Origin of the sequence: Edaphobacter sp., assembly GCF_028283685.1 — a bacterium.
Classification (GTDB): Bacteria; Acidobacteriota; Terriglobia; order Terriglobales; family Acidobacteriaceae; genus Edaphobacter.
Genome location: NZ_JAPWKF010000004.1, coordinates 1 through 56251 on the forward strand (window position 1 = coordinate 1; position 56251 = coordinate 56251).

Annotated in this window: 55 protein-coding genes (1 of these 55 cut by a window edge); 21 read left to right on the forward strand and 34 right to left on the reverse strand. The window is 59.5% G+C overall.

All coding sequences use genetic code 11. The features are described 5' to 3' along the window. The first annotated feature begins 139 nt into the window (after positions 1 to 139). The gene (locus PW789_RS04935; protein WP_299372305.1) at positions 140 to 664 is read left to right on the forward strand and encodes a DUF2911 domain-containing protein; all 525 of its coding nucleotides are present in this window, start codon (positions 140 to 142) and stop codon (positions 662 to 664) included. A 98-nt stretch (positions 665 to 762) separates the two neighbouring features. On the opposite strand, the gene gcvPB is transcribed toward PW789_RS04935, so the two are convergent. The 9 genes from gcvPB to PW789_RS04980 all read right to left on the reverse strand — a co-directional run bounded on the left by gcvPB (position 763) and on the right by PW789_RS04980 (position 8837). Then, positions 763 to 2322, reverse strand: a complete 1560-nt coding sequence (gcvPB, locus tag PW789_RS04940; RefSeq protein WP_299372308.1) for an aminomethyl-transferring glycine dehydrogenase subunit GcvPB — start codon at positions 2320 to 2322, stop codon at positions 763 to 765. A 9-nt stretch (positions 2323 to 2331) separates the two neighbouring features. Further along, complete coding sequence (locus PW789_RS04945) at positions 2332 to 2676, reverse strand: hypothetical protein (RefSeq protein ID WP_299372311.1); 345 nt, start codon at positions 2674 to 2676, stop codon at positions 2332 to 2334. Further along, complete coding sequence (gene gcvPA, locus PW789_RS04950; protein WP_299372314.1) at positions 2676 to 4001, reverse strand: aminomethyl-transferring glycine dehydrogenase subunit GcvPA; 1326 nt, start codon at positions 3999 to 4001, stop codon at positions 2676 to 2678. The genes PW789_RS04945 and gcvPA overlap by 1 nt, the downstream gene beginning before the upstream one ends. 4 nt (positions 4002 to 4005) lie before the next feature. Continuing rightward, positions 4006 to 4395, reverse strand: a complete 390-nt coding sequence (gene gcvH / locus PW789_RS04955; RefSeq protein ID WP_299372317.1) for a glycine cleavage system protein GcvH — start codon at positions 4393 to 4395, stop codon at positions 4006 to 4008. Positions 4396 to 4462: 67 nt separating this feature from the next. Further along, entirely contained in the window at positions 4463 to 4753 is a 291-nt protein-coding gene (locus PW789_RS04960) for a muconolactone Delta-isomerase family protein (RefSeq protein WP_299372320.1), read from the reverse strand. A gap of 89 nt (positions 4754 to 4842) precedes the next feature. Next, positions 4843 to 5976 carry a glycine cleavage system aminomethyltransferase GcvT gene (gene gcvT / locus PW789_RS04965; RefSeq protein ID WP_299372323.1) on the reverse strand — a complete coding sequence of 378 codons (1134 nt, stop codon included), beginning with the start codon at positions 5974 to 5976 and terminating at the stop codon, positions 4843 to 4845. Positions 5977 to 6045: 69 nt separating this feature from the next. Beyond that, complete coding sequence (locus tag PW789_RS04970) at positions 6046 to 6549, reverse strand: hypothetical protein (RefSeq protein WP_299372326.1); 504 nt, start codon at positions 6547 to 6549, stop codon at positions 6046 to 6048. An 86-nt stretch (positions 6550 to 6635) separates the two neighbouring features. Further along, positions 6636 to 8261, reverse strand: a complete 1626-nt coding sequence (locus tag PW789_RS04975; RefSeq protein WP_299372329.1) for a methylmalonyl-CoA mutase — start codon at positions 8259 to 8261, stop codon at positions 6636 to 6638. Between the two features lie 48 nt (positions 8262 to 8309). Then, a complete protein-coding gene (locus tag PW789_RS04980) occupies positions 8310 to 8837 on the reverse strand; it encodes a hypothetical protein (protein ID WP_299372332.1) in 528 nt (175 codons plus the stop codon). A 127-nt stretch (positions 8838 to 8964) separates the two neighbouring features. On the opposite strand from PW789_RS04980, the gene PW789_RS04985 reads away from it, so the two are divergent. The 3 genes from PW789_RS04985 (at position 8965) to glgC (ending at position 11066) form a co-directional block, all read left to right on the forward strand. Beyond that, complete coding sequence (locus tag PW789_RS04985) at positions 8965 to 9108, forward strand: hypothetical protein (RefSeq protein ID WP_299372335.1); 144 nt, start codon at positions 8965 to 8967, stop codon at positions 9106 to 9108. Between the two features lie 211 nt (positions 9109 to 9319). Continuing rightward, positions 9320 to 9625, forward strand: a complete 306-nt coding sequence (locus tag PW789_RS04990) for a hypothetical protein (protein ID WP_299372338.1) — start codon at positions 9320 to 9322, stop codon at positions 9623 to 9625. A gap of 181 nt (positions 9626 to 9806) precedes the next feature. Next, positions 9807 to 11066, forward strand: a complete 1260-nt coding sequence (gene glgC, locus PW789_RS04995; RefSeq protein ID WP_299372340.1) for a glucose-1-phosphate adenylyltransferase — start codon at positions 9807 to 9809, stop codon at positions 11064 to 11066. Between the two features lie 116 nt (positions 11067 to 11182). Here glgC and PW789_RS05000 read toward each other — a convergent pair whose 3' ends face one another. Then, on the reverse strand, positions 11183 to 11962 hold the full coding sequence (locus PW789_RS05000) for a hypothetical protein (RefSeq protein ID WP_299372343.1): 780 nt from the start codon (positions 11960 to 11962) through the stop codon (positions 11183 to 11185). A 227-nt stretch (positions 11963 to 12189) separates the two neighbouring features. On the opposite strand from PW789_RS05000, the gene tatA reads away from it, so the two are divergent. Together tatA and PW789_RS05010 are read left to right on the forward strand one after the other, a co-directional pair. After that, the gene (gene tatA, locus PW789_RS05005) at positions 12190 to 12399 is read left to right on the forward strand and encodes a twin-arginine translocase TatA/TatE family subunit (RefSeq protein WP_299372346.1); all 210 of its coding nucleotides are present in this window, start codon (positions 12190 to 12192) and stop codon (positions 12397 to 12399) included. A gap of 67 nt (positions 12400 to 12466) precedes the next feature. Continuing rightward, on the forward strand, positions 12467 to 13273 hold the full coding sequence (locus PW789_RS05010; RefSeq protein ID WP_299372349.1) for a polyphosphate kinase 2 family protein: 807 nt from the start codon (positions 12467 to 12469) through the stop codon (positions 13271 to 13273). 38 nt (positions 13274 to 13311) lie between these two features. Here PW789_RS05010 and PW789_RS05015 read toward each other — a convergent pair whose 3' ends face one another. After that, positions 13312 to 14193 (reverse strand): DMT family transporter, encoded by an 882-nt coding sequence (locus tag PW789_RS05015; protein ID WP_299372352.1) that lies wholly within the window; start codon positions 14191 to 14193, stop codon positions 13312 to 13314. Positions 14194 to 14201: 8 nt separating this feature from the next. Further along, a complete protein-coding gene (locus PW789_RS05020; RefSeq protein WP_299372354.1) occupies positions 14202 to 15473 on the reverse strand; it encodes a VWA domain-containing protein in 1272 nt (423 codons plus the stop codon). 271 nt (positions 15474 to 15744) lie between these two features. Between PW789_RS05020 and PW789_RS05025 the strand changes: the two genes are divergently transcribed. Next, complete coding sequence (locus PW789_RS05025; protein WP_299372357.1) at positions 15745 to 16788, forward strand: VWA domain-containing protein; 1044 nt, start codon at positions 15745 to 15747, stop codon at positions 16786 to 16788. Positions 16789 to 16841: 53 nt separating this feature from the next. On the opposite strand, the gene PW789_RS05030 is transcribed toward PW789_RS05025, so the two are convergent. From PW789_RS05030 to hisI, 9 genes are all read right to left on the reverse strand, one after another. Beyond that, positions 16842 to 17543 (reverse strand): HisA/HisF-related TIM barrel protein, encoded by a 702-nt coding sequence (locus PW789_RS05030; protein WP_299372360.1) that lies wholly within the window; start codon positions 17541 to 17543, stop codon positions 16842 to 16844. A 107-nt stretch (positions 17544 to 17650) separates the two neighbouring features. Beyond that, positions 17651 to 18430, reverse strand: coding sequence for an imidazole glycerol phosphate synthase subunit HisF (gene hisF, locus PW789_RS05035; RefSeq protein WP_299372363.1), 780 nt, complete (start codon positions 18428 to 18430; stop codon positions 17651 to 17653). Further along, a complete protein-coding gene (locus PW789_RS05040) occupies positions 18424 to 18717 on the reverse strand; it encodes a biotin/lipoyl-containing protein (RefSeq protein ID WP_299372366.1) in 294 nt (97 codons plus the stop codon). Before PW789_RS05040 ends, hisF begins: the two co-directional genes overlap by 7 nt. Continuing rightward, positions 18717 to 19325, reverse strand: a complete 609-nt coding sequence (gene hisH, locus PW789_RS05045) for an imidazole glycerol phosphate synthase subunit HisH (RefSeq protein WP_299372369.1) — start codon at positions 19323 to 19325, stop codon at positions 18717 to 18719. Before hisH ends, PW789_RS05040 begins: the two co-directional genes overlap by 1 nt. A gap of 288 nt (positions 19326 to 19613) precedes the next feature. After that, positions 19614 to 20219: an imidazoleglycerol-phosphate dehydratase HisB gene (hisB, locus tag PW789_RS05050; protein WP_299372372.1), complete on the reverse strand. Its 606-nt coding sequence runs from the start codon at positions 20217 to 20219 to the stop codon at positions 19614 to 19616. Positions 20220 to 20223: 4 nt separating this feature from the next. Continuing rightward, on the reverse strand, positions 20224 to 21357 hold the full coding sequence (hisC, locus tag PW789_RS05055; RefSeq protein WP_299372375.1) for a histidinol-phosphate transaminase: 1134 nt from the start codon (positions 21355 to 21357) through the stop codon (positions 20224 to 20226). A 25-nt stretch (positions 21358 to 21382) separates the two neighbouring features. Further along, positions 21383 to 22642, reverse strand: coding sequence for a histidinol dehydrogenase (gene hisD, locus PW789_RS05060; protein ID WP_299372378.1), 1260 nt, complete (start codon positions 22640 to 22642; stop codon positions 21383 to 21385). Positions 22643 to 22727: 85 nt separating this feature from the next. Further along, complete coding sequence (hisG, locus tag PW789_RS05065) at positions 22728 to 23609, reverse strand: ATP phosphoribosyltransferase (protein ID WP_299372381.1); 882 nt, start codon at positions 23607 to 23609, stop codon at positions 22728 to 22730. Between the two features lie 27 nt (positions 23610 to 23636). After that, positions 23637 to 23975 carry a phosphoribosyl-AMP cyclohydrolase gene (gene hisI, locus PW789_RS05070; RefSeq protein WP_299372384.1) on the reverse strand — a complete coding sequence of 113 codons (339 nt, stop codon included), beginning with the start codon at positions 23973 to 23975 and terminating at the stop codon, positions 23637 to 23639. 326 nt (positions 23976 to 24301) lie between these two features. Between hisI and PW789_RS05075 the strand changes: the two genes are divergently transcribed. Both PW789_RS05075 and PW789_RS05080 read left to right on the forward strand, forming a co-directional pair. Further along, positions 24302 to 24613: a helix-hairpin-helix domain-containing protein gene (locus PW789_RS05075; RefSeq protein WP_299372387.1), complete on the forward strand. Its 312-nt coding sequence runs from the start codon at positions 24302 to 24304 to the stop codon at positions 24611 to 24613. A gap of 67 nt (positions 24614 to 24680) precedes the next feature. After that, a complete protein-coding gene (locus tag PW789_RS05080) occupies positions 24681 to 27317 on the forward strand; it encodes a SpoIIE family protein phosphatase (protein ID WP_299372390.1) in 2637 nt (878 codons plus the stop codon). Here the strand turns inward: PW789_RS05080 and PW789_RS05085 are convergent, their stop codons facing one another. Then, positions 27318 to 28577: an LssY C-terminal domain-containing protein gene (locus tag PW789_RS05085; RefSeq protein WP_299372393.1), complete on the reverse strand. Its 1260-nt coding sequence runs from the start codon at positions 28575 to 28577 to the stop codon at positions 27318 to 27320. A gap of 153 nt (positions 28578 to 28730) precedes the next feature. On the opposite strand from PW789_RS05085, the gene PW789_RS05090 reads away from it, so the two are divergent. Continuing rightward, positions 28731 to 29360, forward strand: a complete 630-nt coding sequence (locus tag PW789_RS05090) for a DUF4397 domain-containing protein (protein WP_299372396.1) — start codon at positions 28731 to 28733, stop codon at positions 29358 to 29360. Positions 29361 to 29425: 65 nt separating this feature from the next. Here PW789_RS05090 and ahcY read toward each other — a convergent pair whose 3' ends face one another. The 6 genes from ahcY to PW789_RS05120 form a co-directional block, all read right to left on the reverse strand. Further along, positions 29426 to 30856: an adenosylhomocysteinase gene (gene ahcY, locus PW789_RS05095; RefSeq protein WP_299372399.1), complete on the reverse strand. Its 1431-nt coding sequence runs from the start codon at positions 30854 to 30856 to the stop codon at positions 29426 to 29428. Positions 30857 to 30969: 113 nt separating this feature from the next. Beyond that, positions 30970 to 32292, reverse strand: a complete 1323-nt coding sequence (locus PW789_RS05100) for an MFS transporter (RefSeq protein ID WP_299372402.1) — start codon at positions 32290 to 32292, stop codon at positions 30970 to 30972. A 4-nt stretch (positions 32293 to 32296) separates the two neighbouring features. Further along, a complete protein-coding gene (ada, locus tag PW789_RS05105; protein ID WP_299372405.1) occupies positions 32297 to 33412 on the reverse strand; it encodes a bifunctional DNA-binding transcriptional regulator/O6-methylguanine-DNA methyltransferase Ada in 1116 nt (371 codons plus the stop codon). A gap of 64 nt (positions 33413 to 33476) precedes the next feature. After that, a complete protein-coding gene (locus PW789_RS05110) occupies positions 33477 to 34412 on the reverse strand; it encodes a transglutaminase family protein (protein ID WP_299372408.1) in 936 nt (311 codons plus the stop codon). Positions 34413 to 34601: 189 nt separating this feature from the next. Further along, positions 34602 to 35768 carry a methionine adenosyltransferase gene (metK, locus tag PW789_RS05115; protein ID WP_299372411.1) on the reverse strand — a complete coding sequence of 389 codons (1167 nt, stop codon included), beginning with the start codon at positions 35766 to 35768 and terminating at the stop codon, positions 34602 to 34604. Between the two features lie 170 nt (positions 35769 to 35938). Continuing rightward, complete coding sequence (locus PW789_RS05120; RefSeq protein ID WP_299372414.1) at positions 35939 to 36361, reverse strand: helix-turn-helix domain-containing protein; 423 nt, start codon at positions 36359 to 36361, stop codon at positions 35939 to 35941. Positions 36362 to 36716: 355 nt separating this feature from the next. On the opposite strand from PW789_RS05120, the gene PW789_RS05125 reads away from it, so the two are divergent. The 11 genes from PW789_RS05125 to PW789_RS05175 all read left to right on the forward strand — a co-directional run bounded on the left by PW789_RS05125 (position 36717) and on the right by PW789_RS05175 (position 48214). Next, positions 36717 to 37808 carry an FtsX-like permease family protein gene (locus PW789_RS05125; RefSeq protein WP_299372417.1) on the forward strand — a complete coding sequence of 364 codons (1092 nt, stop codon included), beginning with the start codon at positions 36717 to 36719 and terminating at the stop codon, positions 37806 to 37808. 264 nt (positions 37809 to 38072) lie between these two features. Next, a complete protein-coding gene (locus tag PW789_RS05130; protein WP_299372421.1) occupies positions 38073 to 39674 on the forward strand; it encodes a phospholipid carrier-dependent glycosyltransferase in 1602 nt (533 codons plus the stop codon). 415 nt (positions 39675 to 40089) lie between these two features. Further along, the gene (rplM, locus tag PW789_RS05135) at positions 40090 to 40524 is read left to right on the forward strand and encodes a 50S ribosomal protein L13 (RefSeq protein WP_299372424.1); all 435 of its coding nucleotides are present in this window, start codon (positions 40090 to 40092) and stop codon (positions 40522 to 40524) included. Positions 40525 to 40590: 66 nt separating this feature from the next. Beyond that, a complete protein-coding gene (gene rpsI, locus PW789_RS05140) occupies positions 40591 to 40986 on the forward strand; it encodes a 30S ribosomal protein S9 (RefSeq protein WP_299372429.1) in 396 nt (131 codons plus the stop codon). 181 nt (positions 40987 to 41167) lie between these two features. Continuing rightward, complete coding sequence (gene rpsB, locus PW789_RS05145; protein WP_299372433.1) at positions 41168 to 42085, forward strand: 30S ribosomal protein S2; 918 nt, start codon at positions 41168 to 41170, stop codon at positions 42083 to 42085. A gap of 123 nt (positions 42086 to 42208) precedes the next feature. Beyond that, positions 42209 to 42871 carry a translation elongation factor Ts gene (gene tsf / locus PW789_RS05150; protein WP_299372436.1) on the forward strand — a complete coding sequence of 221 codons (663 nt, stop codon included), beginning with the start codon at positions 42209 to 42211 and terminating at the stop codon, positions 42869 to 42871. Between the two features lie 254 nt (positions 42872 to 43125). Further along, positions 43126 to 43521 (forward strand): hypothetical protein, encoded by a 396-nt coding sequence (locus PW789_RS05155; RefSeq protein WP_299372439.1) that lies wholly within the window; start codon positions 43126 to 43128, stop codon positions 43519 to 43521. Between the two features lie 461 nt (positions 43522 to 43982). Beyond that, on the forward strand, positions 43983 to 44609 hold the full coding sequence (locus PW789_RS05160; RefSeq protein WP_299372442.1) for a PEP-CTERM sorting domain-containing protein: 627 nt from the start codon (positions 43983 to 43985) through the stop codon (positions 44607 to 44609). Positions 44610 to 45072: 463 nt separating this feature from the next. Beyond that, on the forward strand, positions 45073 to 46149 hold the full coding sequence (locus PW789_RS05165) for a type III polyketide synthase (protein ID WP_299372445.1): 1077 nt from the start codon (positions 45073 to 45075) through the stop codon (positions 46147 to 46149). A gap of 145 nt (positions 46150 to 46294) precedes the next feature. Further along, positions 46295 to 46999, forward strand: coding sequence for a UMP kinase (pyrH, locus tag PW789_RS05170; RefSeq protein ID WP_299372448.1), 705 nt, complete (start codon positions 46295 to 46297; stop codon positions 46997 to 46999). 69 nt (positions 47000 to 47068) lie between these two features. After that, positions 47069 to 48214, forward strand: a complete 1146-nt coding sequence (locus PW789_RS05175; RefSeq protein ID WP_299372451.1) for an acyltransferase — start codon at positions 47069 to 47071, stop codon at positions 48212 to 48214. Between the two features lie 285 nt (positions 48215 to 48499). On the opposite strand, the gene PW789_RS05180 is transcribed toward PW789_RS05175, so the two are convergent. The 6 genes from PW789_RS05180 to PW789_RS05205 all read right to left on the reverse strand — a co-directional run. After that, positions 48500 to 49720, reverse strand: coding sequence for a beta-propeller fold lactonase family protein (locus PW789_RS05180; RefSeq protein ID WP_299372454.1), 1221 nt, complete (start codon positions 49718 to 49720; stop codon positions 48500 to 48502). A gap of 94 nt (positions 49721 to 49814) precedes the next feature. Then, positions 49815 to 51023, reverse strand: a complete 1209-nt coding sequence (locus tag PW789_RS05185) for a beta-propeller fold lactonase family protein (protein ID WP_299372457.1) — start codon at positions 51021 to 51023, stop codon at positions 49815 to 49817. An 83-nt stretch (positions 51024 to 51106) separates the two neighbouring features. Next, the gene (locus tag PW789_RS05190) at positions 51107 to 52321 is read right to left on the reverse strand and encodes a beta-propeller fold lactonase family protein (RefSeq protein ID WP_299372460.1); all 1215 of its coding nucleotides are present in this window, start codon (positions 52319 to 52321) and stop codon (positions 51107 to 51109) included. A gap of 262 nt (positions 52322 to 52583) precedes the next feature. Continuing rightward, positions 52584 to 54644, reverse strand: coding sequence for a M13 family metallopeptidase (locus PW789_RS05195; RefSeq protein ID WP_299372463.1), 2061 nt, complete (start codon positions 54642 to 54644; stop codon positions 52584 to 52586). A 188-nt stretch (positions 54645 to 54832) separates the two neighbouring features. Continuing rightward, positions 54833 to 55918, reverse strand: a complete 1086-nt coding sequence (locus PW789_RS05200; RefSeq protein WP_299372466.1) for an MlaD family protein — start codon at positions 55916 to 55918, stop codon at positions 54833 to 54835. A 284-nt stretch (positions 55919 to 56202) separates the two neighbouring features. Further along, a protein-coding gene (locus PW789_RS05205) for a holo-ACP synthase (protein ID WP_299372469.1) crosses the window boundary here: on the reverse strand, positions 56203 to 56251 show its 3' end. Its footprint extends 332 nt past the window's final position; 49 of the gene's 381 nt are visible here — the last part of the coding sequence; the start codon falls outside the window, past its right edge; the stop codon is at positions 56203 to 56205.

Consider the following 56251-nt stretch of genomic DNA (forward strand, 5'->3'; position numbering starts at 1 on the left):
CTGCCGCTCTATCCAGCTGAGCTACGGGCGCGTATCTCTAGCGTAGCATGATCGCCAGTTTGACAGCCCCGCCGTGGAGATTGAGCATCCAAGAGGTAGATTCACAAATGTTCCATCGATTCTGAAAGTGAGACCGTCTATGCTTCGCACTGTCGCATCCTTTGCCTGTAGTCTCCTGCTTGCCACTACTGCCATTGCACAGCAGGGAGGCGCGATCCCCAGCCCGCGCGAGACCGCCAACGTCGATCTCGGCAGCGGCGCGATCAAGATCAGCTACGGTGCTCCGTCCGCGCGTGGCCGCAAGGTCATGGGACAGCTTGTACCTTTCGATAAGGTCTGGCGCACCGGTGCGAACGAGGCCACGGCCTTCGCGACCAATACCAGCCTCAAGATCGGCGATACGTCCGTCCCTGCAGGCACCTACACGCTCTACACGATGCCCAGCGCAGGCCAGTGGTTGCTGATCGTCAGCAAGCAGACGGGGCAGTGGGGCACCGTTTATAACCAGTCGCAGGACTTTGCCCGTATCCCGATGAAGTCTGCGGCGCTGCCCGCACCGCAGGAGAAGATGTCGATCTCGTTTGAGAAGACCAGCGGCAACTCCACCGAGCTGCACGTCAAGTGGGAGAACGTCGACGAGTCCGTCGCCATCACCGCGCAGTAGCTGGCTAGTACACATCCCAGGCAGCAAGAAGCCCCGAGGCCTGATGGCTTCGGGGCTTCTTTGTTTCAACGTCGACTGGTGGAGAAGGCTGGTGACTCTTACCACTCCTTGGCGGCAGTATCGGGCGTCAGTGCGTTGGAGTCCCTGGTTCCGTTCGGAACCGGTTTCCAGCGCAGGATCGGCTTGCGTGCGGCGGTCGTCTCGTCCAGGCGTCGCAGGCGCGTTGTCTGCGGCGAGGTCGTCACGATCTCGGGATTCTCGTCGGCCTCTCTTGCGATCTGTTTGAGCGCGTCGATTAGCAGGTCGAGTTCTTCGCGGCTCTCGCTTTCTGTCGGCTCGATCATCATCGCGCCAGGAACGACGAGCGGGAAAGAGACTGTGTAGGCGTGGAAGCCATAGTCGATTAAGCGTTTGCCCATATCGCCGGTCTTCACACCGTTCTTGGCCTGACGCTTGTCCGAGAAGACAACCTCGTGCAGCGACGGAGCCTTGTACGGCAGATCAAACGTGTCTTCGAGCTTGGCGCGGATGTAGTTGGCGTTCAGCACGGCATCTTCCGTCGTCTGACGCAGGCCATCGGGGCCGTTGGCGAGGATGTACGCCAGGGCACGCACGAACATGCCGAAGTTGCCGTAGAACATGCGCACGCGACCGATGCTCTCGGGCCTGTCGTAGTCGAGCGCGAGCAGGCCGTCGGGGCGTGTAACGACCACCGGCTTCGGCAGGAACGGCTCGAGGATCTTCTTGCAGGCGACCGGACCCGATCCCGGGCCACCGCCACCATGCGGCGTGGAGAAGGTCTTGTGCAGGTTCAGGTGCATCACGTCCACGCCGAAGTCGCCGGGCCGCGTCTTGCCGACCAGAGCGTTCATGTTGGCGCCGTCCATGTACAGCAGGGCGCCCTTCGCGTGGAGGATGTCGGCGATCTTGTGAATCTCGCTCTCGAAGACGCCGATGGTCGAAGGATTCGTAAGCATCAGCGCGGCGGTATCTTCGTCGACCATGCGCTCGAGCTCGGCGATGTCCACCATGCCCTGCGCGTTCGACTTCAGGTTCGCCACCTGGTAGCCGCAGACTGCGGCTGTCGCGGGGTTGGTGCCGTGCGCCGAGTCCGGAATCAGGATCTTTTTGCGGGCATTGCCCTTACTCTCGTGATAGGCGCGAACAAGCAGGATGCCCGTGAACTCGCCGTGGGCACCGGCTGCGGGCTGCAGCGTGATTGTGTCCATGCCGGTGATCTCGATCAGGCAGTCGCTCAGCAGCTTCATGATGCTCAGCGCGCCCTGCGACAGCGACTCCGGCTGATAGGGATGCGCGTCGGCGATGCCCTCAAGCCGCGAGACCAGCTCGTTGACGCGTGGGTTGTACTTCATGGTGCAGCTGCCCAGAGGATACATGCCGAGATCGATGGCGTAGTTCCACGTAGACAGGCGCGTGAAGTGGCGCACGATCTCGATCTCGCTCAGCTCCGGCATGACGCCGAGGTCGGTGCGGACCGTATCTCCCAGAAGGGAAGCGGCATCGACCTCGGGCACGTCGAGCTCGGCCAGGCGATAGGCCTTTTTACCCGGAGACGACTTCTCGAAGATCAGGTCTTCGTTCTGGTTGACGTGCGTCGTGACCTTCTTCGGCGTTCCGACAAACTTCGTATCACTCATCCGCGATCCTCAAAACTCTATCTGGTCCGTCGTTAAACCGCTGTCGGAGTAGGCTCCGGCCTGCGGCCCATCGAGGTCCTCTTCCCGCAACGACAGGGCGATGACCGTGTCGTTCTCAAACTTCACTGTCAGCGAATCGCCCTCTTCGAGCGTCGCCTCTTCTACCTTCTCGCCGATCAGCGAGCAGAGTGCGTTGCGATACTCCGGCTCGCCGTAGGCCAGCGAAAAATCGCTGAACAGAATGTGCGGCCATGCGTAGAAAGTCAGCATCGGCGCCTCGAAGCGAAGCTGCAGATAGTCCTGCACAAACTCCACCGCGTTCAGCTCGGTGCCGATGATCTCGGAGATATCCACTACTTCAACGCCTCAGCCGCAGCATCGATCTGTGTCTTCGCCGTCAGCTCGGTTGCGCACCAGAGGCTGGCGTTGGGGCCAAGCTCGGGGTACCACTTCGCCAGCGGCAGGCCGCCGATGATCTTCTTCTCGAGCAGTGCAGCGTTTGCTGCTTCAGCGTCCTTGCCGAGGTCGAGTACGAACTCGTGGAAGCGGGGAGCGCCAGCAAAGAGAACCTTGCCTGCCTGACCGAGCGTGTCGGCGGCGTACTTTGCCTTGGCCAGATTCTGCACGGCGAGATCCTTCATGCCTTCCTTGCCGTAGACGGTGAGGAAGACGGTGGTCATCATCGCCACCAGCGCCTGGTTGGTGCAGATGTTCGAGGTGGCCTTCTCGCGGCGGATGTGCTGCTCGCGGGTGGAGAGCGTGAGCACGAAGCCGCGCTTGCCGTCCATGTCCTTGGTCTCGCCGACGATGCGGCCCGGCATCTGCCGCAGGAACTTTTCCTTGCAGGCGATGACGCCGCAGAACGGTCCGCCGTAGCTGGGGGCCACGCCGAAGCTCTGCGCTTCGAGTGAGACGATGTCGGCCTCGACCGGAGCCTTAACGATGCCCAGCGAGATGGCCTCGGCGATGGAGACGATCAGCAGCGCGCCCTTCTTGTGGGCGATGTCTGCGATCGCTGCAACGTCTTCAATCGTGCCGAAGAAGTTCGGCGACTGGATCAGAACGCACGCCGTGTTGTCCGTGATGGCGGCATCAAGAGCAGCGAGATCGATGCGTCCGTTCTCCGCGTAACCAACCTCGGTCGTCGGAATCTCCTGGTGCAGCGCATAGGTGGCGATCACCTCGCGATACTCCGGGTGCACCGTGCGAGCGATGACTGCGCCGTCGCGGCCGGTGACGCGCACTGCCATCATGATGGCTTCGGCGGCGCCGGTGGAACCGTCATACATCGACGCATTGGCGATCTCCATGCCGGTCAGCTCACAGATCATGGTCTGGAACTCGAACATCGCCTGCAGCGTGCCCTGCGCGATCTCCGGCTGGTACGGCGTGTAACTGGTCAAAAACTCACCACGCGAGACGACGGTGTCGATCAGCACCGGGCGGTAGTGCCGGTACACACCGGCGCCCAGGAAGCTCGCATAGCCGTTGGCGTTCTGATCCGCAAACGCGCGGAAGCGGTCGATGATCTCCGACTCCCCATGTTGACGGGGAATCGCGAGATCACGCTTGAACTGATACTCCGCGGGGATGGTCGCAAACAGATCGTCGATCGATGCCGCGCCAATCTCGGCCAGCATCTCCGCGCGATCGGCGGGGGATTTCGGCAAATAACGCATGTCTTTAGTGTCCGGTCTCTTCGCTGACGAATTTTTCGTAGTCGGCGGCCGACAACAGCTTCTCCAGCTCCGCCGCATCGGAAAGTTCAACCTTCAGCATCCATGTGGTGTTGGCATCGGAGTTGATCTTTTCCGGAGCGTCCTTCAGGGCCTCGTTGATCTCAGCGACTGTGCCGGTCACCGGCGAGTAAAGGTCCGAGACTGCCTTCACCGACTCCACCGAGCCGAAGATCTCACCGGCCTTCACCGGATCGCCCACCTTCGGCAGATCGACAAAGACGATATCGCCCAGCGAGCTCTGCGCGTAATCGGTGATGCCGACCGTACCCTTGGTGCCGTCGACGCTGATCCACTCGTGTTCCTTGGTGTACTTGTAATCCGCAGGATAGGACATAGATTGTTTTGGAGGTCTCCTCAAATATTGTAGAGGTTTTTCTGTGGAAAATGCTGGAGGATCTGGCTCAGCGCGGCCCAAACCCCGGATACGGTTCCAGTCCTGTCGTCACAGAAAAAGTCAGCATGCCCTTCTGGGCCAGGGGGAGACTCTCGACTGCCTCCTTTGCCTCTGCTTCGGTCGCGACCTCCAGCAGGAGGACAGCGCCAGGCTGATCTTTGCGCCGCCAGATGCTGCGTACCACGCCGGCGGCATAGAGCTGGCGCACGCGCTGCGACTCAGCCTCCAAAAGCTCCGGCGTCCACATCTCCGCAGGGAACTGGTCCATCCGCCGTTCAGTCAAAACAAGAAACTGCATACTTCCTCCGCTAAAGACAGTTCATAGCCACTAGGTTTGGGCTGAGTCGACGTTATATGCTGCATCGATGAAAGGCTGAGAGCAGGCAGCTAAGCCTTCTTGGGCCGTTTGTAGAACGGCGTGGGGACAACCTTCGCCTTCACCATCTGTCCGCGAATTTCCACGGCGACTTCGGTGTCGAGCGCTCCGAACTCCACCGGCACGTAGGCCAGCGCGATGTTCTTCTTCAGGAAGGGCGCGGGCGATCCGCTGGTGATTTCACCGATCTTCGCGCCGTCGAGCGAGAAGACGGGATAGCCGTCGCGGCCGATGCCGCGCTCGATCATCTCCAGGCCGACCAATTTGCGCTTCGGGCCACCCTCTTCCTGAACCTTTACCAGAGCATCGCGGCCGACGAAGTCACCCTTGTCGAGCTTGGCGTAGCGTCCCAGGCCAGCCTCGAAGACGTTGATCGTGTCGGAGATCTCGTGACCGTAGAGTGCCATCGCTGCCTCAAGCCGCAGCGTGTTGCGAGCGCCCAGGCCGCAGGCGAGGATGCCGAACTCCTTGCCCGCCTCCAGCACCTCGTTCCACACGCGTGCGCTGGTGGGTTCGTCCGAGGGGATGTAGATCTCGAATCCGTCTTCGCCGGTGTATCCGGTGCGGGCGATCATTACGTTGTGCAGACCGCAGACCTGTCCCCAGGTGAACCAGTAGTTTTTGATCGGGGCGAGATCGACCGGCGTCAGCTTCTGCAGGACGTCGATCGCCTTCGGTCCCTGAATGGCAAGCTGCGTGTAGTAATCGCTGAAGTCGTTGACGTGTACGCCCGGCATGGAGCCGATCTGCGAGCGCACCCACTGCACGTCCTTCTCGCGTGTGCCGGCGTTGATCACAATCAGGTAATCGTTATCGGACAGCTTATGCACCACGACGTCATCGACAAAGGTACCGTTCGGGTACAGCATCGCCGAGTAGTGCGCCTGCCCGATCTGCAGCTTGGAGGCATCGTTCATGCACAGCTTCTGCACCGCGGCCAGCGATCCCGGCCCGCGCAGCTGAATATCGCCCATGTGCGAGACATCGAAGACGCCCACGCCCGTGCGCACGGCCATGTGCTCGGCGGTCAGACCGCAGCAGTCGACCGGCATATCCCAGCCGCCAAAGTCCACCATCTTGGCCTTCGCGGCGCGGTGGACGGCATTCAGAGCAGTTTTACGTAGGGGAGCAGCAGTTTCTGGCAAGATTCGTGTCCTCTCTCCCAACTTTAGTTGGGCGGTTCGACACGGTCAATGAAAGCTGCTGGGCGGAACTCACGGTTTCGTTCCGGCGATCCTCTCCAGGTCCTTCACAAGGGAGGAGATGGCGTCATCGAAGTTCTTGTCGTGCGTCTTCTGCAGGTTGGCCTTATCGACGGATTCGGTCAGAGCCCAGAGCACAAAGTGACTCCTGCGATCCCAGATCACCAGTCGCAGCATGGGCAGTGGATCCGATCCGCCCTTGGCCTTATCGGCGTCCTTGGGGCCGTTGGGAGCGGTCAGCTGAAGCTCAAGCACAAGATCGGCCTGCGACGGATCGCTGACCAGATCGAATCGCCCGAGCCCCTTCATTCCGTCATAAAACTCGTTGTAGGCGCGATCCGGGGCGCCGCTGAACGGATGCGGAAACAGGCCGCTGTCCGATCCTGCGTTGGAGACAAAGACGCTCTTGGCGGACGTGAGGGCTGGCGGCACAGGCGCCGAGGCAGGTTGTTGAGCGAACGCTGTCGCTCCCAGTATGGCAACAAGACAGATCACAATGAGACGAATCCAGCGCATCGAGAACCTCAACATATTCTGACGAACAGAAGAGCCTGATAAACAGACGGATGAGCGGCCTCGGCAGATGCGTTGGTGCGCAGGAATCAGACCACCACGGACTCGCGGTACTCGCCGAAGACGCTGCGCAGGGCGTCGGCAATCTCGCCTACGGTCGCATAGGCTTCGACAGCTGCCTGAATGCGAGGCATCAGATTCTCACTGCTGCGTGCTCCTTCGATGACCGCCCGCAAGGCCGCCGCATGTGCAGCAGCATCGCGGCGTACACGCAGCTCCTTCAGCCGCTCTACCTGTCGCTGCTCCAGCGTCTCGTCGCGGCGCTCAAGCGGCACCGGGCTGCTCTCGGCGCCCACAAAATCATTCACGCCTACAACGATGGTGGTCTTCTCATCGACGGCTCTCTGAAAGGCATAGGCGGCTGTCTGGATCTCGCGCTGCACGTAGCCCTGCTCGATCGCGCGCAGCATGCCGTATTTTCCCCCGAGGTCGAACCGCGCGATGTTGGTCAGATACTCTTCGGCGCGAGACTCGATCTCGTTGGTCAGCGATTCGACGTAGTAGGAACCCGCCAGCGGATCGACCGTATCGGTGACGCCACTCTCAAATGCCAGCACCTGCTGCGTGCGCAGGGCGATTCTCGCGGCGGCCTCGCTGGGCAGCGCCAGAGCTTCGTCGAAGCCGTTGGTGTGCAGCGATTGCGTCCCGCCCAGCACAGCTGCCAGCGCCTGCACCGTGGTGCGCACGATGTTGTTCTCGGGCTGTTGCGCGGTCAACGTCGATCCGGCCGTCTGCGTGTGGAAGCGCAGCATCCAGCTCTTCGGATTCTTTGCGCCGAAGTGTTCGCGCATGATGCTCGCCCACATTCGCCGTGCAGCGCGAAACTTGGCGACCTCTTCCAGCAGATTGTTGTGCGCGTTGAAGAAGAAGCTGAGACGGGGGGCGAAGGTATCGACTGCCAGTCCGGCGTCGATCGCAGCCTGCACATAGGTCATGCCATTGGCCAGCGTGAAGGCGATCTCCTGGACGGCAGTGCATCCCGCCTCGCGCATGTGGTAGCCCGAGATGGAGATGGCATGCCACTCCGGAACCTCGACCGCTGTCCATGCCAGTACATCCGTCACCAGCCGCATGGCATGCTGCACGGGAAAGATATAGGTGCCTCGCGCGATGTACTCCTTCAGGATGTCGTTCTGGACCGTGCCTGCGAGCCGATGCAGGTCAGCGCCCTGCCGCCTGGCCACGGCGACATAGAGCGCCAGCAGAATCGGTGCGGTGGCATTGATCGTCATGGAGGTGGAGATGGTGTCCAGACGGATGCCATCCAGCAGCCGTTCCATGTCCTCGATGGAGTCGATGGCCACGCCCACACGGCCCACCTCGCCCAGGGCATAGGGAGAGTCCGAGTCGTAGCCGATCTGTGTCGGCAGGTCGAAGGCTATGCTGAGACCCTTCGTTCCCTGCGACAGCAGAAATTTGTAGCGGCGGTTCGATTCTTCGGCGTCGCCCATGCCGGCATACTGCCGCATCGTCCATAGCCGGCCGCGGTACATGGTCGCCTGCGTGCCGCGGGTAAAGGGGTATTCCCCCGGCTCGCCGAGTGCCTCATGCGGATCGAAGCCGGTCAGACTCTCCGGGCCATAAACCCGGTCGACAGCGATCCCCGAACTCGTCTTGACCGGCTTCGTTTTGAGGGGTTCGGGCATCTTCGCCATAGGCGCAACAGTGTATCCGGAAATCAGGGGATTAGCGCCGGGCTGGTCTCAGCGAGCGCGTTCCCGCCGCTTGGCCCGCACAAAGCTGCTCGCGCAGAAATAGCTGAACAGGACACAGATAAGGATTGCCACGAGCAGCTTGGTGTGCGCGTCATGGTTTCCCGGGGTTTCGTGCAGGGCGCCTCGCAGCTTCCACGCTGCGCTTGCCGCGGAGACGGCAAACAAGCCAAAGAAGGAGCCGGTAAACTCCAGCCAAAGGACGCCCGAAAGCCGCTTGACCGGCGCCATGACTGATTGCTGTAACTGGCGTCCGTGCTGGTTCAACCCATCGGTCGTCTGTTTGACCTGCGTCGCGGCACGAGCCACCTGTTGCACCACATCTTCGGCGCTGCGCCGGGTCGGCTGTGCGGATTGCCCTGGAGCCTCCGTCACCGTCTGCGCAGCGGGGCGAGGGGCCTGCCCGGTTGCAGGCCTGGTGGGGTTTGGAGCTGAGGCGGCGTCGACGGCTGCGACGAGCGTTTTAGCCGCTGCCCTTGCCCCAAAGCCCAATGCCCGTCCGAAACGAACCGAATCCATGCTACAAAGTGTAGCCGACCCTGCACATTTCCTGACAGAACCTCCTCACCTGCCATGAAACGTCGCCCCGCTTGCCTGCATCACACCGGTTAGCACAGCAAAAAGCCACAAGGCTGAGGGAGGATGCATGAAGAACGCCTGCTGGTGGGTCGCCGGTTTTTGCGCGGCGGCAGCCGGATTCATCGTCTGGGGGCCAAAGAGGATCAAGCCTGTGGAAGAACTGGCGCACCGTCTTGAGGTCGCGTGGTCCGATCACCATACCTCCGGCTGACTTTGCAGACTTTCAAGTCGTTGATTGCTGAGAATCGCGCTTGGTTCCGGGCTCCAACAATTTCTAAATCCGTTGCAGCACCGTGAACCTCGGCGTATTCTGTTCCCAAGACGATCGAATGACGTCCACGCAATGCCGTTCCCTCCGGTCACCATCAGCAGGGAATACCCGATGCGCGGTGAATCGTATATTCAGGCAGTCGGAGGTGGCATTGAATCAAAAGGTTAAGAACCTGATCCAGAAGTTGGGCGAGGCGATCCATGAGACCGTCTCCGAATCAGAAGACATAGCCGGTGTCGTCAAGAATATCCGTGAAGAAGGCTTTGACGTTCTTCTGATGCTCGAGGCCACAATTGGCCTGAACGAAGTGGAAGACGCAGCCGATGAAGCAGAAGAGGTGACCGAAGAGACCGACGGCCCCTTCACCTCCAGTGACCTGAACTTCCTGAAATCTCTGCGCATCAGTGTCAGCGAGAGCGACAACGATGCGATGACGGACGCTGACGCCGCCTCCTAAGGCGCTCAGTCACTTCAAGTTGGTTCAGGCAGGGGACTCGCAATGGGAACCCTGATCTCCATCTCGCGAGAAAATCATCGCCACATGCTAGACTCACGTCTCGCTCCCACGACGCGCGTCCCTTTTTGTGCATCCCACAGACAGGGCGTCCTTCAAAGGACGGCTCTGAGGATTTGAAACGATGAAAGATACTCTTGGTGTACTTCTCGCTGGTGGGGCTGGCGAACGACTCTTTCCTCTCACCCGGGACCGCGCAAAGCCCGCTGTACCCTTTGCCGGGCAGTACCGGATCATCGACATTACCCTGTCGAACTGCATTAACTCCGATCTGCGACGTGTTTACATTCTGACGCAGTACAAGGCGCTCTCTCTGAACCGGCACATCCGCGAAGGATGGAGCTCGGTGGTGGGTTCCGAGTTAGGCGAATTCATCGAGATTCTTCCCCCTATGCAGCGTGTCTCCAAGTCCTGGTACCAGGGCACGGCAGACGCCGTTTACCAGAACATCTACTCCATCGGCTCGGAGCAGCCGCGCTACGTGATCATCCTCTCGGGCGATCACATCTACAAGATGAACTATGCCCTGATGCTGGAGCAGCATATCCAGAGCAAGGCGGATGTCACACTCGCGACCCTTCCGGTGGCTCCTACTGAGGTCGCCGCCTTTGGTGTCGTCGAGGTCTCCCGCAACGGCGAGGTGACCGGCTTTATCGAGAAGCCAAAGGAGACCAGCGTTCGCTCGCCCTTCAATCCCGATATGGTCGATGTCTCCATGGGCATCTACATCTTCAACACCGATGTACTGCTTCCGGAGCTGGTCAAGGACGCGGAAGATCCGCAGTCGAAGCATGACTTCGGCCATAACATCCTTCCCAACCTGCTGGGCCGCTTCAAGATGATGGCCTACAACTTCGTCGACGAGAACAAGCAGAAGGCACTGTACTGGCGCGATGTCGGAACGCTCGAGGCGTACTACGAGGCCAACATGGACATCGCCTCGGTCTCGCCGACGTTCAACCTGTACGACAAGAGCTGGCCGATGCGTACCCGGCCGTACCAGTATCCTCCGGCAAAGTTCGTCTTCGGCGAGCCCGGCCGTACCGGTATGGGTATCAACTCCATCGTCTCGGCAGGCTCGATCATCTCGGGAGCCGTCATCCGTAACTCAGTGCTCTCGCAGGATGTACGCGTGAACTCCTATGCGGATGTGGATTCGTCCATCATCTTCTCGCATGTCAACATTGGCAGGCATTGCCGTATTCGCCACGCCATTATCGATCGCGACGTGCATATCCCGGACGGAACCGTGATCGGCTATGACTCGGAAGAGGATCGCAAGAACTACTTTGTCTCAGCGAGCGGACTGACCGTGGTGACCCGTGATTACTCCATCTACGAGAACCCGGTCTCCCCGGGATTCCTACAGCAGGGCGGCTCGTAGCCGCCACTGTGGGCTCGCAGATACGCGAAGGCAGGACAAACAGAACGGCGACTCGAAGGAGTCGCCGTTCTGTTTGTTTGGAAGCTGCTGCACGGCGGAGCAAGCCGCCTGGAGCGCTATCGCTTGCCGATGCGGTAGATCACGCCGCCCGAGATAGCGAAGAAGGTGCGTGTCTCGGTGCCAAAGTGCTCGAGCATCAGGTCGGGAGAGAGGCGGATCGCCCAGTTCTTCGACTTGTTGATGTCCACGCTGGCACCCAGCGCGGAGACAAAGGCATTGCGGTTGGAGTAGAGGCCCACCTGCGGCAGGTAGACGTCAGGAATCTTCGCCGAATTGATCGTGTGGTCGAAGCTGCCATGCGCCATACCGGCATAGGCGTGGTAGTTCAGCGCTGCATACTGGTTCTTGGGTCCGCGATACTGCACACCGCCCATCACCATCTGCATGCCAACCAGCGCGCGGCCGTTGAAGTACGGATTCGGCTTCACCGGTGTCGTGCCCCACTCGCCACGCCACTCCGCGCCGATACCGAGGCGGGGCTTCGCCCACCAGGTTCCCAGCAGCTCGCCGCCGCCGAGATTCATGCGCTTCGGCAGGTCCTGGCCGGCCTGGAAGTTCATAAAGTTGATGCCGCCGTAGACCTCATACTTGTTGTCGTAGGTCACCGGGGCGATCGCACCGAACCGTGTCTTATGCGGGAACGGTGTATCTGTCGCCTGTCCAGCTGTTGACATCGACGTCGACGTCGACGGTGCCTGCGTCTGTGTCTGCGCTTGTGCGAGACCGGCGCCAAAAGTTACCGTCATTGCCAATAAGCCCAAGCCGATACGGCCAGCCCACCGCGTTCCCCTTGCCTCCCGCGGCCACACAAATCCCTGCGTCTTCTTCTCCAACATCAAACTCCTGCTTTTCGCTTACCCTTCCAAGATATAACGTTCGGCCCCTATCGTGCTCCTGTAGAGGACTGCGAATTGCGCATTCCTGTCATCTCATCCCCTGACGGCCCAACGCATTCTCCGCAGAAGAAGCGGAGGCAGACCATCTCCACCCATCCCTTTCCTGTGCGACAATTGTCTTGCCGCCGTCTGCCCAGCGCAGAGCGGTTCTGCAAGGGAGACTTCGTATGGGCGATCTATTCCAACCAACACATCTCATGATTATCGCGGTCATCGTGATCGTGCTCTTTGGCGGCAAGAAGCTGCCTGAGCTCGGCAAGGGACTCGGCGAGGGCCTCAAGGGCTTCAAGGACGGCATGAAGGGCGTAGCCGACGACGTCAACAAGCCTGCCGACGCGCATACCGTTACACCGAAGCCTGAAGAGACGGCCAAGTAATCCGGTGCGGTGGGGAGCGACCCTCCCCGCCGGCATCTCTGTTTTCCTTCGTTTTACCCCCTAAACGATGAAAATTAAATCGCCCTACCTGGTGAAGCCGCGCGCAAAGATCAAGCTGTCGCGGATCGATGCCAGCGTTACAGGCGGATTTAAGAGCCATGCCGCCGCCGAAGAGATCCTCGTCGAGCACAGGAACCATCTCATCGCGTTGCAGGAGGTCTTTAACGCCAGCCAGAAAAAGGCGTTGCTGATCGTTTTGCAGGGAATGGACACGGGCGGAAAAGACGGTGCGATCAGCCACATCTTCTCCGGCGTCAATCCGCAGGGATGTGATGTGGCCGCCTTCAAGCCGCCAACTCCTCTCGAGGAGCGGCATGACTTTCTCTGGCGTATTCACTCCCAGGTGCCCCCGCGCGGCATGATTCAGATCTTCAACCGCTCTCATTACGAGGATATCCTCGTCCCATCGGTACATAAGTTATTGCCACCAAAGGACATAAAGCGCCGCCTGGAGAATATCCGCGCCTTTGAGTCCATCCTGGCCGATAACGACGTTCTGATGTTGAAGTTCTTCCTTCACATATCCCGGAAGGAACAGACGTCCCGCCTGCAGTCGCGCATCGATACCCCGGAAAAGCACTGGAAGCTCTCGGAGGGCGACTTCCAGGAGCGGAAGTACTGGGATCAGTACCAGCAGGCCTACGAGGAGCTGCTACCGGCGACCAGCACCAAGCATGCCCCCTGGTTCATCATTCCGGCGGACCATAAGTGGTACCGCAACGTGGTGATCTCCCAGATTCTCGTCGATCTGATGACCTCGTTGAATCTCACCTTTCCTGAGCCGACGATGGACGCCAGCAAGATCAAGCTGTAGGCAGGATGCTTCGCCTGTAAAGTATTTATTTGCAATATCTAGAGGGTGATCATTATGACTGCGACCGCAGCGATCGCCATTCCGATCCCCTGGCGCCGGGTAGGACGTTCATGGAGCGTCCATGCCGCCAGCAGGATGGTCGAGGCAGGGTAAAGCGAGGCCAGCACAGAGGCGACATCGAGGCGGCCAGCGCGTGTTGCCGCCATAAAGAGCAGGTTTCCGGTCGTATCCCCGAAAGCCGTTGCCAGGCCCCAGAGAATTGCCTTCTTCGGCAGCCAGATCTTCCGCATCCCGCGGTCTTTTGCGGTCAGAGCCATGCCGAGGACCATTGTCGATCCGAGCAGTACGCTGGTCAGTCTTGCCGTGGCCATGGGCCATACCAGCCCGGCGGCAGCGGCGTATTTCAGGGCGACAAAGTAGATTCCGAAGCCTGCCCCTGAGGCTACCGCCAGCCACATTGTGCCAGCGGAGGCGGGTGTAGCCTCGGGATTCTCACCGGCTGCGATCAGCCAGATGGCAGAGCCTGCGATGACGAAGCCAACCAGAGTCATCCAGCCGGGACGTCCATCGTGGGCGATGGCCACAGTCGAAGGAATCGCCGCGGCCAGAAGGCCGCTGACGGCAGCCGAGGCCCCCATCGCACCCCGGGAGAGGGCGATGTAAAACATCGTGACGGAGAGGCATCCCATAGCGCCGGACAGTATGCTCCAGCCCAGCGCGGCACCGTGCGGAAGGGCGTCTCCGCGCAATAGGCCGATGATCGTCAGCACCAGGAGGCTGGAGGCGTGGCTGGTCATCACCACGCGCAACGCGCCCGGTACGGAGCTGCCGGAGTGTTTTGCTCCCATGCCGCCAGCAAAATCGCCGCCGCCCCATAGGACGGCGGCGGCCAGCGCCAACAATGCGTTTGCCTGAAGCATTCTTCGTCTTATTTGTGCTGAATGATGTTCTCCGGGCCTGAATCACTCGCCGTCGGGAAGTAGCCCTTTTTGGCGATCACGGTCAGGTTCGGGCGCATCACGCGCAGTTCCAGCGTACGGTACTTGCCGTCGATGAACGGCTCATGCGAGTAGTAGCCGACGGTGTACTGCGTCCGGACTTCCTCGAAGATCTTCTGGAAGCTCTCCTCGATGCCCTTCTGACGAAGCTCGGCCTCCAGATTGCCTCCGGTCGCGTCCTTGTAGGCGATCAGCGCGTTGTCGCGCATCGTCAACGGGAGGTGGATCTTATCCAGGTAGCCGATGACCGGCATGGAGGAGTCACCCACCAGCGTGCCATATACCGCAATCTTGTTGGTCTGCAGGTAGCGGATGACGTCCTTCATCTTCGCCTGAGAGCCGTACTCCTTGCCGTCGCTGATCACGTAGACGATGCGGCGGCGGCCCTTGCCAGCCTTGGCGGTTGTCTTCGCCGCTTCCAGGATGGCGTCGTTGAGCGTGTGAATTTCCTTTGGAACCTTCAGTTCAATGGCCTGACTGTTGCGGACCGGAGCCGTATTGGGATCGAAGACCTTGCCGTTCAGCTCATTGGTCTGCGACATGGGACCGCCCATGTTCATGTAGGTCTCGCGTCCCGGGGCCTTTGCGCGCTCCAGGGCGAAGTTCAGGCGGGCACTCTGCGATCCGGTAAAGTCGGTCAGCTTGCGGGGGCCGTTGTTGTAGGTGAAGACCGCAACCTCGTCGTATGGGGCAAAGGCACCCTGCAGCGCGGCGAGCGAATTATTCACCTTCGTCATGTTGTCCTGGGTCAGGCTCTGGTCGACGACGATGGCCACGGACAGCGGCATGGGGTCGGTGGTAAAGATTGCCGGACGCTGCGGCACGTTGTTCTCGTAGATCTTCACCTCGCGCCAGGTGAGGCCTGGCACCAGACGCTGTTTGTTGTCCTTTACGGTAAAGGGCACTTCGACGAAGTTGGTGCGCACGACCAGCTTAAAGGCCTCGGCACTGGAGTCTGGCGGAGGACCATCGTCATCCGGGGTCTTCTGGTCAGCTGCCGGAGTCGAAGGCAATTGAGAGGGGGTTGCCGCTGCCTGATCCGCAGGCGTGGCGCCATCGTTGGAGGTTGGCGTGGTCCCCATGCCAGGACGAACCGAATTCACTGTAGGCAGGCCGACCTGCGGCCTGGGCGCATCGGGAATCTGCTGAGCGGCCGAGGCCTCTTCGGTCGTCGTCTGTTGCGCCTGCTGCCCCAGCGTCATGAACGCCAGCGCTCCTGCCAATATGCTGTGCCTTACCACGTAAAACCCCCGTACCTGTGCGACTGGCGCCGGAGAGTGCCCAGCGCTGCCAGTTACCAGAGTACCAGCGCCGGCTTCCATCGGCTATCCCGTTCCACACCTGTACCGTAGGACGCTTCGGCATGGTCGGACGTTGCGCTTGAGATGCGAGGAAAGCCAGTTCCTTTTCGATTGCCGGGGCAAACGGAGCTTTTCCGCTGACCTGCAGGCGACTAAGCTCGTCTATAACGTCATGCGCACACCTGCCTGCCTCTCTGTCGCCCTGTTGACTGTCTTTTTCGGCCTCGCGGCCGCTCCGGGACTTCGCGCCCAGGAGGCCCCTTCGCCCGGCGGCCCGCCCCCGGAGAGCGATGCCCCCTCACAGCCGGTCGATATCGGAGAGACCCAGACGCTGAAGGTCAACGTCAACCTGGTCAACCTCTTCTTCTCCGTCCGCGACAAGAACGGCTTCATCACCAATCTGCACAAGGACGACTGCCAGATCTTCGAGGACAAGGCCGAGCAGAAGGTGAAGAACTTTACCCAGGAAAAAAATCTGCCGCTGACCATCGGCATTCTGCTGGACACCAGCGGGAGTCAGCAGAATGTTCTGCCACTGGAGCAGGAAGCCGGAGCGCAATTTTTGAAGGATGTCCTGACGCCCAAGGATGAGGCCTTCCTCATTTCTTTCGACATCAACGTCGATCTGCTGGCCGATTACACCAATTCACCGCGCGAGATTAAGCGGGCGCTCGATAAAGCCTCGATCAACACCGGCGCAACATACGGTTCGGTGACCGGCAACGGCTCGCCTCGCGGAACGCTGCTGTACGATGCCGTCTACCTTGCTGCCCATGACAAACTGCACCAGGAGGCCGGGCGCAAGATTCTCATCATCCTGACCGACGGACAGGACCAGGGGTCGCAGGAGAACCTGAAGTCTTCCATCGAAGCGGCGCAGAAGTCGAACGCCATCGTCTACGTCATTCTGATTGCCGATCGCGGATTTTATGGCGGTATGGGAGGCTTTGGTTACACGGGGGCCGGAGACATGGACCGTTTGGCGAAGGAGACGGGCGGACGCGTCATCAATGTCGGCAACAACGGCAAGAAGCTCGAGGACGCCTTCAATCAGATTCAGGATGAGCTGCGTACACAATATCTCGCCAGTTATACGCCGACGAATCTGAAGCTGGACGGAACCTTCCGCACACTGAACATCACCTGCGGCAAGGACACCAAGGTTCAGGCTCGCAAAGGCTACTACGCGCTGGCTGACAGCCTGGGCAATGAGTAATACAGAGAAGCAAAGGCGTCAGCGAGTCAGCATGAAGACTCGCTGACGTACTTTTAAGCTTCGATCGCTCCCGAGTAGACGGCCATGCCTGCGACGGCATCGACGCCCATCTGGTCGAGCGAATCAATCTCGGCGCGTTCCTTGATGCCACCCGCAACGATCAGCTGCTTGGCCGTGGTCGCACGCAGAATCGCTGCGACGTCGATGGGGAAGCCCGTCATGGTGCCTTCGGTATCGACGTGGGTGTAGAGGAAGGCGGCGCAAAAGTCTTCAAGCCAGGTGACGGCCTCTTCCGGCGTCAGCGCGACGTTTTCCTTCCAGCCGCGCACGGCGACCTGTCCGCCCTTGGTGTCGACGGAGAAGACCAGCTGCTCCTCGCCGAGCGTATCGCGCAGCTTTGCGGCGAAGTCGAGATTGATGAGCGGATGACGCTTGCGGTCGGCCTCGTTATCGCCTCCGAACAAAGACGATCCGTAGATGACGCGCTTCGCTCCAAGGTCGAGCATGTGCTGTCCGTCTTCGGCGGTACGCAGGCCGCCGCCCACCTGGCAGGGCAGTTTCGAGGTGAACTGCGAGATCAGATCGGCGTTGGAGCCCTGCCGCATCGCGGCATCGAGGTCGATCAACTGCACGAGCGGGTATTTGCTGAAACGGTCGATCCAGTAGTCGAAGTCGTCGAAGGCAAGCTTGAGCTTTTCGCCCTGAACGAGCTGGACGATACGGCCGCCCATGAGGTCAATCGAAGGTATCAACATTGCGGTAAAGTCTCTCCTGTTTCCATTTGCTTTTGGGGCTCAAGCCTCTTGAGTTGTCATTCCGCAGCACAGCGGAGGAATCTGCTTTTTGCCGTTGCGTCCTGCGATCAGCAGGGCAAGCGTACCGGAATGCCGGCCCGCTGCAACTCTGCTTTGAGGTCTCGTGAATCCGTCACGCCGAAGTGGAAGATGCTTGCAGCCAGAGCGGCATCGGCCTTGCCGCGTCCGAAGACCTCGGCGAAGTGAGCGGCGGAGCCTGCGCCTCCGCTGGCGATGACGGGGATCTGCACGGCTTCGGAGACGCGCGCGGTCAGCTCGCAATCGAAGCCGGAGCGCATGCCGTCGGTGTTCATACTGGTCAGCAGAATCTCGCCTGCGCCACGCTGCTCGGCCTCGCGTGCCCAATCGACCACCTTGCGGCCGGTAGGTTTGCGGCCACCGGCGACGTAGACCTCGGCGTCGCCAACGGGGTCGGAGGAGTTTTCAGCGCGGCGTGCGTCGATGGCGACGATGACGGCCTGCGCGCCGAAGCTCGAGCCGATCTCGCCGATCAGCTCTGGCCGCGCGATGGCGGAGGAGTTGATGCTCACCTTGTCGGCGCCTGCGTCGAAGACAGCGGCAGCGTCTTCGGCGGAGCGGATGCCGCCGCCGACGGTGAAGGGAACGAAGAGCTCGGCGGCGGTGCGCTTTACGGTGTCGAGCAAGGTGCCGCGGCCTTCATGCGTGGCGGTGATATCGAGCAGGACGATCTCATCCGCGCCTGCAGCGGCGTGACGGTGCGCGAGTTCGGCGGGGTCGCCTGCGTCGATGATATCGACGAACTGGATGCCCTTGACGACGCGTCCGTCACGCACGTCGAGGCAGGCGATGATGCGCTTGGTCAGCATACCTGCGACCTCACTGGTGTAACTGCGCTGACGAGACGTTCGGCTCCTTCGGCGACGATACGTGCGACGGGTTCGTCGAGATCGAGTGCGTCGCCGCTTTCGGCGAACCAGCCGACCAGCAGGCCCTGCAACGGTGCGCGAAGGTGGAACTCGCTTTTGCCGTCGGAGAGGACAGCGATGTTCTGCCCGGTGCCGACGAGGGTTCCCGCAGGCACAAGCTGCTGCGTAAGCTTGTATGCGGGCTGCGGGGTCTCTTCGGCGAGCGTTACTTCATAGAAGAAAGGCATTAGAGCTCCACGAAGTTCTTGAGGATCTGGAGGCCGACGGTGCTCGACTTCTCAGGGTGAAATTGCACGCCCATGACGTTATCGCGCTCCACGGCGGCGGTAAAGTCGCCTCCGTAGTTGGTGGAGGCCGCAGTGTCCGCGCTGACGGGAGCGCGCCACGAGTGCGTGTAGTAGACGAAGCCTCCGTTCGGTACGCCACGAAGCAGGCGTGAGTCTTCGCGAATGTTCTCCAGCGAGTTCCAGCCGACGTGCGGCGATTTCAACTCGTTGTTGTTGTAGGTGGCAGGGAAGCGCTCGCACATCGAGCCGAAGTGGCAGAGGCCATCGGTAGACTGGGCTTCGGTCGAACCGCGATAGAGCCATTGCAACCCGACGCAGATGCCGAGGAACGGAACGCCGCTCGCGATGGCCTCGCGTGTGGCCTCTGTGAGTTCGAGATCGTGCAGCAGCTGTGTCGCCTGGAAATGGCCTACGCCGGGGAGGACGATCTTGCTGGCGTTGCGCACGTCGTCGGGTGACTGCGTGACGTGGGTCTCGGCACCGAGGTAGTTCAGCGCTTTTAGGACGCTGGTGAGATTGCCCGCTTTGTAGTCGATGACTTGAATCATGAATTTAGAGTCCAGCTGCGTAGCCACAACAAAGGAAAAAGGAACATAGTGCGAGGCCGAAACCGAGCCAACGCTTATAGCCTATTCCGAATAGGCATAAAACCATCGCCAACAAAGAGGACAGGTCGATCGTTTGCATCCATCGTCCCGCCTCATCGAAATGCCCCCAAAAGCCATGTAGCCTGCTTGCGCGCATCCAGAAGGCAATGTGAATTAATACCGTAACAAGAAGACAGAAGTAGCCAATACGAAACGCTATTGTTCGCCAAGTCGCTACCTCAGCATTCATTACAGAAGACCTTTTGTACTTGGCAAAATTTCTGCCATGCGTTCATCGCGTGAGCAGGCGCCACGCAATGCGCGTGCGAAGGCTTTGAAGATCGCCTCGATCTTGTGGTGGTTCGAGCGTCCGTACATTGTCTTGACGTGGACATTGGCTTTGGCTCCGCGGGCGAAGCCGTCGAAGAAGTCGGCGAGTAGCTCGGACTGGAAGTCTCCTACGAGGCGGACCTTCACCTTGTCGTCGACGACATAGGCGACTCGGCCGGAGAGATCGACCGCGGCGACCGCGAGCGTCTCGTCCATTGCCATGACGAAGTAGCCGGCGCGGAGGATGCCCTTCTTGTCGCCGAGTGCCTTGTTGAAGGCCTCGCCCAGCGCGATGCCTACATCTTCGACGGTGTGGTGCTGGTCGACGTCGAGATCGCCCTTGCAGGTGAGCGTGAGGTCGAAGCCTCCGTGGCGGGTGAAGAGCTCGAGCATGTGGTCGAAGAAGCGGATGCCGGTGGTGACCTTGTAGATGCCGGTGCCATCGATGTTCAGCTTGAGCGCGATCTGCGTTTCGGTGGTGTCGCGCTTGATGCTGCCGGTGCGTGCCTTCTTAATTGCTGCCATCGTTCTAGAGCTCCTGTCCTTCATTGTTTGCCGTTGTGCTGAAGCCGCGCACGGGCTTCCAGCCGATCTCTTCGAGCGAGGCCTTCAGTGCCTCGAGTCCTCTGGTCACCTGGTCGGCGAGGCCGATGGTGATGCGGACGTAGCCGTCGCAGCCGGGGTCGGCGGAGCGATCGCGTAGCAGCACGCCGCGTGAGCGCATCGCGGTGACCAGTTCTTTGTGTAGCGGCCCGATCTTCATCAACACGAAGTTGGCCGCGCTGGGGAAGTAGCCGACGCCCAGCTCGGAGAGGCCAGCCATCATGCGCTCGCGGCCAGTGCGGATTTGCTCGACGTACCAGGCGATGTAGGCATCGTCTTCGATGGCGACGGTGAGGCAGTCGAGTGCAACGCCGTTGACGTTGTACGGCGACGAGACCTTGCGCAGGTAGCCGATGATCTCGGGGCTCGATACGAGCAGACCGATGCGGAGGTTCGCAAGACCGTATGCTTTCGAAAAGGTGCGAGCGATAAGAAGATTCGGCGTGGTCGCGATGTCATCCATCACCGTCTCGCCGTGGAAGTGGAAGTAGGCCTCGTCGACCATAACCACTGCATGCGGTGCGGCGTTGGCGAGAGCCAGCAGCTGCGCGCGCGTCGCGACGGCTCCCGTGGGATTGTTGGGCGAGGCGACAATGATGAGCTTGGTGCGTTCGGTGATAGCGGCGAGCAGCTTTTCGAAGGGGAATTCGAGCGTCTCGTCAGCCTGCACCTTGATGAGGTTGCGCGTCATCAACCCGACGGAGACGTCGTACATAAAGAACGACGGCGTCGCAATCAACACTTCATCGTCCGCTTCAAGAAACGTGCAGCAGACGAGATGAATCGCCTCATCGACTGCGTTGGTGAGCAGCACCTGCTTTGGATCGAGGCCGAGGTGAGCGGCGACCTTGCGCTCTACGGGCTCGCGCTCGGGATACTTGGTCAGGCCTTCGGCGGTGATCTGCTTCAAGCGGTCGAGCACGCGTGGCGACGGCGAGAAGGTGTTCTCGTTGAAGTCGAGCCGCAGGGCGTCGCGGCCAGCGAGCGGAGGGTGATACTCCGGCATCTCGAGGACGAGGCGGCGGGGCTTGATGGTGGTGATGCTGTTTGCAGTGCTCATCCTATTACCTCGTTGCTCATCGCGATCACCTCATTCTTACGCTGACGCTCTTGGCGTGGCCGGTGAGGCCCTCGGCGCTGGCCAGCGCGATGGCATGGGGGCCGATCTTCTTGAGGCCCTTGCTGGTGTACTCCTGCACGGTGATGATCTTCACGAAGTCCATCACGCTGAGGCCACCGCGCACGCGACCCACGCGGCCAGTGGGCAGCACGTGATTGGGGCCGGAGACATAGTCGCCCATGGACTGCGGAGCGTAGTCGCCCACGAAGACAGAGCCAGCGTTCTGTACCCACTTCAGGTCAGAGGCGCTGTCGACTGTGAGATGCTCGGGGGCGAGACGGTTAGTCAGCTCACGTGCTTCTGCAACTGTTTTGGTTACAAATATTGCGCCCTGCTTGGCGAGCGACACCTTTGCGAGCTTATTGCCCTTTGCTTGTACCTTCACTTCGGCAGCGACCGCATGGGCAAGGGCGTCGTTGCTGGTGATGAGGACGGCGAGCGTCTCGGGATCGTGCTCGGCCTGCGCGACGAGGTCTGCCGCGATGCCGGCAGGATAACCCTTGTCGCTGGTGACGACGATCTCTGTCGGGCCGGCAGGCATGTCGATGCCGCACTCGGTAGAGACCAGCGACTTGGCTGAGGTGACGAAGAGATTTCCGGGACCGACGATCTTGTTGACCGGGGCGATGGTTTCGGTGCCATAGGCGAGCGCGGCGATGGCCTGCGCTCCGCCAACGCGATAGAACTCGGTGACGCCTGCGAGATATGCCGCGGCGAGCGTCTCTCTCGCGGGTTTAGGTGAGCAAACGACGATGCGCTCAACGCCTGCGACCTGCGCGGGTGTGGAGGTCATCAGCAGCGTGGAAGGAAGAGGATAGCGGCCGCCGGGGACGTAGCAGCCCACGGAGCCGAGCGGGCGAACGATCTGTCCTGTCTTGACGCCATCGGCGGGAGACATGCTCCACTCTTTCGGCATCTGCGCTTCGGCGAAGGCGAGGATATTGGCGCGCGCCACCATCATCGCGGCCTGCAGTTCAGGTGAGGTGGCGTGCCATGCGGCCTCCATCTCTTCGCGCGCAACCAGTAGCGGCGTATTCTTTGCGAGGCCGTCGAACTTTGTCGCGTATTTGCGAACGCCGCGGTCGCCGGACTTGCGAACATCTGCGAGGATACGGCGGACGACGGGTTCAACCTTTGCCGTGGAGACGGCGCCGCGCTGCTCGATTGACTGGATCAGCGCGGCGGCGGTCTTCGCGGAGCGTCCGTAGGTCTTGACTAGCTTCATCAACTATCTCCAGGGGCACAGCGGTGGATGGTAAAGCAGGTTCCTCCACTTCGCTGCGCTCCGGTCGGAATGACACATCAAAAAGTTACAGAACAACCTTGCTCAGCGGATACTCGACGATGCCGGTGGCGCCTGCGGCCTTGAGCTTGGGGATGACCTCGCGGACGATGGGCTCTTCGAGGATCGTGTTCAGCGCGACCCACTCTTCGTCGCTGAGCTGCGAGACCGTCGGCGAGTTGAGTGCGGGCAGCACAGCGAGCACCTCGCGCAGATTGGCCTTGCGCGCGTTGAGCATCAGGCCGACTCGTCCCTGTGCGGCGATGGCGGCGTTCAGCATCAGCGAGATGTTCTCGATCTTCTGCTTCTTCCAGTCGTCCTGCCAGGAGGTCTTGTTGGCGATGAGCTGTGTCTCGCTCTCCATGAGTGTTTCGATGATGCGCAGACGGTTGGCGCGCAGGGAGCTGCCGGTCTCGGTGACCTCGACGATGGCGTCGGCCAGCGTGGGCGGCTTGACCTCGGTTGCGCCCCAGCTGAACTCGACCTTGACGGGGATCTTCTTGGATTCGAAGTAGCGCTTGGTGAACTCGACCAGTTCGGTGGCGATGATGCAGCCGGCGAGGTCCTCGGGCTTCTGATAGGGCGAGTCCTCGGGCACGGCGAGCACCCACTTCACCTTTTGGCGGCTCTGCTTGGAGTAGGTGAGGCTGGTGACGTACTCGATGTCATGCTGGTTCTCAAGCACCCAGTCGTTGCCGGTGAGTCCGGCGTCGAGGGCGCCGTACTCGACGTAGCGGGCCATCTCCTGCGCGCGGACGAGCATGCACTCGATCTCGATGTCATCGATGGTGGGAAAGTAGCTGCGGCCACTGGCGTAGATGTTCCAGCCGGCACGCTGGAAAAGTGCGATGGTGGCGTCCTGCAGGCTTCCCTTGGGAATGCCGAGTTTCAACTTCTTGGTCTCGCTCATGACTTCTATTCTCCGTCGTCTTCTCGGTTACTTTTTTGTTTCGATCTTCTTGGTAAAGCAGCTGACCGTTCCTTCGTGGCAGACCAGGCCGTCGCCTTCGACCTCGACGCGGAAGAGCAGGGCGTCGTTGTCGCAATCGGTGGAGGCTTCGAGGATGCGCAGGCGATTCCCGCTGGTCTCGCCCTTCATCCAGAGCTTGGAGCGGGTGCGGCTCCAGAAGGTGACGAACCCGGTTTCGAGGGTTTTCTGGTAGCTGATCTCGTTGAGGAAGCCGAGCATCAGCATCTCACCGGTCTTATAATCCTGCACGATGCCGGGGACGAGGCCGTCCATTTTGGCAAAGTCGATCTTCGGTAGTTCTGTCATTCCCAATCTCCAGTTCGATCGTTGAAGCATGCCGCGACACGTAAAAAGGCCCGCTCGCGGTGTGCGCGTTGAGCGGGCCTTTCGGAATCCCAGGGTATGCGTTCTGTTACTTCGTCACACCGGACACGGCCGCCAACACGCTCTGCGCATGATGATGGTGATGATGCCCGTGATGGATGGTCAGAGAACGCATCGCTGCAATTAGAGTAGCGGTGAGACCGGGCAAAGTCAAACAATTGCTGTGAAAAGACTATGGATTGACGAGCCGCCCGTGCTCCCGTACTCTTCCGCTCAACGTCATCCTGTTCTCGGAGAATTTACCAGATATGCGCAATCTTCGTTCCCGGTTCCTCGCCCTTGCCCTGCTTTTCACGCTTCCGATGGCCATCGTGGCACAGTCGCCAGGTAAGCCGTCGTCGGCTGCTGCGGCAACGTCCGCCAGCAAGCTGGATATCAATACGGCCACTGTCGATCAACTGAAAGCCTTTCCGGGCATCGGCGATGCCTACTCCAAGCGGATCATCGATGGCCGTCCGTATACGGCGAAGAATCAGTTGGTCTCGCGTGGCGTGCTGCCGGAGAACGTCTACAACAAGATCAAGGATTCGATCATCGCCAGCAAGCCCGTAAAGAAGTAGCTGTCAGCGTTCTTCAGAGTTGTGGGCTGGCTGCTACCATGCAGCCAGCCGTCTAACCATTCCATTTATGCCGCAGCGACCAACGCGTCTTCTGTACCTGCTTCTCGCGATTGTGGCTTTCTTCGCGTTCACCCACTTCTTCCTGGGGGCGCGCCACAACTACGACTCTCAGAAGAATGGGCGTTTTCAGGCGCGCGCTCCCTTCTCCGGAAGCTATAAAGGCGCCACGCTGACTCTGGTGCTGCCGGAGACACGCGAGGCGGGACTGATCGCCGGCGACCGTGTGCTTACCGTCAATGGAAGGCCATACCTCAGCGGCGATGTCGTCGAGCAGGAGGCTCGTCGCAGCGAGCCTGGCATGCCGATGGTGGTGACCTACCGCCGCAACGGCGATCCGGCTCCACGTACAGCCAGCGTGACATTGCGAGCCGTGCATCCGCGTAACCAGCCGCTCTGGTCGTGGGTGGTACTGACCTTTCTGACGGTGGCCTCATTCTTCTGCCTGGTGACAGGGTTGTATGTTGCGTTTGCGAGGCCGCTGAACGGGAATGCATGGCTGATTCTGGGCATTCTGTCGTTCTTCAATTCGCTGTTTATTGCGACGCAGACCTTGAGTGGGCCGCTAAAGCCGGTGGCGATGATCTGGGCAACCGTCTCGCAGAGTGCGATGCCGATCTGCCTAATGCTGTTTGGTGTTTACTTTCCCGACCGTTCGAAGATTGATATCCGTTATCCCTGGATCAAGTGGACGCTGATGCTGCCGATCTTTGTGCTGGCACCGCTTGATCTGTTGCAGGAGTTCAGCCGCTCGTACAACTTCTCGCTTGCGGCGTGGCTGGTACCGTTCTCCGTCACGTTCGGCACCATCGAAACGGTCATCGCGATTGGGGCAATCAACTACTTTTTCATCTCGTTGTTTTTCAAGATACGGACAGCGCGAGGCGATGGACGTCGCCGTCTGCGCATCCTCTACGCCGGGACGTCCATCGGTCTGACGCCGTTCTTTGTTCTGGCGATCATCGCGTTGTTCCGCAAGACCGATATCGGGCAGGACATCCCGGAGTGGATCGTGCTGTCGGGGGTGTCGATTCTGTTCCTCTTTCCCATGTCGCTGGCCTACGTCGTCGTCGTGCAGCGCGCGTTGGATCTAAAGCTGCTGATCCGGCAGGGAACGAAGTACGCGTTCGCCAAGCAGTCGGTCGTCATCTTGCAGGTCGCGCTGGGCGTCTGGTTCGGCTTTGCGCTGGTGGACTTCTTTCACAGCGTCGAGAGCCATCGCCGCCTGGTCGATATCGTTCGCATCTTCGGCATCATGGTCTGCGTTTTTTCCTTCCGCTTCGTGGTCTCAAAGAAGCTGCAGCAACGAATCGACCAGCGCTTCTTTCGCGAAGCCTACTCTGCGGAGCAGTTGCTGTCTGAGCTCTCGGAGGAGGCGCGTAACTTTACCGAGGTGGCGCCGCTGCTGAACACCATCACGCAGCGCATCGGTGAGACGCTTCATATCGACCGCATCGCCGTCTTCCTGCGCTCGGGTGATACTTACCGGTTGCAACTGGCGACGGGTATGCCTGGCGCAACCATGATGCCTCCATTGCTGAGCTCGATATCACTGCCAGCCACGTCGGCGACGATCACGACGCTGGCGCGCGATCGTGGGCCGGCAAATGTCTACCGCGATGACCCGTCGAGCTGGCTGGTGGATGCGACCGAGGCCGAGCGACGTGCGCTGAATGATCTTTCAACCGAGCTGCTGGTGCCGCTGCCGGGACGCAAGCAGCTGGCAGGCGTGATGGCGCTGGGACCAAAGCGTTCGGAGGAGCCGTACACGCGCACCGACCGCCAGCTGCTTCAGTCCGTGGCGTCGCAGGCCGGCATGGCGCTGGAGAATGCGGAGCTTCTCGAGAACCTGTCGCGCGAGATCACGCAGCGTGAGCGGGTCTCGCGTGAGATCGAGATTGCGCGCGAGGTGCAGGAGCGGCTCTTCCCACAGTCGTATCCGAAGATTGCAGGCGTGGATATTGCCGGATATTGCAGGCCGGCGCAGGCTATCGGTGGTGACTATTACGACTTCTTTCTGCTGCCGTCTCTCTCGCAGCAGGCAGGAGATGGAGGCGAGCTCCTGGTGCTGGCGCTCGGCGATATCTCGGGCAAAGGGATTTCTGCTGCATTACTGATGGCCAGCCTCCGCGCCAGTCTGCGCAGCGGGGCGCAGCTGCGACGTGGCGACCAGGGTGCGTTGATGGAGCATGTGAATGGGCTGGTCTACGATTCCTCGACGTCCAATCGTTATGCCACCTTCTTCTATGCGGAGTACGATCCGCAGACGCGGCTTCTCTCGTATGTCAATGCAGGGCACAATCCTCCGCTGGTGCTGCGTGGCGATCGCCAGATTGCGTTGGAAGCCACGGGAACCGTGATCGGCCTGTTGCCGGAGTCGGCCTACGAGAAGCAGGAGATCGTGCTGGAGCCGGGCGATGTACTGATCGCCTTTACCGACGGGATCTCGGAGGCGATGAACCCTGTTGAAGAGGAGTGGGGCGAAGACCGCATGATCGCTGCCGCACGTTCGATTCTTCACAGGCCGGACTGCACCGTGGACGCGGAACAAATGATGAACTGCATCCTCGATGCAGCCGATGTCTTCACCTCGGGCGCAGACCAGCACGACGATATGACGCTGCTGATCTGCATGGTTCGCGAATAGCTACTTTAGCGCCATGACGACGATGCGTCCGTCGGAGTGAAAGCTGCCGCCAGTGGCTGTACGTGCCTCCTGCATGGGGTTCGACGGCATGACGTAGGCTGCGCTTGAGTAGACTCCCGCGGCATCGAAGCTCTGCAGGATGTAGTCGCGCTCCTTGTCGATCTCGGGATCGATCTTGTGGGTGACGCCGCCGGTGCGCTGGTCCTTTTCGAAGCCGATGTCGTGGGTTGCGGAGCCGACCCATAGCGGGCGGCCGTCGATCATCTGATCGCTCTTCCAGACGCGCAGATGGTGACGCTCGGCGGCGACGAGGAGTGGATCGGCACGTGCGTAAGACATGTCCTGCGGCCGGTCGAATAGATAGAGCGTGCTCATCGGCATAGCGGTGTAGGCCTCTCGATTGAGCGTTGCCATCAGCCCGCTGAGGATGGCGTCCTGCACGGACTTATCGACAGCCACCCAGCCGGCGGCTTTGAAGGCATCTTTGACCTCTTGCTCGGTGCCGACGAGGGCGAAGTTCACCATGTCACCGGGATTACCGTTGCCGCTGGCGGTGTCGGTGACGCGGCGTGGAATGGTGTCAAAGTTAGCCGGGGTGATGAGCGTGCTGATGGGACTGGAGGCAGGTGCGGCGAGCACGTTGGTCTTGAACTTCTGCGGCTCGGTGAACTTGACATTCACCTTGTACTCGCCCGTAGCCGTGAGGTCGCTGCTCAGGTTGGCGCGTAGAAAGAGTTTGCCGGTGGTCGGCATCGTGACCTGTCCTGCGGCACCGATGGAAAAGGGAACCGAGGCTCCTATGTCGCTGACGCGGCCGACGAGCGCGCCGACCTTCGCCGAGTTCAGCGGGAACTGACGGATGAGGTCCTTCCACCCGCGGTCGAGTCCATCGGCAGTGCTCTTGCGGCCGTCGGCGAGGGTCAGGTCGCCGGAGACCGTGAAGCTCGCGATCTCGCCAGCGGCGAGGTGCACTCCGGTGTCGACCCAATCGCCGCTGGTAACTTTGAACTCGTAGTTCTGCTTGTGCGGCGGGACGGCGGCGGGGCTCTCGACCTTCTGTGAGCGCATGCTCGTGATCGCCTCAACATGCGGCGTGGTGGATATGGGGGGCGGTGTTGTCGCCGATGGCGTCTCCTGCGGCTGCTGGCCCAGAAGAAGGGTGCCGCTGGGCGATATCAATCCAGGCATCAGCGCAATGACCAGGAAGTACCAGAAACGCATTCGTCGCACCCCATGTTCAGATCGTTTAGAGTGAATCATGTACCAACTCATCTTAAGATGCTGAACCCCGGCCAGCCGCGTATGTCGCTCTCTGCCCTTCTCCGAAGGCTTGCTGTCTCAGCAGCATCGGTTGGGCTGACGGTGGGGCTCTCAGGCTGTCAAGGAATTGTATCCAGCCAGAGCGGATCGCAGGTGCGTTTCATCGATGCCTCGCCGGACGCACCGGGGCTGGACATCTACCAGAACAATACAGCGGTCGCCTATAACCTTGGCTTTGGCACGGTGACGTCGTATGTGCCGGTCAATCCGGGAATGTACACCACGTTAGCGGCCCAGGCAGGCACCAAGCAGACACTCGTCTCGGCAAAGGGTACTTATGTGACCGGAAGCCAGTACACGGTGCTGATCGGCAACGTTGTGGCCAGCCTGCAAGGGACCGTGCTGAAGGATCAGAGCCAGGCTGCTCCTACTGGCCAGATGGCCGTGCGCTTCATCAACCAGGCGACGACCGGCGCGGCACAGGATATTTATCTTGTGCCTTCGGGACAGAAGCTCACCGCCGTGACGCCGGTGTATACGAATATCGCATTCAACGCGAATACCGGCTACCTGAACGTTCCCTCTGGGGCCTATACGCTCGTCCTTCTGCCCGCCGGCACGGTGCCTGACGATGACACGGTGCCGGCCTATACAGGCGCTCAGGTGACCTACTCCAGCGGCACAGCGACGACGCTGATCCTGATCGACCAACAGATCCAGACGACGACCAAGCTACAGGTCATTACGGCGACGGACTACACCTCGCCGACAGCTACAAATTAGTGCAAGTCGTTAAATAACGAAGGCCGCCGATCTCTCGGCGGCCTTTGCGTTGTTGCCTGTGCTGCTTAGTAGCGATACTGCTCGGACTTGTATGGCCCCTCGACGGAGACGCCGAGATAGTCGGCCTGCCTGGGCGAGAGCGTCGTGAGCTTCACACCGATCTTCTCGAGGTGAAGACGTGCAACCTCCTCGTCGAGCTTCTTCGGCAGGATGTAGACGCCTACCTTGTAGGTGTCCTTGTTCTTCCAGAGGTCGAGAGCGGCCAGCGTCTGGTTGGAGAAGCTGTTCGACATGACGAAGCTCGGGTGGCCCGTGGCGCAGCCCAGGTTGACCAGACGGCCTTCAGCCAGCACGAAGATGCTGCTTCCGCTGGGGAAGGTGTACTTATCCACCTGCGGCTTGATGTTCAGCTTGGTAACGCCCGTGGCGCTGTTGAGCTGGTCCATCTGGATCTCGTTATCGAAGTGTCCGATGTTGCAGACGATCGCCTGATCTTTCATCTGCTGCATGTGTTCGAAGGTGATGATGTCGAGATTGCCGGTGCAGGTGACGTAGATATCGCCGCGGCCCAGGGTCTCTTCGATCGTCGTGACTTCATAGCCTTCCATGGCAGCCTGCAGCGCGTTGATGGGATCGATCTCGGTGACGATGACGCGAGCGCCGAGGCCGCGCAGCGATGCTGCCGAGCCCTTGCCCACATCGCCATAGCCGCAGATCACAGCTGTCTTACCTGCAACCATCACATCGGTGGCACGCTTAATTCCATCGACGAGCGATTCGCGGCAGCCGTAGAGGTTGTCGAACTTCGACTTGGTGACCGAGTCGTTGACATTGATGGCGGGAACGAGCAGCTTGCCCTGCTCCATCATCTTGTACAGGCGGTGAACGCCGGTCGTCGTCTCTTCGGCGACGCCCTTCCACTCCTTCGCCATCTTCTGGAAGTAGGAGGAGTCTTCGGCGTTGATCTTCTTCAGCAGATCCTTGATGACCTGCTCCTCCTGATTGCCAGAGGGAGTGTTAACCCAGCCGTCGCCCTTCTCGAGGTCGACGCCCTTGTGGATCAGCAGGGTGACGTCGCCGCCATCGTCGATGACGATCTGCGGACCGAGGCCGCCCTTGTGGCGTAGCGCCTGATCGGTGCACCACCAGTACTCTTCGAGCGTCTCGCCCTTCCAGGCGTAGACGGGAACACCGGCGGCCGCGATGGCGGCGGCGGCGTGGTCCTGCGTGGAGAAGATGTTGCAGCTCGCCCAGCGCACATCGGCACCGAGGGCAACCATGGTCTCGATCAGCACGGCCGTCTGGATCGTCATATGTAACGATCCGGTGACGCGGACGCCAGCCAGCGGCTTGGACGGAGCGTATTTGTTGCGGATCGCCATCAGGCCGGGCATCTCCTGCTCGGCGATATCGATCTCTTTGCGTCCAAAATCTGCCAGCGAGATATCTGCGACCTTGTAGTCGACTGCTGCTGTATCGATGGTTGCTGTTGCCATGAAGGCACCTCAAGCTTTCAGGAAAAATGTGAGATTAATTGCCCGAATCTCCAATCTCAAGGATACCATCGGCGAGTGAATTGGTCCGTATTGCCGGTAGGCATCCTTAGCTTTCAGGTTTGAGAGAGTTGTGCGGTCGAGCTGCCGAATCTCTTTGTCATCAGGCTGATGATGGCAGCCATAAGAAACAGCACGGCGATGGCGTACAGGCCCCTGGCGAAACTGTGGGTCGACTCGCGTAGCAGGCCCGTGATGTAGGGTCCGGTAAAGCCGCCCAGCGCACCCAGACTGGTGACGAGAGCGACCCCTGCAGCGGCCGCCGAGCCAGTGGCGTTTCTCGTCATCAGCGCCCAGAAGGGGCCCATCGAGCTGAACATGCCGATGGTGGTCAGCGAGAAACCGCATAGTGCAAGCGGCATCGTCGTTGCCGCTCCGGCAAGAGCAAAGCCGACTCCAGCGCAGACCATGCAGCCAGCGATGTGAGCGCTTCGCTCATTCCAGCGGTCGGAGCTCCAGCCGACGATGACGGTAACGATGGCGGCCAGCAGGTAGGTGACGGTCGAAAGGCGTGCGATGCCGCTTGCGTCAGGACTTCCGTGAAGATTGCTGAGCATCAGCGGCATCCACAGATTGACGACGTAGACGCCGATCTGCACGGTGATGTAGACGACGATCAGCAGCCAGAGGATCGGCAGGCGGAAGGCATCGGCGAAGGAGTGATGCTGCGTCGCTCCGTATCGCGCACGATCTGCTTCCAACTCCTGCATGAGCCACTGCTGTTCTTCTGCCATAAGCCAGTGAGCCTCGGTGGGGCTGTCGCGCAGGATGAAGAGGACGGAGATGCCCAGCAGGATTGTCGGAATTCCCTCGGCGATAAAGAGCCACTGCCATCCACTGAGCCCATAGAGACCGTCGAGCTTCAGAAGAGCGCTTGAGAGCGGACCTCCGAAGACGCCGGCGAGGGAGGTTGCGGTCATGAACTTGGCCACTGCACGCGCCCGTACATGCGATGGAAACCATTGCGTGAGGTAGAGCAGCATGCCGGGAACGAAGCCCGCCTCGCCGACGCCAAGCAGAAAACGCGTCAGGTAGAACGATGTCGGCGTGCGAACCAGGGCCATCAGCGCAGCGATGAAGCCCCACGAGATCATGATGCGCGCGATCCAGAGCCGCGTCCCGACGCGCGGAATCATCATGCTGCTGGGCAGATCGAAGAACGCGTAGCCGAGAAAGAAGATGGCCGCACCGGTGCCATAGACAGAATCGCTGAAGCCAAGCTGGCGCTTCATGTCGATGGCGGCGAAGCCTACATTGACGCGGTCGATGTAGGCGACGATATAAAGCAAAAACAGATAAGGGACGATGCGGCGTGTGATCTTCGCGTAGAGCGAGCGTTCCTCGACCGCGTTCCGGTTCAGCTGCGCTGCCTCGATCATCGCTTCACTGTAACTGCCGCCTTCGCTTCTGTGGGAGCTTTTCTGCTTCCAGCAGCCTTCGCTTGCGCTCTGTGCCCCAGCGGTAGCCGGTCAACGAGCCGTCCTTGCCGATGATGCGGTGACAGGGAACGACGATGGCGACGGGGTTTGCGGCGCAGGCTCCGGCGACGGCGCGGGTTGCGGTTGGCGAACCAAGCTCGGTAGCCAGGCCGGAGTAGGTGCGGGTCTCCCCGCGCGGGATCGCCTTTAGCGCATTCCATACGCGCTGCTGAAATGCAGTGGCACGCACGTCAAGCGGAAAGGTTGCAGCCAGGGGATGTTCGGTGGTCTGGCTTGCGACGAATCGAATCGCCTCACCCAGCCATCCGTCCGTCCTGCTATCTGCGACGAGATTGGCGCTTGGAAAGGTTGCGAGTAGAAGAGCCTTCAGCTCCATGTCATCTTCGCCGAAGGTGATGGAACAGATGCCCTTTTCCGTCGCCGCCACGAGCATGCGGCCAAGAGGGCAGCTGGCAGTGGCATATTTTACGGTGATTCCCTTTGCGCCACTCTTCATCTCTCGCGGCGTCATGCCCAGCTGTGCATTGCTTTTTTCGTACAGGCGGCTGCTCGAACCGAAGCCTGCGTCGTAGATCGCATCCGTGACAGTCATGGCGGGTCTCCTCATCTTGTGCTTGAAGTTCTCCATGCGCTGCGCCCTGGCATACTGCGCCGGGCTGACGCCGAAGACACGGCGGAAGGCACGCATCAGGGTCAGCCTGTCGACCCCGGCCTTTTGTGCCAGTTGTGACATCGTTTGCGATTCATCGGCGTGCCCGCGGAGGTGCTCCGCGATCTCGGTGACGAGGTCAGCCTGGGGATCGGGTCGTGGAGATGTTCTATCGGGCTCGCAGCGCAGGCAGGCGCGATAGCCCGCCTCAACAGCATCCGCCAGGGTTGAGAAGAACTGCACGTTCTCGCGTGCAGGGCGTCGGCTGGGGCAACTCGGCTTGCAGACGACTCCGGTCGACCGGACAGCATAGTAAAACTGCCCGTCTGCCTTTGCGTCTCGCTGAAGTACCTGTTGCCAGCGACGGCCGGTGTTTGATGCGCTGTGATTTTTGATTGCGGTCATCTCCATGTCAGTATCTTCCTTGACCGGCACGATGGCTACAATCCGAAATGTTCGTGCAAATTAATGCTGCTCATTCGTCAATGCTGCTCACTCCCGTCGGTTCGGCGACCGATCCTGTTTCGGGAGCAGTGCCTGCGTCCGCACTCGCAGGAGACAACGGCAGGGGAACACGTTCACCCGTCTCGTCCACCTCGTTGCTTTCGACGTAGAAGTGTGTGAGCAGTGCATTGCCGAAGCTGGTCGTGATGGCGACATCGGTGGCATCTCGGCCGGTAGCCATCAGCACGCGCCCGATCCGCGGCGTGTTGTGACGCGCGTCCATCGTCCACCAGCGGCCGCCGAGGTAGACCTGATACCAGGCGCTGAAGTCTCCTGCGCCTGAGTAAGGAACGCGCATGTCGCCGAGATAGCCGGTGACGTAGCGGGCCGGGATGTTCATGGCACGCGTCAGTGTGATGGCAAGATGTTGATAGTCGCGGCAGACGCCTACGCGCTCCGTGAAGACGTCGAGTGCCGTCTTGGTGGGACGCGCGGTCTGGTAGTTGAACTTCACATGATCGTGGACCCAATCGCGAATAGTGACTGCGCGCATCCATCCAGGTGCTGTTGAGGCAAAGAGATCGCAGGCGATCTGCGATAGCTTGTCGACTTCGCAGTAGCGGCTGCTGAGGAGATACTGCAGCATCTCGTCGGGCAGGCCCTCTACAGGATGCTGGTCTGTGCCGAAGCCATTTTCATCTGGTGTGGGTTCGATCTCAATCAGGCTGCTTCCTGCAAGACGTAGGGCTCCGGCTGGCGCACTGAAGCGCGTGCAGCGATTGCCAAAGCTGTCAACGTACTCATGCCCTTCGAGCTCACGTTTGGTATCGAGGTCGATGTGCTCGATTGAGAGAGATTCTCCTTCGCGATGCGCGCCGTCGAGCGAAGGATGAAGCCGAAGCATCGCCACAATACTAAGAGCCGCCGGCAGATGAAACTGGATATCGTACTCGGAGCGGATAAGCATAGTGTGGAGACCTCGGACAGAAGGTGCTTTCTAAAAGCAGAGGAGCAGACCCGCGCGCGACTAACCTGCGGTTGGATGCTCTGCTTACAACATGCGGTTGTGCTGTGGGACTTTCGCTTTTGCCTGGGGCCGTTAAAAACATGGTGGCGGACCCTAAGGCCCGCCACCTGATGGATTTACCGCAAAATCTTACTTTGCGGCAACAGCCAGAGCCTGCTCCTTGAGAGCTGCGGCCTTGTCGGTCGCCTCCCAGGTGAAGCCCTCGCCCGAGCGGCCGAAGTGGCCGTAGGCTGCGGTTGCCTTGAAGATGGGACGGCGCAGCTTGAGGGTCTCGATGATGCCCTTGGGCGTCAGCGAGAAGTTCTTGCGGACGACATCGACCAGGGTGGCCTCATCAACCTTGCCCGTGCCGAAGGTGTCGACCAGTACACTGACCGGCTCCACGACGCCGATGGCGTATGCAAGCTGAACCTCGCAGCGATCGGCCAGGCCGGCAGCAACGATGTTCTTGGCGACGTAGCGAGCCATGTAGGCAGCCGAACGGTCGACCTTGGTGGCGTCCTTGCCGCTGAAGGCTCCGCCGCCGTGACGGCCCATGCCGCCATAGGTGTCGACGATGATCTTGCGGCCGGTCAGGCCGGTATCGCCCATCGGTCCGCCGACGACGAAGCGTCCGGTCGGGTTGATGTGATACTTGGTGTTCTCGTCAAGCAGGTTGGCCGGGATCACGTTCTGGATCACATTCTTGAGAATGTCGCCGCGCAGCTCTTCGTTGGAGACGTTCTCAGCGTGCTGCGTGGAGATGACGACTGCATCGACGCGAACGGGCTTGTGGTTAGCGTCGTACTCCACCGTCACCTGGCTCTTGCCGTCGGGACGCAGGTAAGCCATCAGGCCGTTCTTGCGAACTTCGCTCAGGCGGAAGGCGAGACGGTGCGCCAGAGAGATCGGGGTGGGCATCAGCTCGGGGGTCTCGTTGGTGGCATAGCCGAACATCATGCCCTGGTCGCCGGCGCCGCCCGTGTCCACACCCATGGCGATGTCGCCGGACTGCTTGTTGATCGTCGAGATGACGGCGCAGGTGTTCGAATCGAAGCCGTACAGAGCGTTGTCATAGCCGATGGCAGCAACCGTTCCGCGAACGAGGCCCTGGAAATCGACGTAGGCCTTGGTGGTGATCTCACCAGCGACGACCACGAGGCCGGTGCAGGTCAGGGTCTCGCAGGCAACGCGGCTGTAGGGGTCCTGCTCCAGGCAGGCATCAAGGATCGCATCCGAGATCTGGTCGGCGATCTTGTCAGGGTGTCCTTCGGTGACGGACTCACTGGTGAAGAGAAAACGCTCGCGTGTAGACAATTACAGGCTCCTTATTGAGGCTCGTACGGAAGACGTGCCAATGCTCTTAATAACCCTCTTATTTTACCTCTGCACGAGAGCAGGGATTGCAGTCAGACACTTATTGGCCCGGAATCCGCATCTAACGGCAGCGGATTGCATTGAGTGGAGAAATAAGAGACTTTGGAGACTTACAAGGACAAGTGGCCGTGCAGGACGTATTTCCAGACGCTCCAGCCCAGCATCACGAGCGTCATCAGCATGACCGCGACACCAAGCCAGCGTGCCCCGGAGCCGGAGCGGGCGTTCCCGCGACTCTTGCGAACATTCTCTGCAAACTCGACCCAATCCTTGTCGGTGGGGGATGACGAACCGCCCATCTCTCGAAGGGTTCTCTCGAATTTCTCCATCCAGCTGGTCTCATCGAGACCCACAGCGGTCACATAGCTCCGCAGAATACCTTTGCGAAAGACGCCGCCGGGCAGTTCCATCAGGCGGCCGCTTTCCAGCGCCTCAAGATGACGGACCGAGACCTTCGTCATGGCACAGATCGTATCGAGCGTAACCTGCCTATGCTCGCGTTCCATCCGCAACTCGTCGCCGAATCGTTCCATTCCGCTCCGTACGCGCCAGTCGACAAAATCGAGCCATGCCTATCAAACGGCATGGGTTGTGGGCAGAATAGCCCGGCCGGCGGTCGAAGTCAAAAAAACCAGCCTTTTTGATGGGGGGACGTACCAACATGGTCATTCTACAGGGGGATACACCCACCCCTTTGATTCGCCTCAGTGCTTCCCTCGACCGATTCCAAACGTAACCACCGGTCCTGGTCGTGATTTTGGGATATTGCGCTATGCTCCCTCTCTCCTCGTCAGAGTCACCGCAGCGCATGTTGAGGTTCCGATCACCTCTTCCGAGCGTCGGAGTTCCGGTCAATAGAGGCCTGGCTGCCATACACTGGAAAGCAGCATGAATAAGCTTGTTGTCGGCAATCTCATCCACCGTCCTCTCCGTTCGCTCATCAGCGCCCTCGCCATTGCGATTGAGGTCATCATGATCCTCTCGATCACGGCGATTCTTCTCGGCAAGATTGATGGATTCAAGACCCGTCAGAACGGCATTGGCATGGACATGATCGTGCGTCCCAGCACGACCAACAACTTTATCGGGATGAGTTCTGCCGCAGCCTCGGTGAAGGTGGCCGATATTCTGGCCAAGATTCCTCATGTTGCGGTGGCTGCGCCGGTCAATATTCAGCTGACGGGGTCGCTGGATAGCATATACGGCGTCGACTATAAGAGCTTCAACGATCTCCTGCCGTTTACTTTTCTCAGCGGCGGGCCGTTTCAGGGGCCTGATGACGTGATCATCGATGATTACGCTGCTCCTGGAAAGAAGGTCGGTGATTCGATCAAGATCCTCAATCACGACTTCCACATCTGCGGCATCGTCGAGCATGGCAAGGGCGGACGCAAGTTTATTCCGTTGACCACCATGGGTTCTTTGACCGGAACTGAGGGTAAGGCCTCGCTGTTCTATCTGCGAACGGAAGAGCAGCCGAAGTATCAGGATGAGATCCGCAAGGCCATCCTGGCCACCGACGGCATGTCGCAGTACAACGTTGCCACTGCCGAAGAGTATCTCTCCGCGATCTCGCCCTCCCGACTCCCTTATATGAGCACGGCAATCCGGGTGGTCGTGGGGATTGCCCTGGTGATTGGATTCCTGGTCATCTTCCAGTCGATGTACACGGCGGTGATGGAGCGTACTCGCGAGATCGGCATTCTGAAGTCGATGGGTGCCTCACGCGGCTACATTGTCGGTCTCGTACTACGTGAGACCGCGGTTATTGCAGCGGTTGGAACGATATTGGGAGTCATCTCCAGCTTTGCACTGAGCGTGGCGCTCGATGCAAAGTTTCCGACGCTGGATTTTGTCATCGACCTGCCCTGGGTCTGGAAGGCGATCGCGATCGCCTTCCTGGGGGCCATGTTTGGAGCGCTCTATCCGGCCTTCAAGGCAGCCAGCAAAGATCCGATCGATGCGCTGGCCTACGAATAGAAGGCAGCAGCACTGGAGCGAGCCGTCTTGCATCGCAGACGGCTCGCCGGTAACTTAATGAAAGGAAGAGCGGAGTCGACGGCCATGAAGCCGCACCCGTCTCCTGATTCGGCGCCGTAAACCATATTCCGAAACCATTCAAGGTGGTAGGAGGCGGCGCGAGTGCTTTCTTCGGCGGTGTAGCCGTTTCTCTGGTCGACCTTGCTTATGAACCCTACGGAAACAGAACCTCTTCGAGCCCGGCGTCTATCGACTGTGCGATGGATGGAAGCCGCTCTGCTCGCTGTTGCGGCAGTCTTTCTGCTGCTGCACGGGGTTCATCTTCGGGCCGATTTCCCCAACCACTCCCCCTGGATGGACTGGGCCAAGTACACCGATGAGGGCTGGTACGGCGATGCCGCCATCCGCTATTTCCAACGCGGCAGCTGGTATGTTCCGGGAGACTTCAACCCCGCGGCGGCTCTTCCGGTCTGGCCGCTCGCGGAGTCGGCGCTGTTTCACTTCACCGGAGCGAATGTCATCGCGGCACGGTCGCTCTCGGTGACGGTATTTGTTTTGATCGTTCTGGCTGCCTATCTGCTTTTGCGGCGCAGCGCACGCATGACTGCGGCGAACGACTTCGCCACCTCATCCCTGGCGCCTGCAATTGCGGCGTTGCTGCTCGCGGTCAGCCCGTTCTGCTATGTCTTCAGCCGCCTGGCGATCCTTGAGCCGATGCTGATCCTGCTTACGACGCTGGCGCTGCTGACCGCTTCTTACGTGCTGCCGGAGGGAAGCGAGCGCACCCTGAGGTACTGGGCCCCGATCATCGGAATGGGCCTGATTCTGCCCCTGATGGTTCTCACCAAAACCACCGCCGTCTTCCTTATGCCGGCCGTCTTCTGGATGCTCTATGCGCGACGAGACTACTCGCTGCGCTCGTTCGTTCGAGCCGTGTGGCCTGTGCTGCTGCTGGCGGGGGTGGTATGGGCGACCTACTACGGTCTTGTCGTGCGTCCCCGGTTCCTGGAGGACTACCACTACCTCTTCGCGGCCAACGCCTACACCGGCATTACGCGGGAGAACGCCCTGTCGGTTCTGCAGGACACCTTTACGGATGGGACGTGGATCGGCAGGCTGTTCTATCCGCTCGCGTTGGTGGCGATTCTTGTCGTGTTTTCGCTGGAGAGGCGCCTGTTGCGCAATCCGGTGGTGCCGGCGCTGCTGCTCTGGATCGCTGGCTACGAGTCGTTTCTCGCGTATCACGACAATCTTCAGCCGCGATATTACCTGGTGGTTGCGGTGCCGTTCATCCTGTTGAGCTCCATCGCGCTTGAGGGCCTGTGGAATCGCAGGAATGTGATCGCGCCGATCCGCCACCTCGTTGGGGTCTCCGCAGCCCTGGCCCTTGCCGTGATCGCCGCGAATGATGCAAGGCATACGCTGCATTACGTGCGATATCCGGAGTACACCTTCTCTGAAGCCGCACAGCGCATCCGTCAGATCGTCACATCGGATCACAAACAGAACCAACTGGTGCTCTCCATCAGCGGCTCCGATCTTTCACTGATGACCGGCCTGCCGTCTATCTGCGACGACTTCGGCACCATGGAGCTGTCGGATCGCGTTCGCGCCTATCATCCAGGGTGGTATATCACCTGGAATGAGGTCGACGACGATAAGATGGACGCCCTGACGCCGATCTACCACCTGCATCGGGTAGCGGCGTTTCCGGCAATGGACGATCCTGAGCGTAACCTGTTGATTCTTTATCGGTTGGAGCCGCCGATCCCCAACGCACAGAAGCGCCATCGCCGCAAACCGGCCCCGCAGCTGTTGACGACCAGCTTCGGACAGCAGCCCACGGTCTCGCAGCTGACGCATTAGCGGGTAGGGCAGTGGGCTCGAATCGTGAATATCCTCACGAATTTCTGGCCTTCGCCAGTAACTTTCGTTGACTCCCCCACCGGCCTCGGATATTCTTGAATCTCGCGCAGTCTCGCGTCTGCACGTCTGTGTGGCAGTACGCAGCGAGATCACGTGGTGGATCCACCCGGGGCGGCATCATCGGAGCTCCTAAAGCACCCACACCTCAGGACCCCAACCAGGCTCTGTGCGCAAATCCAGGCGGTCGTTTTCAGCGCTTGTGAGGACCAAGGGTTCTCTACGCTTAACTCGTCCGCATGGGCTGATTTTTGGTTGAAATTTGGTTTTTACGGCAGTTGCAACACTATCCGTTCTACGAATTCTTCCGCTAGATGCCGACCATGGAAGACGGCAGAAACATGGAGTACTTAAGACGATGTCCACCAGGATTCCGAGCGCGAAAGAGATCCAGCGCAAGTGGTTTGTCCTCGACGCCAGCGGTAAGACGCTTGGCCGCCTTGCAACCCAGGCAGCGAATGTGCTGTCCGGCAAGCTCAACCCGCTCTACACGCCCTACATCGATACCGGCGATCACGTTGTGATCATCAACGCCGAGAAGATCGTGCTGACCGGACTCAAGGCTGACCAGAAGCTCTATCGCCGCTACACCGGCTTCCCCGGCGGTCTGCGTGAAGAGTCGTTCATCGACCTGTTGAAGCGTCGCCCCGAGGCGATCGTCGAGCAGGCTGTGAAGGGTATGCTGCCGAAGTCCAAGATGGGCCGCCAGATGGCGACCAAGCTGAAGGTCTACAAGGGCGACAAGCATCCGCACCAGGCTCAAAAGCCTGAGCCGCTCGAGGCGACCGCTTAAGTTCGCGATTTTCGCGATATCAAGTTTTGGGCTTAGGCCCAGTGGAAAAGGATTAAGAGGATCAACATGGCAGATCTCGTCCAGTACTATGGCACCGGCCGTCGCAAGAGCTCGATCGCGCGCGTCTTCCTGCGCCCGGGCAGCGGCAAATTTTCCGTCAACAAGAAAGACGTTGACGTTTACTTCGTGACCGCGCAGCAGCGTGCAGCTGCCAAGCGTTCGCTCGGCATCCCCGACATCGGCGAAACCTTCGACGTCATCACCACCGTTCGCGGTGGCGGCGTAATGGGTCAGGCTGATGCGGTCAAGCTCGGCATCGCCCGCGCGCTGATGGTCTTCAACCCTGAGCTCCGCAAGGCACTCAAGAGCGAAGGCCTTGTGACCCGTGACTCGCGCGCCAAGGAACGCAAGAAGTACGGTCAGAAGGGCGCCCGCGCTCGCTTCCAGTTCTCGAAGCGCTAGTCTTCGAGGCCTGTGGGCCTATACGCTTTGGCGGGTGTCTCGTCTTCTATGGACGAGGCATCCGCTCGCAACACCCTCCGGCAGCACGATCGCCTGAGGCAAGGAGTTCAATCTCCCCTGCGGGGGATCAATACAGGTCACGGATGGGCACACTCCGACGACCTTAACCAAGGAGATCAATTTGGCTACCATTACGATGAAAGAACTGCTCGAGGCTGGCGTACACTTCGGGCATCAGACCAAGCGCTGGAACCCCAAGATGAAGGAATACATCTTCGGCGAGCGCAACGGAATTTACATCATCGACCTGCAGAAGACGCTCAAGATGTTCAAGGACGCGTCCAAGTTCGTCACCGATCTGACCTCCACCGGTAAGCTCATCCTCTTCGTCGGCACCAAGCGCCAGGCGCAGGATGCCGTGGCTGAGGAAGCGACCCGCGCAGGCATGCCGTACATCAACTCGCGCTGGCTCGGTGGTCTTCTGACCAACTGGGTGACGGTGCAGAAGTCGGTGAAGCGCCTGCAGGAGCTCGACGACATGTCGACCGACGGCCGCTACGAGCTGCTGACCAAGAAGGAAGTCATCAAGCTGGAGCGCGAGCGCAAGCACCTGTCGACGAATCTCTCCGGCATCAAGAACATGAAGCGCCTCCCCGATGCGATCTTCGTGATCGACTCGAACAACGAGGCGATCGCAGTCTCCGAGGCCCGCAAGCTGGGCATCCCGGTCGTCGCTGTGGTTGACACCAACTGCGATCCTACCGTGGTTGACTACGTGATCCCGGGCAACGACGACGCTCTCCGCGCCATCCGCCTCTTCACCACGAAGATCGCCGACTCGGCCTTCGAGGGAACGCAGATGGTCTCCGAGCGCGCCTTCTCCGAAGAGGTTGCGGACGTGCAGCAGGCCGAGGTCGCTCCCGAGTTCGTTGGCGAAGAGGGCGAGCTGAACGAAGTACAGGCTTCCATCACCGCGGCAGATGCCGATGAGGATGAGAACGTCGATCTCGCAGCTGTTCTTGGCGGCAACATTCGCAAGGCGCCTGCCGCTGCCTCCGTCGATGAGCCCGAAACGGCCATCGCAGAGACCGGAGCCTAAGCCCCCGGGCACAGCATATTTGCAGTGCCGTAACTGCCATCTGGCAACATCAGGGGGCGCGGGTCGAAAGAGCCCGCGCCCCCTTTGTATGAATCATGCTCTACACCAGGAAGGGAACACCCAATGTCTGAGACAGCCGTAAAGATCGATGCAAAACTCGTGAAGGAACTCCGCGAAAAGTCCTCTGCTCCCATGGGCGATTGCCTGAAGGCGCTGCAGGAGGCCAAGGGTGATATGGAGGAGGCGTTCGTCGTCCTCCGCAAGCGCGGCATGGCATCGGCTGCGAAGAAGGCTTCGCGCACCACGAACGAAGGTTCCATCGGCACCTACATCCACGCAGGCGGAAAGATCGGCGTTCTCGTTGAGCTGAACTGCGAGTCGGACTTCGTCGCCCGCACGCCTGACTTCCAGGAGCTGCTCCGCGATATCGCCATGCATATCGCTGCTGCCGATCCGCGCTATGTTCGCCGCGAGGATGTCACGCCTGAGGATATCGAGCGTGAGAAGGAGATCTATCGCGCGCAGGCTGCTTCTTCCGGCAAGCCGGCTAACATCATCGAGAAGATGCTCGAGGGCAAGATGAGCAAGTTCTACGAAGAGGTTTGCCTGCTCGACCAGCCGTTTATCAAGGATCAGGCGCAGACGATCTCGCAGATCATCGCAACTCGCGTCGGCAAGCTTGGCGAGAACATCAGCGTTCGCCGCTTCGCACGCTTCAAGGTTGGCGATCCGAACTGGACTGTTGCGACCACTGCACCTGCTACGGCAGAAGAGGCTTCTGCTTAAGCGACACAGCACAAGCTGCAAAGAAGAGCCCGGGCAATCGCCCGGGCTCTTCTTTGCGCTTTCGCTACCATGAGCGTTGGGCTAAGCCAACTCTTCCCAAAAAGGTGTTTATGCGCCAATTTGTTGCTCAACTATCAGCTGTGGGGGGCTGATCAATTGTTGGGAAATAAAGGCTTACTGTAGCGTTCATTTTCGGGCGAACGAACGCTGCGAGACAAGACAACCATTTCCCTGACTTCTCAACTAATAAGGGTATGAAAATTAAATACGCAGCTTCTCTCGTTCCCGCGATTGCACTGACGCTCATACTTTCGCCGGCTATTGCATCGGCACAGACCGCCGGCCAGGACATGAAGACTGCCGGCAGTGATACAAAGAGCGCAGCTAAAAAGACTGGCTCCGGCGTGAAGAAGGGCACTGTCAAAGCTACCGACAAGACCAAGGAAGGCGGCACGGTCGCCGTCGATAAAACCAAGGAAACATCGGTAAAAGCCTATGACCGCACCGAGGAAGGCGCCAAGAAGGTCTTCAGTCCGGACTCGCATACAGAGACCAAGGCCAAGAACCGTGCCAAGGAAACCAAAATGGAGACCAAGGATGATGCCAGTCGGGCGAAGCAGAAAGCCGGGGATGCAACAAAGCCTCAGTAGCTACGCTGTCTTCTTCGTAGCGCGCCGATCAGCCTTCGTCGGGGATTCATTCTGCTTTGCTTCCCCGGGCGAAAGAGCAGGGTTTAGCTGTCGTGTTGATTCCGACAGGCATTGACATAGGATTGAAATCCGGAAGGACAATGAGCTTGGGCAACTGTCCGGGCTCATTTTTTTTGGCTGTCGGCGCGATGAGCGGCGTTACCCGGTTAGCAGCGTTTTGAGGAGCAAATCAACCTCTAACCGGAGCGGTGGTTGATTCTAAATTGCTTACGGTGGCCAACAGGCGACGGAATACTCCATTCGAGCTAAGTCGGCAAAGACGTGAGTTTGCGTCATAAAAAAAATGCTGATTCTTGATTACAGGTTCTGCGAAGAGGGCGTACTCTTCTTACGGGTCATCATTCGGGTCAGATTTTTGCACGCCTTGGAAGCTCGCAAGAACTTCCTGACTGGAGATCTCCATGCTTAAACGCATTCTTGTAGTGTCCTTACTCGCCGCTGGTTGTGCATCCGCAGCCCGTGGTGATGCGATCAGTGGCTACTTCTCAGCTACTGGAACGGATTCATTCACCCCATCGACCATTACATTCGATAGCGCACAGGTTGCCGGAGCAATCGGCGGCACTTTCGCGTCCTATTTATCGGACGGAACTCCGATTATTTTTCTTTCGGGTGCACTTCCGTATAACGATGGACCAAATACTCCTCCAAACCCACCCTACACGTCGGGCTACGTTCCTCTCTTTACGACGACCGGAGGAGGAACGACCTTTACGTTCAACATGACGGACTACAACGCGGGCTATACCAACAATGGAACGAACGGTTGCACGAGTGGAAGCACCTGCCTTGCCGTTACTGGTGATGGCTTCTTCACTGCAACAGGTTCGCTGAGCGGCACCTCGGGACCTGCTACATTCTCGTTCACATCGCAATATGTTGCCAATCAGCCGTTAGCCACTCTTACGTCCTTTTCGGCTTCGACTGCGGCTACAGCATCTCCGATACCAGAGCCTGCTTCGCTTGCTCTGCTCGGATCGGGCCTTCTGGGTATTGTTGGGCTCGCACGTCGTCGCCTCAACGCCTAAAATTCCTCTTCCATCCAGGGCAAGAGTCGGATATGGCTCTTGTCCTGTCTCTATTCCATCGTTGAAACCCGGGACCAGATTCTCTGAAAGTCCTCAATCTGCCTGGGTCCCCTCCAAAGTAACTTCTGAGCCGGATTTGGCAGATGCTTCAACTGCCATCTCTGGCCGCAGTTGCAGGAGGGTGGGCCTTGCGATTTGACGGCCTGGAAAATTCCCTATATCAATAGTCTGCTCAAAGAGCAATAATAAAGACTGGGAAATGACTAGGAAATTAGTTGCAGTGACAGGCAACCCATTTTCTCTATACTAGTCATATAACCCTTCGCATTACTCGGTTGAGATAGAGGCTGATCTCCAAGCCCCCTACCGATTGCGGTGTATTACTCCTGCCAATCCAGTTGCTGATGCCTGAGCTGTCTACTTCAGCGATGTACCCCCTATCTCCCCAAGAGGTTTTTGATCCATGCGTATCGCATCCGTAGGCACAGCATTTCCTCCCCACCGTTATCCTCAGGCTGACATCACCGAAGCTTTAAAAGAAAAGATGCAGGACAAGCTGGAGATTCCTGCGATTATGAATCGGCTCCACGAAAATTGCGGTGTTGATTACCGCCACATTATGTTCCCCCTCGATACTCTGGGAACTCTCACAAGCTTCGGAACGGCCAACGATCTGTGGATTAAAGGAGCCGTCGAACTCGGCCAGCAGGCGATTCAAAAGGCCCTCGATCAGGTTGGCCTCGAACCGGGCGACATCTCTGCGATCTTCTTCACCTCGGTGACTGGCATCGCTTGCCCGAGCATCGACGCCCGTCTCGTCAACCTGATGGGTTTCCCGAAGGACATCAAACGCACCCCGATCTTCGGCCTTGGTTGCGTTGCAGGAGCGGCTGGAATCTCCCGCGCCATCGATTATGTGCGGGCCTTCCCGAAGCAGTACGCCATCCTTTTGTCTGTCGAGCTCTGCTCGCTGACATGGCAGGAGAACGACAGCTCCATGGCCAACCTGGTCGCATGCGGCCTCTTTGGAGATGGGGCAGCGGCAGTCGTGCTCGCGGGAGAAGAGACCCCGCTGGCCCAGAAGCCAACCAGTGTCGAGGACCCGTGCCCTCGCGTCGTTGACACCCGGTCGACCTTCTATCCCGATACCGAGCATTTGATGGGGTGGAATATCAATCAAACCGGCTTCAATATCGTTCTCTCGGCAGAGGTTCCTGATCTCGTCAGCAACGAGCTTCGTGGAACTGTAGAAGATTTTCTCTCGGACAATGAATTGGGCATGGGAAACATCTGCAGTTTCATCTTCCATAGCGGAGGACCGAAGGTTCTCAAAGCGATGGAGAGTAGCCTCGGACTTCCTCCGCATGCCCTCGCAGCTTCCTGGAACAGCCTTCGCCAGCGAGGGAATCTATCGTCCGCTTCCGTCCTGACTGTGATGCAGGACTTTCTTCTCAACCGTCCTGGAAGTCCGGGTTGCTACAGCATGATTGGCGCCATGGGGCCTGCCTTCTGCTCCGAACTGCTGCTGCTGCAGTGGTAGCGTCGACCAGGTCGCGATAACCGAGGCCGGGAGATTCAATCTCCCGGCCTTTTCTGTGCTTTGTCGCGTGCGACACGATGGCGTCCATTTTGCTGCCGATAGGCTTTCGGAGACCACGGGGCGCCATGCGATACTAGAGCCTGACATGTATAAACGAGTCCTCCTCAAGATCTCGGGAGAGGCCCTGGCTGCTGGCCGAGGCTTCGGAATCGACGCCGTCTTTATTCACAAGGTCGCTGAAGAACTGGCAAACATCCATTCATTTGGTTGCCAGATCGGCATCGTCGTGGGGGGAGGAAACTTCTTTCGTGGTGTTGCCCAGCAGGCCATCGATATGGATCGTGTCGCAGCAGACCACATGGGAATGCTCTCGACCGTTATCAATGCCATTGCGTTGCAGGATGCCATCGAAAAACGAGGCATCTTCTGTCGCGTAATGAGCGCAATCGAGATGCATCAGGTCTCCGAGCCCTATATTCGCCGCCGCGCGATTCGTCACCTGGAGAAAGACAGGATCGTGATCTTCGCGGCGGGAACGGGAAATCCATACTTCTCGACGGACACGGCAGCTGCTCTTCGCGCGATGGAGATCAAGGCAGACATCCTGCTGAAGGCGACCTCCGTGGATGGGATTTATTCTGCCGACCCCAAGAAGGTTCCGGACGCTACGCGCTTCGAACAGATTACGTATAACGATATTCTGCGGCTGAATCTTGGTGTGATGGACACAGCGGCCGTATCCCTCTGCCGGGACAACAATATGCCGATGATGGTCTTCAGCATGCGGGAGCAGGGCAATATCGCGAGCGTGGTCTCCGGGGATAAGATCGGCTCGCTGGTGACCGCCTGAGGGCATAGGGTGAATGCAACGCGGCAAACTGAGTTGAAATCTCGTCAGGATATGCAGGACGTAGCTCCAGTGTCTTCGACGATATCTCCGCCAGCAGCCAAATCTGCCCGCAAGCCTTCACTACCTGCTCTAACGGGTATCCGGACGCTGCTGGCTTTAAACATCGTTCTGTTTCACTTCACCCCGCCATACCTCGGGCCATTCAGACCGTTTGTCGAGCATGGCTTTGTCTTCGTCAACGTCTTCTTCCTGATCTCAGGCTTCATCCTCTCGTACAACTACTTCGATCGTGGCACCAGCCTCGTCAAGCGTGATTTCTGGATGGCGCGATTTGCCCGCCTTTACCCGGTCTATCTGCTGGTGCTGCTGATCTCACTACCCATGCTGCAGATGGAATGGGAGGCGCGATCTCGCCAGGAGTTCTTCCAGGGGCTGATTCTGAGCCCTCTGCTGCTGCAGGGGTGGAGTCCTTCGCTTGCAACGTTCTGGAACACCGTTGCCTGGACGCTTTCGTGCGAGGTCGCCTTCTACGCAGCGTTTCCCTGGATCATTCGTGCACCGTGGCCTAAAAAACCTTCGCGGCTTGTCATGCTTCTCGGTGTGCTCTGGGTGATCGACCTGCTGCCCGCTGTGATCTATCTTCTGACCAATCCGGATCATCTCAGCGCTCCGGTCGACAGGTACACCTCGACCACACTCGTACGCTGGCTGAAGTACACGCCGATTCCCTATGCCGCCACGTTTCTCTCTGGCGTAACGCTATCGCGACTGCAGCTGAAGGTCGAAGTCACGCCCCGGGTTCGCATGCTGCTGGCGGCAGTGGCCCTGCTGGGGCTGGGCTTGTTCTTCTACCTGGAGGCTGGCCAGGTACCTTATCTCGCGCTTCATGGCGGCCTCCTGTTGCCTCTGTTTTCCCTGCTGGTCTTTGGGCTATGCGGGGAACATGCGATTTCGAGGGTGTTTGCGTGGGGGCCTCTGCTGCTGATCGGAGAGAGCACCTACTGCCTCTATCTCCTGCATTTCAACGTCTTCAACCTGATCCACCGTTACAAGCTGCCGCAGCGGCTGCATGTCGCATGGCTCGATCCCTGGGTCTCGTATGTTGCGCTGATCGTTCTCTCGGTCGTTGTCTATCGCTTCTTCGAGAACCCGGTTCGCAAGATGATCCTCAATCGCTTTCCGCCGACATCCCGCCGGCAGAGCTCCCAGGCATAGAGAACCAGCCTCCCAAGCGAGCCAACCTCATCTTGGAGATGCGTTCAGCTCCCATGCAAGACGGTCTTCCGTATATAAGGCAGGATATTTCGCCTGCTTCGAATTGCCTGAGTGAGGCTGGCAAAACGGGCGCGTTCTATTGGCTGCCTGATTTGAGATCACATCCTGCGCCCTCTGCCTTTCTCTGCAAGGGATGCTCTGCTTGTTCAACGTCCGGCCGGGATGTCAGCGGCAAAATAAGAACCCCCGCCGAAGCGGGGGTTCTTATTCAGGTTTGAGTAAAACCTAGGGATTGATGACCTGGCTTGCGTGCGAGCCGTTGGCGACCGTTGCGATGCAGGTCGGTGCTCCACTCGCCGGGTACGGTGAGTTCTGCGTGGCAGCCACGGTACCGTTGTTGGCGGTCAGCTTCAGGCCGGTGGTGGTGTTGTCGAGATTGTTCGCTGTGTACATGTAGATACCGAGCGCGGGCTCGATAGAAATGCAGCTCGGACCCGTACCAACGGTCGTGGAGTTCGCCGTTGCGGTGCCGCTGGTGGCGCCAGTGGACTGGTCAATCACGTAGGCCGTGACGGTGTTCGAGTTATAGTTCGCGACATAGAGGAACTTGCCGCGTGGGTCGACGGTCACATTGACCGGCAACAGGCCCGTCGCGAACGGCGAGTTCTGCATCGGCTGGATCAGGCCGCCGGCGAGAACGACGTTGCCGTAGAGCTGGTTGGTCGAGCGGTCCGTGATGTACAGGAAACGCGCCTGCGGATCGACGGCGATGCTGCTGGGAACCGTTCCTGCGCCGTAGCCGGAAGCCACCGTACGGCCAGAGGCATCGGTGCTGATCTTGGTCGATCCGATAGCCGTCAGCGCGCCGGAGGTCGCGTTCTCAGAGAACGCCAGCAGGACGCCGTAAGGAGAGGCGGATCCAACCGCAGACTCTGCGTCGATCACATAGACGTAGTTATTGAAGTTCGTCGTAACGATACCGGCCGGGCCATTGCCGATGTTGAGGTTCGTCGGCGTACCCAGCGTGTTGTCCGCGTTGATCGGGAAGATCGAGATACCACCGGGGCCTGTATTCGATGCGGAATATCCGGGCTGGTAGGTGTAGGTCACGTAGAGGAACTTGTTCGCTGCGTCGAGGGCCAGTGCGGTCGGTTTCGTGCCGGTCGCGTAGGTTCCCTTCGAGCTCAGCTGACCGCCGGAGCCGACAGCAAACATCTGCACCGTCGAGTCATCCTGGTTGATCACGTAGGCGAAGAGTCCATTGGAGGTGGTCTCAATGGAGACCGGGTTGACTCCAGTCGAAACGGGGGAGCCGGGCAGTGCAACGAGCGCGCCGGACTGATAAGAGACGGCGTATTCGTTAATGACGCCATTGGCGCCGTTCGAGGAGGCGGTGGCATAGACATACGCAACGGTGTAGTCGCGCGTGCAAGCGGTAAGACCCAGCACGCCGCTCAACAGTACAGCCGACGCAGCACGCATCGCCTGCACCTGATTCTTCGGCATTAACCCAAGGATTCTTCCTGTCAAACTCATCGGTTTCCTTCATCCTGGCGGTATCCCCGCCATTCCTAAACTATCTTCGCACCCTGAGGGGCAGTTATCGTCCCGGCACTGCCGGAACTGCGACCAGGCAGGTAGGTAACGTGTTGGCCCCAAAGGGAGAATGCTGAATCTGGCTCAGGCTTCCGTCCGTCTGCGACATCTGGGTGCCGGTAATGTTGTTGCTCAGCTGATTGGAGGCATAGAGATAAACGGCGTGTGACGGATCTCCCGTGGACGGAGCATTCATCGTGGTCACGCAGGTCGTTCCCGTACCTGCCTGTGTGCTTGACGATGTCGTCGAGACGACTGGTGCGCCGTTTGAGGAGAAGGTGTATCCATTGACGGCGCCATCGGCGTAGCTTGCGACGTACAGATACTTTCCAGTCGAATCGATGGTCATGCCGGCAGGCTGGTTACCTGTCGTGGCGCTGCCGATCAGGCTGGGAACGCCGTTGGAGGCGATGCTGTAGCCCAGAACCGTGTTCGAGGTCTTATCCGTTACGTAGAGATGACTTCCTGCCGCGTCGACGATGATGCCGTTCGGCAGAACGCCCGAATCGAAGCCCGTCGAGGCGACGTTGCCGGAGTTGATCGTGATGCCGGGAAGGGCAGTCAATGCGCCTGTGGTGGTGTCCTGCGAGAAGCCAAAAAGATTTGCTGAAGTGGCGGTGTCCTGTCCGATCACGTAAACAAAGTGATTGGGGTTGTTTGCCGCGACTTTGACCGGAGCGCGACCCAGGTTATAGGTCGTAGGCGATCCAAGCGAACCGTCAGAGCTGATCGGGAAGATCGAGAGGCCGCCAGGTCCAGGGTTTGCCGCAGTGTAGAGCTGCTGGGTGCCGGCGTTCTGGTAGGTAAAGGTGACGTACAGGAACTTGCCTGAGGCGTCGATGGAAGCATCGGTGGCGAAGCTTCCCGTAATCGTATATGTCTTCTGCGGATAGATCTTGCCGTCGGTTCCGATCAGGAAGTGGACCACATTCGAGTCGTCGCGGTTCACGACGTAAATGCTGAGATGATCTGGCGAGGCGATCACGGTAATCGGGTATCTACCGCCGGAAGAGATGGGGGAGTTTGCCAGCTGGACGAGATATCCCTGCTGGTAGTCGATCTTGTAACCATTCACAAAGCCAGTGGCGTTCTGGCCGGAGGTGTTGTAGAGGTAACCTACGGTATAGTCACGGCCGCACGCCGTCAGGCCGAGCCCCATTGCCACGGACACCACCGAAGCTATCGCTCCACGGCCCATCGTCTTCAACGTCATGCGCTTCTCTTACCCCGATGCCAATTCAGTTGCCGGCCAGCTTGACGCTGGCCGGCTTAGTTTTCCTGCTGCTCCAACGCCAACTAGTTGATGCTTCCGCTGAGCGTCAGGCAGGTAGGCTGCCCCACGGTCGGGAAGGTCGAACTGCGAGTCATGTTGCGCAACTCGCCGGAGTTGGAGTCGATCCGGAAGCCCGTAAGGGTCGAATCGACGTTGTTGGAGGTGTAGACGTACTGGTTACTGGTGTCTTCGACCATGCAGACCGGTCCCGAACCAACTGAGTAGGGGTTGCCCGCCGCTGCACTGCCGCCGGTACCCAGGGCAGAGAGCTTTCCGGTCGTCGGATCGATCGTGAAGGCCGAGATCGAGCTGGTCTCGTTGGTCGAGTCCGTCGAGGAGCGGTTCAGCACGTAGAGCGTCTTCTGCTTGTTGTCGGTAAAGGAGTAGACCGGGTTCGACGTGAGCGGAAGGTTGTTTACCGGTCCGCCGGTCAGAACGTTCAGAGCGCAGGTCGAAGCCGTTACCGTGTAGGGCAGGATGCGGCCGCCAGCGCTATCGCTGGTTGCTGCTGCATCCGTCAGATACACGTAGCTGCCGTTGGTGCTGATTGAGGTGATTTTGCCAGCGCCCGTGGTGATGGTCGAGTTCGCAGTCAGCGTCAGCTGGCCACTGGTTCCGACGGCATAGGGGAAGACCGTCTGATCGCCGGAATTAACCGTGAGCACGCAGCCATTGGTGACGCGCATCATCAGCGGCTTGGCTCCGACGGGGAAGAAGGTCAGCTGCGTCTGGTTGGAGTCCTTGATCTGTTGATTGGGGACCAGCTGCAGACGGCCCGTGGTCGAGTCGATCTGGAAGACCGTAATATCGCCAAGCCCGTCGGGATTGGGATACGCGGGGGTGTCGGGATAAAGACTGTCGAGGACATAGAGAAATGTTCCCGTGCTGTCAACCGCAGCCCAGACCGGGGTGGAACCACGGCTGGTATAGGACTGCTGGAAGGTCAGAACGCCGTCGCCACCCACGCTGAACAGCGAGATGTTGCCGGCCGTCGAGGTGTTGCCTTTGTTGACCACATAGAGGTAACGGCCACCCGGCTTAAGAACCAGCGCCACCGGATCGGTGCCGTTGGAGCTGAAAGGCGAGTTCACAACCGCCGTCAGATTACCGGTGAAGTTGTCGACCTTGAAGCCGCCGATCTGGTTGTACTGGGTACCGAGCACCCAGATATAGCCGATCGTACCGCCACCGCACGCTGTCATGCCCAGACCCAATGCAACGGACACTGCCAAGGCCAAAGAGAACCGGCCAATCCTGCTAAACCTCATGCGCTTCCTTAATCCTCGCTGGTGCTGAAACGCACCGCCTGTCGCGAGCAATTCTGTAGGGATAGATTCCTTCGCATATTGTAGAAGGTGAGGAGACTTTGTGCCACCATCGGGGCATGGAATCGTAGGGCTTCCATGCCGTGGCTGCCGGAAGGAACGGCGCCGGGGCTTAAAAGGGAAAAGTGGGCAGGGAGACGCTCTCTCCCTGCCCACCCTGTTTTGCGGCTTCCGGCTACCAGACGTGGCAGGCGTTGGCCGGCATCATCGGCTGTCCGACCTTGCAGCCAAATGCCTTTCCGAACTCCTCAAAGTTCTGCACGCTACCGTCGGTGCGCCAGTGGCCGGAGGAGTGCGGATCGGTCTTGGCGCGCAGCCGGGCGGCCTGCTCGGTCGTGTTTTCGCACCAGACCTGGCCAAATCCCAGGAAAAACCGCTGTGCAGCGGTGTAACCGTCGACTTCCGTGGCAGGTGATGCCCCCTGTTCGGCCAGCGTGTCCATCAGCGCCTTGTAGGCGATGCGGAGACCGCCGTTGTCCGCCGTGTTCTCGCCTAGGGTCAGCTTGCCATTCAGCTTCTGTCCCGGTGCAACCTCGAAGCTGGAATACTCCTTGACTTCACAGTCGGTGCGCTCGTCGAACTTCTTGCGGTCTTCGTCGGTCCACCACATGCGCACGTTGCCCTGCGGGTCGAACTGGCTGCCCTGGTCGTCGAAGCCGTGGGTCATCTCGTGACCGATCACGACGCCGATGCCGCCAAAATTCACTGCCGTGTCGGCCTTGAAGTCATAGAACGGCGGCTGCAGGATGCCGGCAGGGAAGTTGATATCGTTCTTGCCGGGACTGTAGTAGGCGTTGACTGTTGGAGGAGTCATCGACCACTCCTTCTCATCGACGGGCTTGCCGATCTTGGCGAGATCGCGGCGATCGTTGAAGGCCATCACCTGCTGCGCATTGCCGACGGGATCGTTGCGCTTGATGGTGACGGAGGTGTAGTCGCGCCACTTGTCGGGATAGCCGATCTTGTCGCGGAAGGCGTCGAGCTTCTTCTGGGCCTCGACCTTGGTGGTGTCGCTCATCCAGTCGAGGTTCTTGATGTCATAGGCCAGAGCGGTCTCGAGCGCCTTGACCAGCTTCTCCATGTTGTCCTTGGCGGCGGGAGGAAAGTTCTTGGCGACCCAGTCCTGTCCTACGGCCTCGCCGAGCGCGCGGTCGGTTGCTGCGGTGCAGCGCTTCCAGCGGGGGGACAGCTCCTTCTGGCCAGCCAGCGTGGCGGCGTAGAAGTTGAAGTTCTCCGTGACGAAGGGGGCGCTCAGGTTCGCGGCGAACCGATGAATGGTGTGCCAGCGCATATAGCTCTTCAGTGCGTCGAGGTCGGCGGTGGCGATCTGCTGGTTCATCGTCTTGAAGAAGTCAGGCGTTGCGACGTTGAGCGTCTGAAGCGAGCCCTGCTTCTTAGCGCTCAGGTAGACGGTCCAGTCGAAGTCCGGCGTCAGCGACTGCAGTTCGGCGATGGTCATGATGTGGTAGACATTGGCCGGAACGCGGCGGTCGACGCGCGACATTGAACCCTGCGCCAGCGCGGTCTCAATATCGAGGGCGTGCTGGGCCTCTTTTGCCGCCTGCTCCGGGCTGTCGCCGACGAGGGTGAACATCTTCGTGATGTGTTCGAGGTACTGCTCGCGAAGCTTCTTCGAGCGCTCATCCTGCTCAAGGTAGTAGCTGCGATCCGGAAGCCCGAGTCCGGCCTGGTCGATCTCGCCGATCTGCTTGGTGGCGTCCTTCTGGTCCTGATCAGAGCTGAAGTCGAAGAGGTAGCCGGTGGAATATTGAGCTTCCGTGGTGCCGAAGAGCGCTGCCAGCTTCTTGCGGTCGTTCCAGCCTGCAATGGTAGCGAGGATCGGCTGAATCGGCTTGGCTCCGAGCTGGTCGGCGAGCGAGACGTTCATGCAGGCGGCAAAGTAGTCGCCGTACTTCTTCTGCAGCGGCGTCTTCGGAGCATCCGCAGCCGACTTCAGATCGGAGTAGAGCAGGTAGTTGTTGTACTCAGCCAGCTCGTTGAAACGACCCCAGCGCGTCTGGTCGCCGGGAATCGGATTGTTCTTCTTCCAGTTGCCGCAGGCGTACTGGTAGAAGTCGGTGCAGGGATCGGCGGTCTTATCGATGGCGGAGAGATCGAAGATGATCGGCTTCTTGGGCACCGATGCCGGACCGGATGGGTCTTCGGCATAGGACGGGGACATGGCGATGGTGAGCAGCGAAGCCGCGGCAAGGGACTTCAGCAGTGAGACATTCATGGCACTCCTCAAATGGGGAAAGATATCCCTCTGGCTGGGGTTAGGTCTCTTAAACTAACCTGCCGCGGTGGTGGAAGGAAAGATAAGAGCGGGGGCGACGACGATATCTGTCCCGCCCTGGTGCCATTCGTCACAAAGAGAAAAGGCCGGGGAGCGCTCCCCGGCCTGCAAGTGTGCTGGAATCGTCCTCAGAAGATTTTGAGGTGGATGGTCAGATACTTCTTGGGGTCCTTGCGGATCGCCGTCACCAGGTCGGAGCTGTTGGTCAGCAGGTTGTTCATGTTGGTGTGCAGCGAGTCGTCGGTCGCGAGTTTGCCCAATGTGCCATGGCCCTGATTGATTCCGGTGACCAGGTGATTGACCTGGCCGAAGGTGTCGTTCAGCTGATCGCGGAAGCGCTGGTCCTTCAGCAGCAGGCCAATTCCGCCCCTGCCCGCGTCAGCCTCAGCCATCAGCGAGTTGGCATGCTTCAGGGTCGAATTCAGGTTGTCGAACAGTGAGGGGTCCTTGAGCAGCTTTCCGGCGGAGCCGTTGCCCTTATCGAGATCGGTGGCGATGTTGTCGAGCTTGGCGATGGTGTCGTTCAGGCGGATATAGAGGGTGTCGTCGCTGACCAGCTTGCCGATGGAGCCCTTGCCCTTGTTCAGGTTCACCGTCAGGGTATGCAGCTGATCGACGGTGCCATTGAGCTTGTTGTAGAGATCGGGATTATTGATGAGCTGGCCGATGGAGCCCTTGCCCGACTGCATGTTGTCCACGATCGTATTCATCTTGGCGAGGATGACGTTGAGGCTCTCGATGGTGCCCTGGCTCGCCTTGACCACGTCGGTGATGCTGGGGGTCTCGAGCGTCTTCAGCTCGTCTCCATCACGCAGCGGAGGCCCCACGGCAAACTGGCTGTTGATGTCGACCACGGTGTCGCCGAGGACGCCGATGGTGGTCAGCGAGGCCTTGGAGTCCTTCTTGAGCTCTTCAGCATACTTCTCGTTCAGCTTCATGACGACCTGCACCGGGGTCAGCTTGCGGTCGGGCATGTTGATGACGGTGACGGTCTTCACCGTTCCCACCGTAACTCCCTGCAGATTCACGGGAGCGCCAGGCTTCAGGCCGGCCGAATTCTCAAAATAGGTATAGACCGTCAGCTTACGCGACAGGATGCCAAGGCCGGCCGAACTGGTCATCAGGAACAGCAGTGTCACGAGAATTACGGCCGCGACGACGACGATGACGCCGACCTTTAATTGTGACCATCGAACCTCCTGCTGACTTGGCATAGCTCTCCTTGAAAGTCATCGTCTGACGGAGGTTGGCTCCGTCGGCACCTGCGAGGCTCTCCTGGGAGCACGAAGGATGTCCTGCACAGTTGAGAATACATGACGGCAGTGCGGTTTCATCTGCCGGACTACAGGCCGGCTGAAAGCCGGGGATCGTTCGCAGTGCCCTGACAGAACAGGACTTAGAGGCTTCAGTCAGCCTGCTTCTGTGGGCATGACTGTATGGATGCGCGGAGACACCATCTGGTTTCTGAGAATGATGGAAGAAAAAGCCGGAGGTCGAATCAGTCTTCTGCGATGACGACGGCCATGGCGACATCGCGGCTGTGCGTA

What these genes read in the sequence shown, in the direction of transcription:
- PW789_RS05075 (WP_299372387.1), top strand. Translation starts at nt 24,302, where the DNA reads ATGCGCAATCTTCGTTCCCGGTTCCTCGCCCTTGCCCTGCTTTTCACG.
- tatA (WP_299372346.1), top strand. Translation starts at nt 12,190, where the DNA reads ATGGGCGATCTATTCCAACCAACACATCTCATGATTATCGCGGTCATC.
- pyrH (WP_299372448.1), top strand. Translation starts at nt 46,295, where the DNA reads ATGTATAAACGAGTCCTCCTCAAGATCTCGGGAGAGGCCCTGGCTGCT.
- PW789_RS05160 (WP_299372442.1), top strand. Translation starts at nt 43,983, where the DNA reads ATGCTTAAACGCATTCTTGTAGTGTCCTTACTCGCCGCTGGTTGTGCA.
- hisC (WP_299372375.1), bottom strand. Translation starts at nt 21,357, where the DNA reads ATGAGCACTGCAAACAGCATCACCACCATCAAGCCCCGCCGCCTCGTC.
- ada (WP_299372405.1), bottom strand. Translation starts at nt 33,412, where the DNA reads ATGGAGATGACCGCAATCAAAAATCACAGCGCATCAAACACCGGCCGT.
- PW789_RS05030 (WP_299372360.1), bottom strand. Translation starts at nt 17,543, where the DNA reads ATGTTGATACCTTCGATTGACCTCATGGGCGGCCGTATCGTCCAGCTC.
- PW789_RS05180 (WP_299372454.1), bottom strand. Translation starts at nt 49,720, where the DNA reads ATGCCGAAGAATCAGGTGCAGGCGATGCGTGCTGCGTCGGCTGTACTG.
- PW789_RS05110 (WP_299372408.1), bottom strand. Translation starts at nt 34,412, where the DNA reads ATGCTTATCCGCTCCGAGTACGATATCCAGTTTCATCTGCCGGCGGCT.
- PW789_RS05100 (WP_299372402.1), bottom strand. Translation starts at nt 32,292, where the DNA reads ATGATCGAGGCAGCGCAGCTGAACCGGAACGCGGTCGAGGAACGCTCG.
- PW789_RS04970 (WP_299372326.1), bottom strand. Translation starts at nt 6,549, where the DNA reads ATGCGCTGGATTCGTCTCATTGTGATCTGTCTTGTTGCCATACTGGGA.
- PW789_RS05185 (WP_299372457.1), bottom strand. Translation starts at nt 51,023, where the DNA reads ATGACGTTGAAGACGATGGGCCGTGGAGCGATAGCTTCGGTGGTGTCC.
- hisB (WP_299372372.1), bottom strand. Translation starts at nt 20,219, where the DNA reads ATGGCAGCAATTAAGAAGGCACGCACCGGCAGCATCAAGCGCGACACC.
- PW789_RS04980 (WP_299372332.1), bottom strand. Translation starts at nt 8,837, where the DNA reads ATGGATTCGGTTCGTTTCGGACGGGCATTGGGCTTTGGGGCAAGGGCA.
- hisI (WP_299372384.1), bottom strand. Translation starts at nt 23,975, where the DNA reads ATGACAGAACTACCGAAGATCGACTTTGCCAAAATGGACGGCCTCGTC.
- PW789_RS05025 (WP_299372357.1), top strand. Translation starts at nt 15,745, where the DNA reads ATGCGCACACCTGCCTGCCTCTCTGTCGCCCTGTTGACTGTCTTTTTC.
- rpsI (WP_299372429.1), top strand. Translation starts at nt 40,591, where the DNA reads ATGGCAGATCTCGTCCAGTACTATGGCACCGGCCGTCGCAAGAGCTCG.
- glgC (WP_299372340.1), top strand. Translation starts at nt 9,807, where the DNA reads ATGAAAGATACTCTTGGTGTACTTCTCGCTGGTGGGGCTGGCGAACGA.
- PW789_RS05020 (WP_299372354.1), bottom strand. Translation starts at nt 15,473, where the DNA reads ATGACGCTGGGGCAGCAGGCGCAACAGACGACGACCGAAGAGGCCTCG.
- ahcY (WP_299372399.1), bottom strand. Translation starts at nt 30,856, where the DNA reads ATGGCAACAGCAACCATCGATACAGCAGCAGTCGACTACAAGGTCGCA.
- PW789_RS05200 (WP_299372466.1), bottom strand. Translation starts at nt 55,918, where the DNA reads ATGCCAAGTCAGCAGGAGGTTCGATGGTCACAATTAAAGGTCGGCGTC.
- gcvPA (WP_299372314.1), bottom strand. Translation starts at nt 4,001, where the DNA reads ATGCGTTATTTGCCGAAATCCCCCGCCGATCGCGCGGAGATGCTGGCC.
- PW789_RS05195 (WP_299372463.1), bottom strand. Translation starts at nt 54,644, where the DNA reads ATGAATGTCTCACTGCTGAAGTCCCTTGCCGCGGCTTCGCTGCTCACC.
- PW789_RS05085 (WP_299372393.1), bottom strand. Translation starts at nt 28,577, where the DNA reads ATGATTCACTCTAAACGATCTGAACATGGGGTGCGACGAATGCGTTTC.
- hisG (WP_299372381.1), bottom strand. Translation starts at nt 23,609, where the DNA reads ATGAGCGAGACCAAGAAGTTGAAACTCGGCATTCCCAAGGGAAGCCTG.
- PW789_RS05015 (WP_299372352.1), bottom strand. Translation starts at nt 14,193, where the DNA reads ATGCTTCAGGCAAACGCATTGTTGGCGCTGGCCGCCGCCGTCCTATGG.
- PW789_RS05165 (WP_299372445.1), top strand. Translation starts at nt 45,073, where the DNA reads ATGCGTATCGCATCCGTAGGCACAGCATTTCCTCCCCACCGTTATCCT.
- PW789_RS05155 (WP_299372439.1), top strand. Translation starts at nt 43,126, where the DNA reads ATGAAAATTAAATACGCAGCTTCTCTCGTTCCCGCGATTGCACTGACG.
- PW789_RS05040 (WP_299372366.1), bottom strand. Translation starts at nt 18,717, where the DNA reads ATGCCTTTCTTCTATGAAGTAACGCTCGCCGAAGAGACCCCGCAGCCC.
- PW789_RS05120 (WP_299372414.1), bottom strand. Translation starts at nt 36,361, where the DNA reads ATGGAACGATTCGGCGACGAGTTGCGGATGGAACGCGAGCATAGGCAG.
- PW789_RS04975 (WP_299372329.1), bottom strand. Translation starts at nt 8,261, where the DNA reads ATGGCGAAGATGCCCGAACCCCTCAAAACGAAGCCGGTCAAGACGAGT.
- PW789_RS04935 (WP_299372305.1), top strand. Translation starts at nt 140, where the DNA reads ATGCTTCGCACTGTCGCATCCTTTGCCTGTAGTCTCCTGCTTGCCACT.
- PW789_RS04960 (WP_299372320.1), bottom strand. Translation starts at nt 4,753, where the DNA reads ATGCAGTTTCTTGTTTTGACTGAACGGCGGATGGACCAGTTCCCTGCG.
- PW789_RS05080 (WP_299372390.1), top strand. Translation starts at nt 24,681, where the DNA reads ATGCCGCAGCGACCAACGCGTCTTCTGTACCTGCTTCTCGCGATTGTG.
- rplM (WP_299372424.1), top strand. Translation starts at nt 40,090, where the DNA reads ATGTCCACCAGGATTCCGAGCGCGAAAGAGATCCAGCGCAAGTGGTTT.
- hisH (WP_299372369.1), bottom strand. Translation starts at nt 19,325, where the DNA reads ATGATTCAAGTCATCGACTACAAAGCGGGCAATCTCACCAGCGTCCTA.
- gcvPB (WP_299372308.1), bottom strand. Translation starts at nt 2,322, where the DNA reads ATGAGTGATACGAAGTTTGTCGGAACGCCGAAGAAGGTCACGACGCAC.
- hisD (WP_299372378.1), bottom strand. Translation starts at nt 22,642, where the DNA reads ATGAAGCTAGTCAAGACCTACGGACGCTCCGCGAAGACCGCCGCCGCG.
- PW789_RS05130 (WP_299372421.1), top strand. Translation starts at nt 38,073, where the DNA reads ATGGAAGCCGCTCTGCTCGCTGTTGCGGCAGTCTTTCTGCTGCTGCAC.
- PW789_RS05125 (WP_299372417.1), top strand. Translation starts at nt 36,717, where the DNA reads ATGAATAAGCTTGTTGTCGGCAATCTCATCCACCGTCCTCTCCGTTCG.
- hisF (WP_299372363.1), bottom strand. Translation starts at nt 18,430, where the DNA reads ATGCTGACCAAGCGCATCATCGCCTGCCTCGACGTGCGTGACGGACGC.
- gcvH (WP_299372317.1), bottom strand. Translation starts at nt 4,395, where the DNA reads ATGTCCTATCCTGCGGATTACAAGTACACCAAGGAACACGAGTGGATC.
- PW789_RS05000 (WP_299372343.1), bottom strand. Translation starts at nt 11,962, where the DNA reads ATGTTGGAGAAGAAGACGCAGGGATTTGTGTGGCCGCGGGAGGCAAGG.
- PW789_RS04985 (WP_299372335.1), top strand. Translation starts at nt 8,965, where the DNA reads ATGAAGAACGCCTGCTGGTGGGTCGCCGGTTTTTGCGCGGCGGCAGCC.
- PW789_RS05010 (WP_299372349.1), top strand. Translation starts at nt 12,467, where the DNA reads ATGAAAATTAAATCGCCCTACCTGGTGAAGCCGCGCGCAAAGATCAAG.
- tsf (WP_299372436.1), top strand. Translation starts at nt 42,209, where the DNA reads ATGTCTGAGACAGCCGTAAAGATCGATGCAAAACTCGTGAAGGAACTC.